Raw genomic sequence first — 56,700 nt, 5'->3', positions numbered from 1 at the left:
GGCCAGTTCGCGCTGGCGCTTGACGCGGTCGGATTCCGACAGGACGGGGGCGTCCTTGTCGAACTTCTCGGCTTGCGAGCGCAGGCTGTTGTTCAGGCGCTGGAGTTCGTCGTCGCGCTTCTTGAATTCGGCTTCGATCTTGCTTTGGGCAGTCTTGGCCGGACCCGATTCGCGCAGGATGCGTTCGGTATTGACGAAACCGATCTTGGTGCCTTGCGCTTGCGCGGGGATCGCGGCAGCCGAACCGAGAATGAGCGCACCCACCAGGGCAATGGAGCCGCCCAGCTTGCCACGGCGCTTGGCGCCCAGCGTCTTCGATGATTTAAGTGCGAAATCAGACATCATGAAAATCTCACCTTCCAGTAAGGCAAAGCCAAAGTGTGTATTGTGCCACTAAACAGCAAGGACGCTGGACCAGGGGGCCGCGCCCTTGTTTTCAAGAGTAACGCCTCGCTTAGAATCCCGTCCCGATCTGGAACTGGAAGCTTTGCTTGTCGTCGCCCGGCTTGGAATTGAGCGGCCGCGCATACGACAGCTGCAGCGGGCCCATCGGCGATTGCCAAGACAGGCCGATACCGGCCGAGAAACGCCAGCCGCACGGATCCTCGACCTCGGTGTTGTCGCGGCCGCGGGTGCAAGACAGGCCGCTGCCCGCCGACACCTGACCGGCGTCGCTGAAGATGAACCAGCGCAGCGTGCGATCCTTCGAGGCGCCCGGGAACGGCAGGTACAGCTGGGCGTTGGCCACGATGCGGCGCGTGCCGCCCAGGTAATCGCCCGTCTTGACGTCGCGCGGACCCAGCGACGAGCCTTCGTAGCCGCGGACGGTGCCGATACCGCCGGCATAAACGTTCTTGATGACCGGGTAATCCTTGCTGCCGTAGCTCTGGCCCCAATCGACCATGCCGTTCAGCGCCAGGGTGTACGAGCCGCCCAGCGGCACGTAATACTGCTGTTGCGCCGTCAGCATCGTGTATTGCAGATCGATGGTCGACACGTCGGCCTTCAAGCGCGTGTACGAACCCTTGGTCGGCGCCAGCGCGCTGTCACGCGTGTCCTTGGACCAGCCGGCGCTCAGGATCACCGAGTTCGTCGCATCGCCATACTGGTCAACGAAACTTTCGTAGGCCGCCGGCGAGTTGTTGTACAGGTCGATCTGGTTGCGTTCGAAGTTGCCGCCCAGGAAGATGCGGTCGTACTCCGAGATCGGGATACCGAAGTTCATGCCCAGGCCCAAGGCCTTGACGCGGTAGTCACCGTCGTTGTTGTTCCAGGGCTCGGTCACGCGGTAGTACGCCGACGTGGTGCGGCTGATGCCGTCCTTGGTCCAGTACGGATCGGTATGCGACAGCACCACGGCGCGGTTCGTCTTGCTGGTGTTCAGTTGCAGCGTCAGGTTGGTGCCGCTGCCGAAGACGTTGTCTTCGCTGATACCGGCCGACAGAATCGCCTTTTCGGATGAGCCGTAGCCCACGCCCAGGTTGATCATGCCGGTGGGCTTTTCCTTCACGTCGACGTTGACGTCGACCTGGTCAGGGGAACCCGGGACCGGCTCGGTCTTGACGTTGACGTCGCTGAAGTAACCCAGACGGTCGACGCGGTCGCGCGAGGTCTTGATGTCGCCGGCGTCGTACCAGGCGGCTTCCTGCTGGCGCATTTCGCGGCGCACGACTTCGTCGCGGGTACGGGTGTTGCCGCCGATCTGGATGCGGCGCACGTAGACGCGGCGGCTCGGATCGACGTAGAACGTCAGGTCGGCTTCGTGCTTGGCGCGGTCCAGCTGCGGGTTCGGGTTGACGTTGGCGAATGCATAGCCCAGCTCACCCAGGTAGTCGGTGATCGCCTTGGCGGAATCGTTGGTCTTGGCGGCCGAGAAGGTCTCGCCTGCCTTGATCTGCACCAGGTCGTTGATTTCCTTGTCCAGGCCCAGCAGGTTGCCGGCCAGCTTGACGCTGCGCACCTTGTAGGGCTCGCCTTCGTGGACGGTGATCGTGATGCGGATGTCCTGGCGATCCGGCGAAATGGTGACCTGCGGCGGCTCGACCGAGAACTCAAGGTAACCCTTGTCCAGGTAGAACGAGCGCAGGCGTTCGAGGTCGCCCTCGAGCTTTTCGCGCGAGTATTTGTCGGTATCGGTGTACCAGGTCAGCCAGCCGGGGGTGGTCAGCTTGAATTCGTCCAGCAGGTCGCTTTCGGAAAAGGCCTTGTTGCCGACGAAACGGATTTCCTGGATGCGGGCAACCGAGCCTTCGAACACGTCGAAGCTCACGCCGACGCGGTTACGCGGCAGCGGCGTGACGGTGGAAGTGACTTCGACGCCGTATTTGCCCTTGGACAGATACTGCTGCTTCAATTCGTATTCGGCGCGCTCGAGCATGGAGCGGTCGAAAATGCGGCCTTCCGCAAAACCCACCTGCGCCAGCGAGGTGGTGATGGCCTTGGAATCGAATTCGCGCATGCCGTTGAAATTAACGGACGCGATGGTGGGACGTTCTTGAACGACCACGACGACGACATTATTGTCCGTCTGGATCTGAACGTCGGTGAAAAAGCCCGTGCCATACAAACGGCGGATGGCTTCGGTGGCTTCTTCTTCGGTGAATTTCTCGCCGACCTTGACAGGCAGATAACCAAAGACGGTGCCGGCGTCGGTTCGTTGAATACCCTCTACGCGGATATCCCGCACGACAAAGGGTTCGAAGGCGTGGGCCAAGGCCGGCAACATCAGCGCGGCTACGAGACCCGGCAGTACACCCTTTTTGTGTTGAAACATCCGGCGAAAAGACATCCTTGAGTATCCTCGGTCGTGCAAATGGCGGGGGATTTTATGCTAAATGGCGTTCAAGTGAACAAACGCGTGAAATCGTTGAACAGCGCAAGCCCCATCAGGCTTGCCAATATGCCTATGCCGGCGCGTTGTCCGATGTCGATCCATCTTGCGGGCGGGGGGCTGCCCCGCACAATTTCGACGAGATAGTACAGCAGATGGCCGCCATCCAGCATAGGAATGGGAAGCAAATTTAAAACGCCCAGGCTGATACTGATCAATGCGATATAGGCGATATACGCAACAATCCCGATCCGGGCGGTCTGGCCGGCGTAGTCCGCAATCGTGACCGGGCCGCTCACATTGCGCCACGACACGTCGCCCGTCACCATGCGGCCCATCATGCGCAGCGAAAACCAGGCGGTGTCCCAGGTGCGGACGGCGCCGCGCCAGAGGCTGTCGAAGACGCCATAGCGCACGGTGACCATCGGCACGTTGCCGCCCAGTTGCACGCCCAATCGGCCGATTTCCTGGCCGTTGACGACTTCAGGGCGGGGCGTGACATTCAGCGTGACGTTGGCGCCATCCCGGACCACTGTCAGGGCGAGCGGCTTGCCCGCGCTTTCCTGGATCTGCTTGACGAGCGCGCCGGTGTCGGGCGCCGGCTGGCCATTGACGGCCACGACCAGATCACCCGCGCGCAGGCCGGCGGCCTGCCCTTCTCCGCCGTCGATCACCGCACGCACGGCGGGCTTGGGCTGGGCCAGACGCACGCCGGCCGCGGCAAGCGGGTCGCCCTCGGCCGGGTCCATCGTATTGGGGGGAAGATCGAGTTCGCGCCGCTGGACGGCGCCGGACGGCGTGCTGACCTCGATGCTGGCTCGCCCGCCGGTGGACATGACGTCCATCAGGCGCCAACGGGCGTCGGACCACGACGCGACTTCCTGGCCATCGATGGCCAGGATGCGGTCGCCGGCCAACAGGCCAGCCCGAGCGGCAGGGGTCTCGGCCACGGGCGGCGCGATGATGGCGACGGGCTCCTCGGTGCCGGCCATGTTCAGGCATGCATACAGGAACACCGCGAGGATCAGGTTGAAGATGGGGCCAGCGGCCACGATGGCGATGCGCTGGCCCACAGGCTTGGTGTTGAAGGCCGAAGCCGCCACGGCCGGCGAGGCCCCAGGCGGCGCATCGTCCAGCATCTTGACGTAGCCGCCCAGCGGCAGCGCGGATACCGCCCATTCGGTGCCGTGCCGGTCGGTGCGGCGCAGGATGACCTTGCCAAAGCCCACCGAGAAACGCAGGACCTTCACACCGCAAAGGCGGGCAACCCAATAGTGCCCAAGCTCATGGAAAATGATCAGTGAGCCGAGCGCTACCGCAAAGGCCAGCAAGGTGAAAAGCATGGGGTCGGAATCTAGGAAATCAGAGGCAAACGCAGAGGCAATCGCGGCCCGCCATCAGGCCAGTCCGAGGTTGCCCGCAAAGGCGCGCGCCTCGGCGTCAAGCGCAAGTACGTCGTCAAGACTGCTGAGCGTAACAGATGCTTGCCGCGCCTGCCACTCGAGCGCAGCCTCGATGACCCGCGGAATCCAGGTGTAGGCCAGCCGCCCGTCCAGAAATGCGTCAACCGCCACCTCGTTGGCCGCATTGAGCACCACGCAGGCGCCCTGCCCCGCCCGCATCGCGGCAAAGGAATGCGCCAGGCACGGAAAGCGGGTCAGATCCGGCTTTTCGAAGTCCAAGCGGCCATGCCGGGTCAAATCCAGCGGGCTTACGCCGCTCTCGATGCGGTCGGGAAAGCCAAGGCCGTACGCGATGGGCGTGCGCATGTCGGGCTGGCCCAACTGCGCGAGCACCGAACCGTCGTCGTACTCGACCATCGAATGCACGACGCTCTGCGGGTGCACGACCACGTCGATCCGATCGGCCGGCATCGCGAACAACCAATGAGCTTCGATGACCTCAAGCCCCTTGTTCAGCATCGTGGCCGAATCGACAGAGATCTTGCGGCCCATGCTCCAGTTGGGGTGGGCGCAGGCCTGTTCGGGGGTGATGTCGTGCAGGTCTTCCAGGTCGCGGCCGCGGAAAGGCCCACCCGAGGCAGTCAGCAGCAAACGGCGCACGCCCTTGGCCGGCTGCTGCGGCGCATCGGCACGGCCTTGGTGCGGCAGACATTGGAAGATGGCGTTGTGTTCGCTGTCGATGGGCAGCAATTCGGCGCCGTTGTCGCGGATGGCCTGCATGAAAAGCGTGCCGGCGGCGACCAGCGCCTCCTTGTTGGCGAGCAGCACGCGCTTGCCGGCGCGCGCGGCGGCAAGCGCCGAAGGCAGGCCTGCGGCGCCCACGATGGCGGCCATCACGGTGTCGCACTGCGAATCCGCGGCGGTGTCGGCCAGCGCCTGTGCACCCACGCGGATTTCGGGCATGGCGTGCCCGCCCGTCCAGGCATCGATGAATTTCTGGCGGGCGGCGGCGTCGGGCACCACGACGACCGCGGCCCGGCTGGCCAGCGCCTGCTCGGCCAGCCGTTGCATCCGGCTGTGGGCCGAAAGCGCGTAAACCGCCATCCGCTGCGGGTGGCGGGCAATCACGTCCAGCGTGCTTTCACCAATCGAACCGGTCGATCCCAGCACGACGACACGTTGAAAAGCCGTCAAAACAAGACTCCAGACAAAAGTAGCGCGAACGGCGCGACGGGAAGAATCGCATCGATCCGGTCATAGACGCCGCCATGGCCAGGCAAGAGTGTGCTGGAATCCTTGCGGCCCGCGCGGCGCTTGAGCAGCGACTCGAACAGGTCTCCCACAATGGACAGCACGCCCAGCACCGCGGCGATCGGCAGGGCGAGCCAGAAAGTCCAGCGTTCCACCAGGGCGTGACCGAAGGTGCCGTCCCACAGGCTGGACAGCCCGATCCACACCACCGCGCCCAGGACGCCGGCAATGGCGCCTTCGATGGTCTTGCCCGGACTCACTCGCGGAGCCAGTTTACGCTTGCCGAAGGCCCGGCCGGCAAAGTAAGCGGCAATATCGGCCACCCAGACGAGGGCCAGCAGCGACACGACGAACACGGCGCCGCGCGCCACGTACATCTGCGCCAGCACCGCCCAGGCCGCAAAGGCGGCCGGGACGGAAAAGACCGACCACGCCAGACTGGCCGGCGGCGCGTCGGCGCGCCCGCGCACCACGGCGGCCACGCCGGCAAACAGCCAGACGGCCGACACGGCCGGCACCAGATAGCGCAGCACCCAGCCGGGATCGCCCGCGCCGGTCCGGTCACCCGCCAGCCAGGCGGACGTCAGCACCAGCATGCCAGCGAACAGCAGGACGGCGACACCGATGGAGATCAGGGGGGAAGGCGGTTGCGGCAGCGTCAGGCGCAGCCACTCCCAGTTGGCGCAAGCGGCCGCAAGGGCCAGCAGCGCGACGAACCACCAGGGATTGGCGCTCGCCATGGCGGCGGCCAGAATGGCCAACAAAACGACGGCGGTAACGATACGCTGGCCCAGCATGTGACGGTCTCCTCTTGTGCAGCCTGGAAAGACGCGCGCGTCGCGTTCAGCTTACTTTGCAGCCGCTTCGCTGACTTGTGCGCTGGTGCGGCCGAAGCGGCGCTCGCGCGTGCGGTACCAATCAAAGGCGGCCATGAGTTCATTGGCGCCGAAATCCGGCCAGTAGCGGTCCGTGAAGTAGAACTCCGCGTACGCCATCTGCCAGATCAGGAAATTGGAAATGCGCTGCTCACCGCCGGTGCGGATGAACAGGTCGGGCTCGGGGGCCCATGCCATGGAAAGGTGCCGGGAAAGACGCTCCTCGTCCACCCGTTCTGGGTGCGCGGCCAGGTCGGGCTCGGCCGCCAGCATGGCGCGGGTGGCTTGCAGGATGTCCCAACGGCCGCCGTAGTTGGCGGCGACGGTCAGGTGCAGCCGGTCGTTATGCGCGGTGCGCTCTTGCGCAGCGGCGATCAGCTCGCGCAGGCGCGGCTCGAAGGCGCTCAGGTCGCCGATGACGTGCAGGCGCACGCCCTGCTCTTGCAGCTTGCCGACCTCGCGCTCGAGCGCCTGCACGAACAGGCGCATCAGGAGCGAGACTTCTTCGGCCGGACGGCGCCAGTTCTCGGAACTGAACGCAAACAGCGTCAGGTAGCGCACACCCGCTCGACCGCACGCCTCGACCACGCGGCGGACGGCCTGCACGCCCTTGGCATGCCCGGCCGTGCGAGGCAGCAGACGCCGCGTCGCCCAGCGGCCGTTGCCATCCATGATGATAGCGACGTGCTCGGGGATGTCGCGGATATCGGGAACCGCCTGAGTCGAACTTGTTGCCATTAGTTTGGGGGCTGCGCGCGGCGGACCGGCGAAAGACACGAATACGGGAAAAAACCTGCGCCGTCGTTTCCATCGCTACGAGGAAGTACCGCGAGGCAATGGACAGGACGGCGCATGTGCGACGAAATCCTGACGCCACGCGGGCCGACAAAGCGGCGCCGCGCGGCGTGTTGGGATTATACGGTCATGATTTCGGCTTCTTTCTGGACGACCATCTTGTCGATGTCGGCGACGGCACGATCCGTCAGCTTCTGGACGTCGTCCTGCGAACGGCGTTCGTCGTCCTCGGAGATTTCCTTGTCCTTGACCAGCTTCTTGAGCGCTTCGTTGGCCTCACGGCGCAGGTTGCGCACCGCGATCTTGGCGTCTTCGCCTTCGCTGCGCACGACCTTGGTCAGGTCGCGGCGGCGTTCTTCGGTCAGCGCGGGCATCGGAACGCGGATCGTGTCACCCATCGAGATGGGGTTCAGGCCCAGGTCCGACTCACGGATGGCCTTTTCGATCGGGCCGGCCATGTGCTTCTCGTAAGGCTGCAGGCTGATGGTGCGGGCATCGACCAGGTTCACGTTGGCGACCTGGCCGACCGGCACGGGCGAGCCGTAGTATTCGACCTGCACGTGGTCCAGGATGCCGGTGTGGGCGCGGCCCGTGCGGATCTTGGCCAGGTTGGTCTTGAGCGTATCAAGCGACTTGGCCATCCTGGCTTCGGCGGATTTGCGGATTTCTGCTGCGCTCATGGAATTTCCTTTTCTTTAAACGTGTACCAACGTGCCTTCGTCCTCGCCGCTCACGACTCGCTTGAGCGCGCCGGACTTATTGATCGAAAACACCTTGATCGGCAATTTCTGGTCGCGGCACAACGCGAAGGCGGTGGCGTCCATGACTTCAAGGCGGCGAACGATCGCCTCGTCGAAGCTGATGCGCGCGTAACGCGTCGCGGTGGGATCCTTGTTGGGATCCGCACTGTAGATGCCGTCCACCTTGGTGGCCTTCAGCACGATCTCCGCGCCGATCTCGGCGCCGCGCAGTGCCGCAGCCGTGTCGGTGGTGAAGAAGGGATTGCCGGTACCCGCGGCGAAGATCACGACCTTGCCCTCTTCGAGGTAACGCAAGGCCTTCGGCCGGATGTAGGGCTCGACGACCTGATCGATATTCAGCGCGGATTGTACCCGGGTGTCGATACCCTTGTGCTTGAGCGCGTCTTGCAGCGCAAGCGCGTTCATGATGGTGGCCATCATGCCCATGTAGTCGGCGGTGGCGCGGTCCATGCCCTGCGCACCCGGGGCGACGCCACGGAAGATGTTGCCTCCGCCGATGACGATGGCCAATTCGACGCCTGCGGCGGCGACTTCAGCGATCTCATCGGTCATACGGACGATGGTGGAGCGATTGATGCCAAATGCATCGTCGCCCATCAGCGCCTCGCCGGAAAGTTTGAGAAGAACCCGTTTGTATGCCCTGCTGCTCATAGGTGATATCCCGAAGAACAATCCGACGAAAGTGTAAGACAAGAATGGGGTTGACCCCCAGCACCGCGCCCGCCTGGCGGGTTGGCTGCCCCATCGGCGTCTGCCTTTGGGGGCCCATGCGGCGAAAAAGGCCGGACTAGAATTTAATCTAGCGCCGGCCTTTAAGCACTACCTAGAGGTCAGGCGGCGCCAGCGGCGGCGGCGGCAACCTCAGCGGCAAAGTCGCTGGTCTTCTTCTCGATACCTTCGCCGACGACGAACAGCACGAACTTGCTGATCGACGCGCCCTTTTCCTTCAGGTGCTGTTCGACCGTGTGCTTGTCGCTCTTGACGAACGGCTGCGACAGCAGCGTCACTTCCTTCAGGAACTTCACGACCGAGCCTTCGACCATCTTGGCGACGATGTCGGCCGGCTTGCCGGATTCGGCGGCCTTCTGCTCGGCAACCGAGCGCTCGGCGGCGATGTCGGCGGGGTTCACGCCGTCGGCGTTCAGGGCCTTGGGCTTGGTGGCGGCGATGTGCATCGCCAGGTCCTTGCCCACTTCCTCGGCGCCGGTGTATTCGACCAGCACGCCGATCTTGCCGCCGTGCACGTAGCTGGCCAGCGAGTTGGCGGTCTCGATGCGTTCGAAGCGACGGATCGAGATGTTTTCGCCGATCTTGCCGATCAGGGCGGTACGGGTGGTTTCGACGGTGCCTTCACCGAAGGGCAGCGCCGACAGCGCGGCCACGTCGGCCGGGTTCTGCGTGGCGACCAGCTCAGCCAGCTTGTTCACGAAGCCGACGAAGTCGTCGTTCTTGGCGACGAAGTCGGTTTCGCAGTTGATTTCGATGACGGCGCCCTTCTTGGCGTCGGCGGAGATGAACAGACCGATCAGGCCTTCGGCGGTGACGCGGGCGGCGGCCTTGCTGGCCTTGTTGCCCAGCTTGACGCGCAGGATTTCCTCGGCGCGGGCCAGGTCGCCTTCGGCTTCCGTCAGGGCCTTCTTGCATTCCATCATGGGCGCGTCAGTCTTTTCGCGCAGTTCCTTGACCAAGGCAGCGGTAATTTCAGCCATGTTTGCTCCAAATTTTGCTAAGACACGCCCCGGCGGGCCGGGGCTGTGATTTGATTCGATGAGACGCCCGCACGTGGCGGGCCTGGAAGATGGGAGCCCAGCTTCGCAGCGCCGGCGGGGCGAAAGCGGACCAGATTCGGCGCCGCTTCCAGACCTTACCCGCCGGACATGACAACAGGCTTAGGCCTGGTTGTCTTGCACTTCGACGAACTCTTCCTGACCTTCGCCCAGCTCTTCGACCAGACCGTTCAGGTTTTGCTCGCGGCCTTCCAGGACGGCGTCGGCGATGCCCTTGGCGTACAGCGCGATGGCCTTGGCCGAGTCGTCGTTGCCGGGGATCACGTAGTCGATGCCTTCGGGCGAGTGGTTGGTGTCAACCACGGCGACCACGGGGATGCCCAGGGTCTTGGCTTCGGCGATGGCAATCTTGTGGTAGCCGACGTCGATCACGAACATGGCATCGGGCAGACCGTTCATGTCCTTGATGCCGCCGATCGACTTGTTCAGCTTGTCCAGTTCGCGTTGGAACAGCAGGCCTTCCTTCTTGATCATGCGCTCGGCGCCGCCTTCGGCGACCACGACTTCCATGTCCTTCAGGCGCTTGACCGAGGTCTTGACCGTCTTGAAGTTGGTCAGCATGCCGCCGAGCCAGCGGGCGTCGACGTAGGGCATGCCGCAACGGGCGGCTTCAGCAGCGACCAGCTCGCGAGCGGCGCGCTTCGTGCCGACGAACAGGATGTTGCCGCCGCGAGCAGCCAGCTGCTTCACGAACTTGGTGGCTTCCTGGTACTTATCAACCGTCTTTTCGAGGTTGATGATGTGAATCTTGTTGCGGTGACCGAAGATGTACTGAGCCATCTTGGGGTTCCAGTAACGGGTCTGGTGACCAAAGTGGACACCCGCTTCCAGCATTTCGCGCATCAAAGACATTTAATTCTCCAAGGGTTGGTTTCTTGCGCCGCACCTGCATCAGCATCTTGCTGACACCCTGGGTGGTGTTGCGCGCGATTTCCCGCAAAACGCGGGATGACAAAGATTTTAACCGGGCCGGCCGATCACTGCCGCAATAACTACGACGCTCCAGGCGCGTTGCCTGTAGCGGCTCGCCTTTAACGACTTCTACTACGCTGCCGCGATAAACCCAGACGGCCGCCACCACAAGATTCTTGCATTGCGTCTTTCCGACACTCCAGGAGACTCCTGGAAGTTTCTTCGAGACGCACCCGGAATTGTTTTGTTGGCGGCGAAATCCAGTTCTTCGCAAACCTGGCCGCTAGGCCAGCCCGCGCATCAGGCCGCTGTGGCAGTTCTTAAGGATCCTTTTCAGGAATGCCCTTTTCAGGGTGCGCTTTTCAGCGCATTTCCAAGAACTTAATCCAGCGCCCATACCGAACCTGCATCGCCGCTCGAAAACACTTCCGGGCTTGCAAGCACACCGCGCCCAGCTGGCGGTAGCATTCATGTCCCGAACGCATCCGGCTGGATCCCGACCGACGCCCGACTGCTTCCCAACACCCTGCGGCTTGCCCGAATTCGCTCCACAACCTTCGCTTGCGGTGAAATTTCAGGGCCTGCCGCGTGATCTTAAGAAGAACTGCGCATGACCGAAAAATCCTGCCGGGTGTGCCCTGGACCCAAAGGCCAGCACCCGCCGGGTTTGGCTGGGGGTCAGACTGCCTGAGCGGTGGCTTTTGCCGAAGCTCTTGCCATGGCGCTGGCGGTGCAGACCCTTCTTGCCGGTAACCCGATTGCTCCCCAAATTTTTAGGGAAGCCTATAATTCTACTATTCTTTCAAGCAGACATTCAAGCGACACATCGCAAGCTTTCCATGGGCACAATCACTGATCCGGCCGACCTGGCCAAGATGCGCGCCGCCTGCCAGGACGCCGCCAAAGTTCTCGATTTCATCACGCCGCACGTCAAACCGGGCGTGACCACAGGCGAACTCGACCGCCTCTGCCTGGAGTACCTGACCGACGAACTGAAGGTAAAGTCCGCCACGGTCGGCTACGCGCCCCCCGGCTACCCGCCCTTCCCCGGCGCCATCTGTACCTCCGTGAATCACCAGGTGTGCCACGGCATCCCGGGCGACAAGGTGCTGAAAAATGGGGACTCATTGAACATCGACGTCACCATCATCAAGGATGGCTGGTTCGGCGACACGAGCCGGATGTACGCGGTGGGCGAACAGTCCATTTTGTCCCGGCGCCTGTCCGACATCACGTTCGAGTGCATGTGGAAGGGCATCCAGCAGGTCAAGAACGGCGCCACCCTGGGCGACATCGGCAATGCGATCCAGAAGCACGCCGAGTCCAACGGATTTTCGGTGGTGCGCGAATTCTGCGGCCACGGCATCGGGCAGCGCTTTCACGAAGATCCCCAAGTCCTGCACTACGGCAAGCCCGGCACGGGCGTGAAGCTGGTGACCGGCATGCTGTTCACGATCGAGCCGATGATCAACGCCGGGCGCCGCGAGATCCGCCAACTGGCCGACGGCTGGACCGTGGTCACGCGCGACCACAGCCTGTCCGCGCAATGGGAACACGCCGTCTGCGTGACGGAGACCGGCTACGAGGTCCTGACCCTGTCGCCCGGCATGCCCCAGCCGCCCGCGTTCATCACCGAACCCATCGTTATTCCCGCCGTCTGAAGCACCGCAGCCACCCATGACCGCCGAAATCCTTACCCAGCTGCGCGAACGCATTCAGGAATCCCGGCGGGCCGCGGTGGCCCAGTTCCGGGAACACGAACGTCCCGACATCCTGCTGACCGAACTGCGGCGCATCGTGGATGCCGCCTTGCGGGATCTGGTCAAGCATTGCCCGCTGCCGGTCGGCGCCACGCTGGCGGCCGTGGGCGGCTATGGCCGCGGCGAGCTCTACCCCCACTCCGACGTCGATCTGCTGATCCTGCTGCCGCATGCGCCGACGCCCGACGAGGAAAGCGCGATCGAAAAGCTGGTGGCGTCGCTATGGGATCTGGGACTGGAGCCGGGCCACAGCGTGCGCACCATCGAGGACTGCGAACGCGAGGCGGACGCCGACATCACCGTGGAAACCGCCCTGCTGGAATCCCGCTGGCTGGCCGGCAGCCGCGTGCTGATGCGCAAGTTCGACGCGGCCACCAAGTCGCGGCTCGATCCGCAAGCTTTCTTTCTGGCCAAGCGCGTCGAAATGCAGCAGCGCCACGGGCGCTACCACGACACTCCCTACGCGCTGGAACCCAATTGCAAGGAATCGCCGGGCGGGCTGCGCGATCTGCAGGTCATCCTGTGGATGGCCCGGGCCGCCGGGTTTGGCAACAACTGGCGCTCGGTGGCGCAGGCGGGTCTGCTGACCTCGTCCGAGGCGCGCGACCTGCGCAAGGCCGAGCAAGCCTTCAAGCGCCTGCGCATCGAACTGCACCTGCTGGCCAACCGGCGCGAAGACCGGGTGCTGTTCGACCTGCAGCCCGCGCTGGCCGAGGTCTACGGCATCCATGCCACCGCCACGCGGCGCGGCAGCGAACTGCTGATGCAGCGCTATTACTGGGCGGCGCGGCTGGTGACACAGCTGAACGGCATCCTGGTGCAGAACATCGAGGAGCGGCTGTTTCCCCGTCCCGACAGCGACGCGCGCGACATCGACGACGATTTCCGCAACCTGCGCGACCGCCTGGACATCATTCGGGACGACGGCTTCGAGCGCAATCCCACCCTGCTCCTGCGCGCCTTTTTGGTGATGCAGCAGCACCCCGAGCTGACGGGCATGTCTGCCCGCACGCTGCGCGCCATCTGGCATTCGCGTCACCGCATCGACGCGCAGTTCCGCCGCAATCCGGTCAACCGCAAGCTGTTCCTGCAGATCCTGCAGCAGCCGCGCGGCATCGTCCACGAATTGCGGCGCATGACCATGCTGAACATCCTGCCGCGCTACCTGCCGGTGTTCCGCCGCATCGTGGGCCAGATGCAGCACGATCTTTTCCACGCCTATACGGTGGACCAGCACACGCTTGCGGTGGTGCGCAACCTGCGCCGTTTCACCATGCCCGAGCACGCGCAGGAATATCCGTTGGCCAGCCAGCTGATCGCGGGCCTGGACCGTCACTGGCTGCTGTACGTGGCCGCGCTGTTTCACGACATCGCCAAGGGCCGCGGCGGCGACCATTCTGAATTGGGCGCGCGCGAGGTGCGCAAGTTTGCCGCCGACCACGGCATGGATCCCGAAGACGCCAAGCTGGTGGAGTTCCTGGTGCGTCAGCATCTGCTGATGTCGGCAGTGGCGCAAAAGCGTGATCTGTCCGACCCAGACGTGGTGAAGGAGTTTGCCGCGACGGTCAAGGACGAACGCCATCTGACCGCGCTGTATCTGTTGACGGTGGCCGACATCCGCGGCACCAGCCCCAAGGTCTGGAACGCCTGGAAGGGCAAGCTGCTGGAAGACCTGTACAAGCTGACGCTGGCCGCACTGGGCGGCGCCCATGCCGACGCCCATACGGTGCTGGCCGAACGCAAGGAAGAAGCGGCGCGGCTGACGCGCCTGGCCGGTCTGCGCGACGACGCGCGCGAAGCCTTCTGGAATCAGCTGGACGTGGCGTACTTCCTGCGGCACGACGCCTCGGACATCGCCTGGCACACGCGCCACCTGTACCACCAGGTCGAGCCCGCGCGCGCGGTGGTCAAGGCGCGCCCTACCGAACAGGGCGAAGGCCTGCAGATCATGGTCTACACGCGCGATGCCCCCGACCTGTTCGTGGCGATCTGCGGGTATTTCGACGCCAAGTCCCTGTCCATTCAGGACGCCCGCATCCACACGACCCGACATGGCTGGGCGCTGGACAGCTTTATCGTGCTGCTGCCGGAAGGCGCCAGCGACCTGCGGGCGCAGGCCACGCTGGTCGAGCACGAACTGGCCGAGCGGCTGAAGGACCCGCAGGCAGCCGCGCAGGCCCAGCCCGGGCGCGGCGGATGGTACGGACGCGGCCGGCAGTCGCGCGTATCGCGCGTCTTTCCGGTCATGCCGCAAGCTGAACTGCAGCCGGACGAGCGCAGCACATCGTGGCGGCTGTCCGTCACGGCGACCGACCGGCCGGGTCTGCTGCATGCCCTGGCGCGCGTCTTTGCCCGCCACGAGGTCAACCTGCTCATGGCCAAGATCATGACGCTGGGCGACCGCGTCGAGGACGTGTTCATCGTGGACGGATCCGCGCTGGCGCGCCCCCGCAGCCAGATGCAGTTCGAACGCGACATCCTGGACGCGCTTTCCGGCGACGAGGCCCAGCAGCGCGCCGCCTGAGCCCGCATCGCCAGACCCCGCCCGGACCGCATACAATCCGGGTTTTCGGCCAGGCGATGCTTGCTCCCATGCAGCTCAATGACTATCTGCGCGTTTTCGGTGGCAGCTTTTTCTTCGCGCTGGCCACCCTGCTGCCGTTTCTGAACCCACCCGCGATCGCCCCCATCTTCCTATCGCTGACCGAGGGCGCTTCGTCCGCCACGCGGGTGGTGCTGGCCAAGCGGGTCGCCACCAACGTGTGCCTGATGCTGATCGTGGCCATGGTGGCGGGCAACGTGCTTCTCAGTTTCTTCGGCATCTCGCTGTCGATCGTGCGCGTGGGCGGGGGCATGCTGGTGATCGCCAGCGCCTGGCGGCTGGTGAACTCGCCAGATGCCGACACCGAACGCGTCGCCCGCATGGCCGAATCGTTCACACCCGAAATGGCTAAGGCCCGCGCGTTCTATCCGCTGACCTTTCCCATCAGCTGCGGTCCCGGCTCCATCGCGGCGGCCATCACGGTCGGGGTCTCGCTGCGAGACCAGAATCACGCATTGAGCCTGGTGCGCCTGGCCGGCTCCATTCCTGGCATCATCGTCGTTTCGCTCACGCTTTATGTCTGCCTGCGCTTTGCGGCCCAGATGCTGCACCGCCTGGGCGACAATGGCACCGCTGTCTTCATGCGGTTGTCGGCCTTCATCATGCTGTGCCTGGGGGTGCAGATCTTCTGGGAGGGCGCCCGGGAACTCCTTTTGGGCGTGCTGACCCAGGTGATGCAACCAATTCCCGTCCCGAAGGCCTAAGCATGGCCGGCCGCCGCGCCGGCCTCGTTTAACCCATTCCAACGCAACAATGACCTCTCGCTCAGAACGCCTGCTCCGCCTGATCGCCCTCTTCTCCTTCGGCGCCGTGGGCATCGCCCTCGTTTCCCAGCACGTCTTCGACATGCCGCCCTGCGCCTGGTGCGTGTTGCAGCGCCTGATCTACCTGGTGATCGGCGTGGTCGCCCTGGTGGGCGGCTTTGGCGGCGGACGCGCCCTGACGCGGATCTGCGGCTTTCTGGCCGCCCTGCTGTCGCTGTCGGGCATCGTGGCCGCCTGGTACCAGTACAGCGTGGCCGCCAACATGCTCTCGTGCGACCAGACCTTTGCCGATCGTTTCATGACCGGCATCGGCCTGGAAAGCGCCATCCCGTCGCTGTTCGGCATCTACGCCACCTGCATGGACGCCAAGGTGCCGGTGCTGGGCATTGAGTACGCCCTGTGGAGCCTGGCGCTCTTTGTCATCCTGTTCTTCATGGCGCTGCCGGTGGCGTTCAGGCGAGGCCGTGCCTGAACCCCGCGTGCACATGCAGACACTGAAATACCTGGCCGGCTATCCGGAACCGCTGCTGGCGCAGGCCCAGAAACTGCTCGACCAGGACAAGCTGGGCGCGGCCCTCCTGGCGCGCTATCCGGAAGGCGCGCACGACGTGCGCACCGACAAGGCGCTGTACCAGTACGTGACCGAGCTGAAGAACGCCCACATGCGCAATGGCGACCAGATCAACAAGGTCGCGTTCGACAGCAAGATCCATGTGATTCAGCACGCCCTGGGCCAGCACACCTACATTTCGCGGGCGCAAGGCGGCAAGCTGAAGGCCAAGCACGAGATCCGCGTGGCAACGTTGTTCAAGAACGTGCCCGCGCCGTTCCTGAAGATGATCACCGTGCACGAGCTGGCGCACTTGAAGGAGAAGGACCATAACAAGGCCTTCTACAACATGTGCCTGCGCATGGAGCCGCACTACCACCAGTACGAATTCGACCTGCGCCTGTACCTGACGCACCTGGAGGCCACGCGCACGCCGCTGTGGGAAGCGAAAGGCTAGATCGCATCTGCAACGGGTAAAAAAATGCCGTCCCGAGGGACGGCATTTTGTTCTGCGCGAAACGCCGGCGGCGATCAGGCGTCGTCGGAGGTGTGCCCCATGTTGAAGCGCAGACCGCCCGCGTCCTCGTCCTTGCCGGGCTCGGAGCGCGATTGCCCCAGGCGGGCCAGATACTCGGGCGTGATGTCGCCGGTGATGTACTGGCCATCGAAGCACGAGGCCTCGAAGCGCGTCAGCTTGGGATTGATGTCGCGCACGGCCTGCTGCATGTCGTGCAGGTCCTGGTAGACCAGGCTGTCGGCGCCGATGGCGCGGGCGATTTCCTCGTCCGTGCGGCCGGTGGCGATGAGCTCGCTCTGCGTGGGCATGTCGATGCCGTACACGTTGGGGAAGCGCACCGGAGGCGCGGCCGAGGCGAAGTACACCTTGTTGGCGCCGGCGGCGCGGGCCATGTCGACGATCTCGCGGCTGGTCGTGCCGCGCACGATGGAGTCGTCGACCAGCAGCACGTTCTTGCCCTTGAATTCCATGCCGATGGCATTGAGCTTCTGGCGCACCGACTTCCGGCGCACGGCCTGGCCCGGCATGATGAACGTACGGCCCACGTAGCGGTTCTTGATGAGGCCTTCGCGATAGTCCAGGTTCAGGCGCGCGGCAAGCTGCATGGCGGCCGGGCGCGAGGAATCGGGAATCGGCATGACGACGTCGATGTCGCCCAGGCGCATGTTGCGCGCGACCTTGTCGGCCAGGTACTCACCCATGCGCAGGCGCGCGTCGTACACCGAGACGCCGTCGATCATCGAATCGGGGCGGGCGAAGTAGACGTATTCGAAAATGCAGGGGACCAGCTGCGGGTTGTCGGCGCACTGGCGGGCCACCATGCGGCCGTCCAGGTCGATGAAGACGGCTTCGCCGGGTTCCACGTCGCCCACGAACGTGAATCCGCTGCCTTCAAGCGCCACGGATTCCGAGGCAACCATCCATTCCACGCCCTCTTCGGTTTCCTGGCGGCCAATACACAGCGGGCGGATGCCGTTGGGATCGCGGAAGGCCAGCAGGCCGTAGCCGGAAATCTGGGCCACGACGGCATAGGCGCCGCGCACGCGCTTGTGCAGGGCGGACACGGCGCGGAACATGGCGTCCTCGTCGAGCGACACGCCGTCGGCGGCCGATTGCAGCTCGTGCGCCAGCACGTTCAAGAGGACTTCGGAATCGGAGTTCGTGTTGATGTGGCGGCGGTCGACGCGATACAGCGACTCGCGCAGCTCACGCCAGTTGGTCAGGTTGCCGTTGTGGGACAACATGATGCCGAACGGGGCATTGACGTAGAACGGCTGGGCCTCTTCCTCGCTGGCGCTGGAGCCGGCGGTGGGATAGCGGACCTGGCCGACGCCCGACGTGCCGGGCAGCGCGCGCATGTTGCGCGTGCGGAAGACGTCGCGCACCAGGCCGTGCGCCTTGTACATATTGAACTGGTTGCCTTGCGACGTCGCAATGCCCGCGGCGTCCTGCCCGCGATGCTGCAACAGCAGCAAGCTGTCATAGAGCAGCTGGTTGACCGGCCCGCGCCCGATGACCCCTACGATTCCACACATGGTGAGATTTCCTGGTTGATTTGAAGCTAATCAGTACGGCAGCCACGTCGCCAGGGTTGGCGGCAGCCACGTCTTGATATGTTTGATGGCCTCGATGGCCGAATGCGAAAACATGGCGTCCTGCCACCACGGCTCTTGCGGCAGCGGCGTATACCCTGCGGCGGCGACCAGCGCCAGCACGATCAATAGACCACGGGCCAGCCCGAACATTCCGCCCAGGCCGTGATCGGCGGGGCTGAGTCCGGTGCTGCGGATCAGGGCGGCAAGCGTCATATTGACCAACCCCACGCCGAGCAACACGATGATGAACACCGCCGCGTAGGAGACTCCCATGCGCAGCAGCGTCGTTTCAATATAGGGCTCCAGCCAGGTGTACACCGTGGGCCCCCACCATATCGCGGCCACGAAGGCCAGCAGATAGGCGACCAGCGACAGCACCTCTTTGAGCAGGCCGCGCACCAGACCCAGCACACCCGATACCACCAGGATGGCCAGCACGACGAAGTCGAAGCCGGTCACTATTGGGCGGCAATGAAACCATTGTCATAGCCCAGCGTGCGCAACCGCGCCTGGGCCGCCTGGGCCGCCTCGCGCGACGGGAACGGCCCCACGCGCAGACGGTACTGCTGCTTGCCATTGATCGTGGCCTGCTCGACAAAGGCGTTGGTGACGCCGGCCTGATGCAATTTGCCGCGGCGCGACTGGGCGTCTTCGGACGTCGTGTAGGCAGCGATCTGCAGCACGAAATTACCCTTCGCGGCGGCGGGTTTGGACGCTTCCGGCTTGGGTGCCGATGCCGGCGCACTGCGGCCCTCGAGCAGCGCCAGGGCGCGCGCGCCATCGTCGGAACGCGTTTCAGGCTTGGCCGGCGTGGTCGGCTTGGCGGGCTCGGGCTTGGGCTTGGTTTCGGGCTTGGGCGGCGTGGCCGGCGGGACGGCAGGCGTCGCGGGCGGGGTGGCCGGCTGCGTGGTGTGGGGCGTGGTGGGCGTGCCGGACGCGGCGGCCACGGGCGGCACGGAATTCACGGCGGGAGGCGTAGGCACCGCGGCCGGGTCGGTGGCCCCGGACGCCGAAGGGTCGGCGGGCGCGGCAACCTGGGGGTCGGAGACCTGAGGCTGGAACGGCGTCGTGCGTTCCGGCACCTTGATGGGGATGTTGTCGTCGACCGGGGCGGGCTGAGAGTCCAGCACCATGGGCAGGATGATGACTGCGGCCAGCACCAGCGCCACTGCGCCCGCAAGCCTGCGCCGCGCGCGGCCGCGCAACTCGGCCGCCTGGACCTCGCTGGGCACGGCAGCCCGTTTGGAGGCCTGCGCCTGCTCGGCAGGATCTTTGCGTTTGAAAAAACCCATGGAAGAGAATTCCTTGCGGCGCCTTGCGGCATTGCGGCGGCACGGCCGCCATGACGCGAATGGCCCGATTTGCCTATGCCTTGCGACCCAGAGCCTGCAAAACGGAGGCTACGGTGAGAAACGATCCAAATACGACGATTCTATCATTCTCCCCTGCCCGTTCGCGCGCTGCCGCAAAGGCCTGGGCAGGATCGGCGTAGGCCTGGATGCCGGGGCTTTCGCTGCCGGCGGGCAGCGGCGGGAGCGCCGCGCCGACCTGGTCCGCGAGCGCCTGGCCCGGGGTGCCGCGCGGTCCGGGCAGGCCCGCGCAATACCAGTAGTCGATGCGCGAACCGAGCTTGGCCACCACGCCGGCGAGGTCCTTGTCGTTCAGCATGCCGAACACCGCGTGGGTGTACGGATGAAAGCCCATGTTGTCCAGGTTTTGCGCCAGCACGGCGGCGGCGTGCGGGTTGTGCGCAACGTCCAGGATAACGGTGGGCTGGCCCGGCAGGATCTGGAAGCGGCCTGGCAGCGAAGCTTGCAGCAGCCCCAGGCGCACGGCCTGCTGCTGCACGGGCAGCCGGTCGCGCACAGATTCCAGCGCGGCCAGCGCCGCCGAGGCGTTGAGCAATTGGTTGGCGCCGCGCAGGGCCGGATACGCCATCGCGCTGCGGCGCTGCTCGCGCCCGCCGTAGGCCCACTGCTGGCGGTCGCCCGAATAGTTGTAGTCGCGTCCGAAAAGCCACAGGTCCGCGCCGATCTCCTGGACGTAATCCAGCAGCGACTGCGGGGGCACCGGGTCGCTGCAGATGGCGGGCCGGCCGCTGCGGTAGATATGGGCTTTTTCGAAACCGATCTTTTCGCGCGTGTCGCCCAGCCAGTCGGTGTGATCGAGGTCGACGCTGGTGACGATGGCGCAGTCTGCGTCGACGATGTTCACGGCATCCAGGCGTCCGCCCAGGCCGACTTCGAGGACGACGGCGTCGAGCCGCGACTGCGAGAACAGGCGCAGAATGGCCAGCGTGGTGAATTCAAAGTAAGTCAGCGACACGTCGCCGCGCGCGGCTTCGACGGCCTGGAACTGGGCGATCAGGTCCTGGTCGGACGCGATCTGCCCGTTGACGCGGGCGCGCTCGTTGAAGTCGATGAGGTGCGGCGAGGTGTACAGGCCCACCTTGTAGCCCGCCGCAAGCAGGATGGCTTCGAGCATGGCACAGGTGGAACCTTTGCCGTTGGTGCCGCCGACGACGAACTTCACGCCGGGCAGCGACAGCGCCATGCGGTCCGCGACCTGGCGCACCCGGTCCAGGCCCATGTCGATCGCCGTGGCGTGGATGGACTCCAGGTACTGCAGCCAATCAGACAGGTTGGCGGCGGCGTCAGGCGTGCGGACAGAAGACATGAGGCGGGTTCGCGAAAGGAAATCAGCCTGCGATTTTAGCAGTCCGCGCCGGGTGTTTTCCCTAATCCCCTAGGGCGCGGCCCGGTATCCCGGATCAAAAAGTGCTTGCCCATGTTTTTCTCATACGTAAAAATAAATTCATGTATGAAAAATATAAGGAAGAGACATGACGCAGCGTGATACCCCGAGCTGGCTGGTGCGTGAAGCCGACGTCCCCGGTTACCACCCGGCCAACCACACCGGCACCCTCAACCGCCGGCTGATCAGCCCGGACACCGTGGGCGCCCGCGGGGTGGAAGTCCTGCTGGGCGTGATCGACAAGGGCAAGGGCGCGCTGCCACACGCGCATCCCGGCATTGAACAGGTCTGCTACCTGATATCGGGCACCGCCCGCGCCCAGGTGCAGGACGAATGGGCCGACATGGGCCCGGGCGACTGCTGTTATTTCCCGCCTGACATCCCCCACGTTTTCACGGTGACGAGCGACGAGCCGGCCCGGCTGCTGGTCATCTACACGCCCCCGTACGAAGAATCCCCCGACCGCGTGATACGCGATTTTCCGGCGTCACCCCCGGCCGCTTGACGCGGCTTGACCCAGGCAGCGGCCGCAGAGCCGCGCCGCATTCCATAAAAACAGGAGACACACCCATGCAATCCCTACGCCTGCTGGGCGCCGCGCTAGTGAGCGGCGCCGCCTTGATGGCCGCTGGCCCCGCGCACGCCGCCGATTACCCCACCAAGCCCATCACCCTGGTGGTGCCCTTCCCCGCCGGATCCGGCACGGACGCCGTGGGGCGCATTTTCGGGGCCGAACTGTCGACCATCCTTGGCCAGCAGGTCGTGGTCGAGAACAAGCCCGGCGCCAACGCGACGATCGCGGCCAACTACGTGGCGCGCGCCAAGCCGGACGGCTACACGCTCTTCGTCACTACCAATACGTCCCATTCGGCCGCGCCGTGGCTGATGAAGAACGTGCCCTACGACCCGGTGAAGGATTTCACCCCCATCGCGCGGGGCGGCAACCTGCCCTTCATCCTGGTCGTGAACCCGAAGCGCCCCTGGAAGACGGTGGCTGACCTGGTGGCCGACGCCAAGAAGAATCCCGGCCGCATCACGTATGCCAGCGGCAACAGCACGGGCATCGTCGCCGGCGCAACACTGGCCAACCGCGCCAAGATCGATATCCTGCACGTGCCCTACAAAGGCACGCCGCAGAGCCTGACGGACGTGGTGGGCGGCCAGGTGGACTTCATGTTCACCGATCTGGCCTCGGGCCTGCCGTTCGTGCAGTCGGGGCAATTGCGCGCCCTGGCCGTGTCCACAGCCGAGCGCAGCGCCATCGTGCCCGACCTGCCATCGATGGCCGAAGCGGGCGTGCCCGACTTCGACCTGAATTCCTGGAATGGCTACTTCGGCCCGGCCGGGATGCCGCCCGAGATCGTGGCCAAGCTGAATGCGGCCATCAACAAGATCGCCGCAAATCCCGACACGAAAAAACGCCTGGCGGGACTGGGATTTGATGCGTTCTCCAGCACCCCCGAGGCCTTCGCCCAGTTCGTCGGTGAACAGCGCGACCTGTGGGGCAAGCTGATCCGCGACGCGGGGATCGAGCAGCAATGATCGACCAGCCCCTGCCCGACACGCCGGCCGCCGGGCCGCTCGCCGGCGTGCGCATTCTGGACCTGAGCTCGGTGGTGATGGGGCCGTATGCGACCCAGGTCCTGGCGGACCTGGGCGCGGACGTCATCAAGGTGGAGTCGCCGGCGGGGGACAACATGCGGGCCGTCGGCCCCATGCGCAACCCGGGCATGGGACATATCTATCTGCACCTGAACCGCAACAAGCGATCGATTGTCCTGGACCTGAAGACGCCCGAAGGCCGGGAGGCCTGCCTGAAACTGGCGGAAAGCTGCGACGCCCTGCTCTACAACATCCGCCCGCAGGCGATGGCGCGGCTGGGGCTGTCGTACGAAGCGGTGGCCGCGCGCAACCCGCGAATTGTCTATGTCGGCGCTTACGGATTCGGCGAAGCCGGCCCCTATGCCGGCCGCCCCGCCTACGACGACCTGATCCAGGGGCAGACCGGCATTGCCGCGCTGTCCGCGCAGCAGAGCGGCGATGTGCCGCGCTATGCGCCGCTGACGCTGGCTGACCGGGCGGTCGGCCTGCACGTCGGCATCGCGCTGGTATCCGCGGTGCTGGGCGCCCGCACGCTCGGCCGCGGCCAGCAGGTGGAGATTCCCATGTTCGAGGGCATGGCCCACCTGGTGCTGGGCGACCACCTGGGCGGCGCGACCTTTGAGCCGCCGATGGGTCCCACGGGCTACGCGCGCCTCTTGGCGCCGCATCGCCGGCCGTACGCCACCGCGGACGGATACATCTGCCTGCTGATCTACAACGACAAGCACTGGCGCAACTTCTTCGCGTTGATCGGGCGTCCCGAGCTGTCGCAGGATCCCCGCTTTTGCACGCACGGCGCCCGCGCGGCGCACATCAGCGAGGTCTACGCCTTCGTGGCCGAGGTGATCGCCACCCGCCCGAGCCAGGACTGGCTGACGGAACTGGCGCGCGCCGACATTCCCGCCTCGCAGCTCTACACCATCGACGGCCTGCTGCAGGACGAGCACCTGACCGCCACCGGCTTCATCCAGGAAATGGACCACCCGTCGGAGGGCCGCATTCGCACCACCGGAACGCTGGGCCGCTACGAAGGCACGCCGACTTCGATACGGCGCCCTGCCCCGCGCCTTGGGCAGCACAGCCGCGAGGTGCTGGCCGAGGCGGGCTACGGCCAGGAACAGATCGACGCCATGCTTGCCCGTGGCATTACCCAGGACGGAAACAACGATGGACTTTGAATTCACTCCCGACCAGCTCGCGCTGCGCGACGCGGTTTCGCGCATCTGCGACCGCTACCCCGACGAATACTGGCTGGAACGAGACCGCGAGGGCGGGTTTCCGGAACCCCTGCACGCGGACCTGGCGCGCGACGGCTGGCTGGGCATCGCGATGCCGCAGGAGTACGGCGGCGCGGGCCTGGGCATGACCGAAGCGGCGCTGATGATGCAGACCATCGCCGCGTCGGGTGCGGGCTTTACCGGCGCCTCGGCCGTCCACATGAACATCTTCGGGCTGAATCCGGTCGTGGTGTTCGGCAGCGATGAACAGCGCGGCCGGTGGCTTGAACCGTTGATCGCCGGCCGGGAAAAGGCATGCTTTGCGGTCACCGAGCCCGACGCAGGGCTGGACACGACCAAACTGAGCACCCGCGCCGTGCGCCAGGGCGACGAATACATCGTCCATGGCCGCAAGATCTGGATTTCGACGGCCCAGGTGGCCTGCAAGATGCTGCTGCTGGCGCGCACCACGCCGCTGTCCGAGGTGGACAAGCCCACGCAGGGCCTGTCGCTCTTCTACACCGACCTGGACCGCGAAAAGATCGAAGTGCGGGAGATCGAGAAAATGGGCCGCAAGGCGGTCGATTCGAACATGCTGTTCATCGACGGCCTGCGGATTCCGGTGGCCGATCGTATCGGCGAGGAAGGCCGCGGCTTTGAATACATCCTGCACGGCTTGAACCCCGAGCGCATCCTGATCGCCGCCGAAGCGGTGGGAATTGGCCGGGCGGCGCTGGACCGGGCGGTCAAGTACGCCGGCGAACGCACCGTGTTCGGCCGCCCCATCGGCAAGAACCAGGGCATCCAGCACCCGCTTGCCCAGGCGTGGATGCAGCTGGAGGCCGCGGACCTGATGGTGTTCAAGGCGGCCAGCCTGTACGACGCGGGCAAGCCCTGCGGCCCGGCCGCCAACTCGGCCAAGTACCTGGCGGCCGAAGCGGGCTACAACGCCTGCCAGACGGCGGTGATGACGCTGGGCGGCATGGGCTACGCCAAGGAGTACCACGTGGAGCGGTTGCTGCGCGAAAGCTTCATCCCCCGCATCGCGCCGGTCAGCCCGCAGCTCATCATGTGTTTCATTGCGGAAAAGGTGCTGGGCCTGCCCAAGTCGTACTAGGCACACCCGCCCGCAGGCGGGCGCGGTTCAGGCCTGCTGCTCCAGCCCCGTGCAGGCCGCCCGCAGGATCCGGGCATACGATTCCTGCTCCGGCTCGATCCGGTAGATCGGGCCGCCCACCGAAATGGCGTAGTGTTCGCCGGACAGCGTGACCGGCCAGGCGATCGCGCCCACGTCGGCGATCGACTCGCCGCTATTCATGAACCATCCCCGCTGCCGCGAGGCGTCCAGATCCGCGAGCAACGCCTCGCGGGTCACCAGGGTGCGCTCGTTGTAGCGCGTCATGGGGATGCCCGCCAGCAGCGCATCGCGCGCCGCGTCATCCAGCAGCGAAAGCAACGCCTTACCCAGCGAATTGGCGTGAACGTCCTTGAACTCGCCGGCAACCGGCGCGTATCGGATCGTATGGGGGGAGTCGAGCACATCCAGGTACACGACACGGCCGTCGGCCGACAGCTTGGCGAAGACCACCGTTTCGCGCGTCGCGTCGCGCAGTTCGACCAGGCTGGGATACACCCGGTCCAGGACGGGATCGGCCCGCGCGATGCGCTGGGCCATGGCGAGCAGCCGGCCAGTGGGGTAATAGCCCTGGCGCCGTCCGGTTTCATACAGGTAACCCAGGCTGGTGAGCGTGCGGATCAGCGCCAGGCAGCTGGAGACCGGCACGTCCAGCAGGCGGGCCAGTTCCGACAGGGGCAGCGCGCGTTTCTCGCGGGCGTAGGTTTCGATGATTTCGATAACTCGCAACGCCGTCTTGACACTCATTGCCCGATCCAGACTCTTAGCACGTGAACCATCCAGTTGCGCGGGGCTAAAGTTCGCCCCGAGGGTGCCGTTATGGTAACTGAGAATTTCCTGAAAACAGCGCGTTCTCCGAGACGCCCCCCTCGCCGTTGGAGTGATCATGGCCGTAACCCCGTTAGCCCCCGCAGCGTTCGCGTCGTTACCGGTTTCGACCGTTATCGCCACGCCCGACCCTTCCGCCACCGCCACGCCCGCACCCGCCAGCAGCAACAGCAGCGGCTCCGGCAACGCCACGTCGGATCAGGCCAATGCGCAGAAGATGCCGCTCGATAAGGCGCTGGACGAGATCAACGAACAGATGAAGGCCTGGTCGACCCAGCTTCAGTTCGAGATCGACCCGAATGTGCACCAGGTGGTTGTGTCCGTGATCGACGCCGAGTCGGGTGACGTCCTGCGCACCATCCCCAGCGAAGCGGTGCTCAAGATCGCCAAAATGATCGTGAACATGCAGGGAAACGGTATCAAGACCTCGGCCTGATCCGGCACTTAAAACGCCGTTCGCCAAAGATTGAAGCGGGGCCCGGCACGAGAACCGTCGAAATAGGCCCGCCTTATGCCTTTACCCGGCCGATAGCCGGGACCACATTTTTGTCAGAATTGCATCGCTAGGAAGGAACTTCACATGGCCACCATCACCAACCTCGGTTCGAATTCAGGCTTGCCCCTGGAGGACATCCTCTCGAAGCTGGAAGCTGCCGAGGAAAAGAAGCTGCAGCAGTACACCGTACGGCAGACCAGCTTCGAAACCCGCGTTACGGCATACGGCCAGCTCAAGAGCGCCGTGGAAGCCGTGCAGAAGGCTGCCGCCGCGCTGGGCAAGCCCGAGACGCTGGGCGCCGTGAAAGGCAGCGTGACCGGCGGCGACGCCCTGACCGCGACCGTGGCCGCCGAAGGCGCCGTGGCCGGCCAGTACACGATCAACGTGAAGAACGTTGCCACCTCCCAGACCCTGCAATCGGGCGCGGTCGCCGACCGCAAGGCGTCCAATGGCGCCACCGGTTCCTTTGAAATCGAACTGGCCGACGGCACCAAGAAGACCGTCGACCTGAAGGACGACACCTCGCTGAACGGCATCGTCAAGGCGGTCAACGCCGACGACTCGCTGGGCGTGCGCGCCACCGTCATCACCGACGGCGACGGCAAGAGCTACCTGATGATGACCGCCAAGAACACGGGCGTGCAGGCGTCGGTCAAGTCCATCACGGTGACGGGCGACCAGTCGCTCAAGGACGTCCTGAACTACAACACCGACGCTGCCGACACCAGCGCGAAGATGACGGCCACCGCCGCTGTCGACGCTGAAATCGACATCAACGGCATCACCGTCAAGAGCGGCACGAACAACATTTCGACCGCCATCGACGGCGTCACGCTCAACCTGTCGTCCAAGACCGAAGCCGGCAAGCCCATCACGCTGAAGCTGGAAAGCGATCCCTCGGTGGCCAGCAAGGCGATCCAGAGCTTCGTGACCGCCTACAACACGCTGCAGACGACGATCAAGAACCTGACGGCTTTCGACGCCGCCGCCGCCACCAACCAGCCGCTGACCGGCGACGGCACGACGCGCGCCATCCAGTCGTCGCTCGCCAGCGCCCTGCAGTTCGTGACGGGCGAAGGCACGCTGCGTTCGCTGGCCGATCTGGGCATCACGACCAACCCGCAGACGCGCCAGCTGACGCTGGACCAGACCAAGCTGGACAAGGCGCTGTCCGCGAACGGCGCGGACGTCTCGCGCATGCTGACGGGCGAAAACGGCCTGGCCGCCAATTTTGCAAAGGCGACCAAGGATATCCTGAGCGACACCGGCTCGATCAAGACCAAGACCGACGGTCTGGCCAAGTCGATCGCCAACGTGAAGGATCAGTACACGCGCGCCAAGGCCGCTGGCGAAGCTTCGCTGGAGCTGATGCGCGCGCAGTTCGTCCAGTTGGACAAATTCGTTGCGCAGCAGTCGGTCACGGCCAACTACCTGACGCAGCAGTTCGCGGCCATGAACAAGTCGACGAAGTGATAACCGAGAAGATGCATTAAATGACGTACGCCGCGCGCCGCCCCACAGGCTCATACTCTGTCCGCTCCTACGCCGATATCGGCCTGGAGACCCAAGTGATGAGCGCCACACCGGAAAGGCTGATCACCCTGCTTTACCAGGGTGCGCGCGCGGCAATCGGACAGGCTCGCCTGCATCTGCAGGAAGGGCGGGTTGCCGAGCGCGGCGCTGCTATCACCAAGGCCATCAAGATCGTCGACGAAGGCCTGAAGATGGGCCTGAACATGGAAGCCGGCGGCGACATCGCCGCCAACCTGAGCCGGCTTTACGACTACATCGTCCGCACCCTGCTCATGGCAAACCTGAAAGCCGACGTCGAGCAGTTGGACATTGCGGACCGCCTGCTGGCGGACCTGGCCGACGCCTGGCAGACTTCCATCGATCGGCCTGCCCCGGGCGCAACGCCTTGATGGCCCCCATAACCGCTATTGCCAGCCATCGTTCGCCCGAGATTTCTATGACGTCGCTCACCCAGTCTTCCACCATCCTGGAACAGTACCAGGAGATCGCGCTCTCAACGAGCGAGATGTTGACGGCCGCCCAGGCCGGCGACTGGGACACCGCACTCCTGCACGGCCAGCTCTATTGCGAGCAGGTCGAGCGCCTGCGCCATGCCGAACCCGTCAATCCGCTGGACGAAGCCGGGCGCAGCATGAAGTACGACTTGCTTGTGCGCATTCTTGAAAACGATGCCATGACGCGCGACCTGGCGCTGCCCCAGTTGGCGCGGCTGGGCGAACTGCTGGGACGCATGAAGCGCCAGCAGACCCTGCTGTCCGCCTACGGCAACCAGGCGCCTGACGAATGAGCATCGGTCCCGCCGCGCTCGGCAACGTCCTGGTGCAGCGGTTGGACGCCGTGCTTGGCACGACGATGTCCGCCGCGAACGCCAACCAGATTTCGGGCGCGCGGCCCGATGCGGTCAGCCAGCCCGGCAGCCCGGAGAAAGCCGGGCCTTCGGACGGCTCGGCGCGCGATACCCGGCAAGGCATACAAACTGGCGGCGCCCGAGGCGACCGCCAGAATACTGTTGTCGACCCCAAAACCGCCGCCGCGCTGGCACTGGCCGCGCGCGGCCTGGTCACCAGCAGCGACACGACCGCGTCAGCCCCGACCACGCTGGGCACGACGGCCCGCACCATCCTGGCCCTGCTTGCCCAATACCCCGAAGCCGCACCGGCCGTGCAAGGCCGAGCGCCCTTGTGGAGCGCCGATGCGCAGGGCGGACAGCAATCCGGCGGCGCCGCCCCGGCCAGCCAGGCCGGCCCGGCCCAACCCGGCCAACCCGCGCAGGCTGGCCAGCCCGGCCAGCCCGCTGCCGCCGCCACATCTGCCGCCACCCCGGGCGCTACCCCCGGCGCTGCCCCTTCTGCGGCCGCAGACGCGGCCAGCGCCAAGCCGGCCACGCATCCGGCTGGACAAACTGGTGGCGCGAAAGGCGCCGACGCCGTCTCGCACGCCTCGCTTGCCGCCGGCGGCCCGTCTGCCCGCGCCCTCGGCCAAGCCTTGCGCAATGCGTTGCAGACCAGCGGCCTGTTCTACGAATCGCATCTGACCGACATGGTCTTTGGCCGCAAGAATCCGTCCACGCTGGAGAACGAGCCGCAAGCCCGGCTGTCTCGCGACACGGCCTCGCACGCCAACGTCCAGGCCCGCGGCCGCACCGAAGCGGCCAGCGCCAGCCGGTCTGCCGGCGGCGCAGAAGCGCCGGCGTCCTCGGGCGGCTCGGCGGCATCGTCCACGCCCGGCGCGCCGATCAGCGGCATCCATCAGGATCTGACGGTGCTGGTGCGCCAGCAGCTGGACGTGCTGGCCAATCAGACGGTGAACTGGCAAGGCGAAGCCTGGCCCGGCACGCAGATGGAATGGGAAGTCGAACGCGACCCCTACGGCGCCGACCGCGAATCGGCGGTTCCCACCTGGGCCACACGCGTCAAGCTGGATCTGCCGCGCCTGGGCCTGGTGGACGCGCGCCTGAACCTTGCGGGCGACCAGATCGTGCTGCAGCTCATTGCGCCGCACAGCGCCTCCGAGATCAATGACTCCTCGGACATGCTACGCTCGCGCCTTCTGGCTGCCGGCCTGACCCTGAGCAATCTGACGGTAAGCGTGGTTGAACCCCGCCCCGTCATCCCGACCGATTTCTGATGAACACCCCCTCCTCCCCCGCGGACGCCGGCCCGAACGCCAACCGCAACGCGGCGGTCGCCATCTCGTACGACGAAAGCGACGGCGCGCCCCGCGTGGTGGCCAAGGGCTATGGCCAGTTGGCGGACACGATTGTCCGCGCGGCCGAGGAAAACGGACTGTACGTGCACGAATCGCGCGAACTGGTGGGCTTGCTCATGCAGGTCGACCTGGACGCGCATATTCCCCCCCAACTCTATGTCGCGGTGGCAGAATTGCTCGCCTGGCTCTACCGCCTGGAATCGCGCGACATACCTCAGGCCGCGCGGCCCGAAATCTCTACCTAAGGACGATCACCGTGTTGGATGCCGCCGATCCGGAATTCCTGCTGACCCGGCCGGAAGACATGCGCTCAGCCCTCTTCGAGCTGACGCACCCCGACAGCCACATCCTGGTGCGCGATGCCGCGGACCGTGAGATTGCCGTGCTGATCCTGGGAGCCGACAAGCAGACGCGCCAGTTCTTCTGGCGCCCGCGCGACTACGATGGCGCGGACTTCGAGCAGTCGGACAGCATGGGCCTCTTGAGCGGCACGAACTTCCACTTCCACGCCACCGCCTATGGCGGCGTGCAGATCCGCTTTCGCGTCCAGCGTCCTGAAGTCATCCACTTCGATGACGGCAGCGCGGCGCTGATGTCGCCCTTCCCCGATCGCCTGGCCCGCATCCAGCGGCGCAAGATGTTTCGCGCCTCGATGATCACCAGCGCCAACCGGTGCCTCGCCACGTGGCAACCGGCGCCGGCGGACAAACCGGTGGGTTTCACCGTGCGCGACATTTCGGTGGACGGCGTGGGCCTGCGCGTGGGACTGGCCGTGGGCGAGCTACCCGAGCGCGGCACGGTGATGCAAGACGTGGAGCTGGATTTCGGCGAACTGGGCAAGCTGAGCGCCGACCTGGAAGTGCGCAACATCTATCCGGTGTCGGGCCAGCCGATGGCCGCCGCCGACGGCAGCGACGGTGAAGCGCCCAAGCACGTCTCGCTGACGGGCGAACCCCCGGTCAGCCATGTGGGCGCCCTCTTCATGAACCTGAACGCCCGCCAGGAAAACTGGCTGCAGCAGGTGGTGTGGCGCCTGGAGAAAGGCGCGCAGCGCAACTGAAGCGGCGTCTTGCGGGCACATGGCGTGCCCCTGATGACGCGCTCCTGTTGGCGCCGCTGCAACGCAAAAGGCCTTCCCGCGGGAAGGCCTTTGAACTGCTTGCCGGCCTTACACGGCCATCGACGAGATTTCCTTGTAGGCCGCAACCAGCTTGTTGCGCACCTGGACCGCCGTCTGAAAGCCCAGGCTGGCCTTCTGCAGGTCGATCATGACGTCGTTGAGCGAGATGTCGGGCGCGCCCAGCTCGAAGGCCTTGGCCTGGTTGCTGGCGGCGTTCTGGGCGGAGGTCACGCGACGGATGGAGCGCTGCAGTTCCGCGGCAAAACCGTCGGGTTGCGCGACGCCCTCGCCGGCGGACAGATTACCCGTCTCCGCCTTGCTCACGACCGCGCGCATCTGCTGGAGCATGCCTTCGATGCCGGACAAGCCTGATACAGCCATTACCTATTCCTTGCTGGTGGGGGATTACGCCAAATTGAAGACGCAGCGTAACGCCGATCCGGGCGGTCCATAGCCGACAAGAACCGCCAAAAAACCCGACATTTCAACGAATGCGAACGTCCCCCGCGGGGGATGCGGCCCCGCTTTGCGCCTCGTCATCGACATAGGGCTTAAGTAACGCCAAAAAACGGCTGTTTTCATCGATTGGGATTGGTGTCTCAGGGGCAATAATCCACGCTCTCCCCAGACCAGAAGCACGTTGCATGTGTAATCGGCCCTACCCAGACATGAAGTCATTTTCCCTGCTCCGCGAAGCCAGCGGGAGCCGTCAATGAATCAGCAGGCTACCCTGAGCTCGTCGCTTCTGGCCAAGTTCCCGGTGCTGGAACGGGTCCGCGCGCTTCCCAAGCCCGTCCTGCTCGGCGCCGCCGCGGCCCTTGTCGCGGTGATCGTCGCCGTGGTCATGTGGAGCAGCGAACCGAAGTACAAGGTCCTGTTCTCGAACCTGGACGACCGTGACGGCGGCGCCATCGTGACGGCCCTGGGCACGATGAACGTGCCCTACCGCTACAACGAAAACGGCACCGCGCTGCTGGTGCCCGCCGACCGCGTCTATGACGCCCGGCTGCAGTTGGCCTCGCAAGGCCTGCCGCGCGGCGGCTCCGTCGGCTTCGAGCTGATGGACAACGCCCGCTTCGGCGCCAGCCAGTTTGCGGAACAGATCAACTACCAGCGCGGTCTGGAGGGCGAGCTGGCCCGTTCGATCGAAGCCATGAACACCGTGCAGCACGCCCGCGTCCACCTGGCCATGCCGCGCCAGTCGCTGTTCGTGCGCGAGCGCCAGGCGCCCACCGCCTCCGTGCTGCTGAACCTGTACCCGGGCCGCAGCCTGAGCGATGCGCAGGTGTCCGCGATCTCCTGGCTGGTGGCTTCCAGCGTGCCGGAACTGACCGCCGAAAGCGTGTCCATCGTCGACCAGAACGGCCGCCTGCTGTCCGCCCCGCTGGGCGAAGGCCGCGGCATGGACGCCGACCAGCTTCGCTTCGTGCGCGAGATCGAGCAGCGCACCGTCGAGCGCATCCTCACCATCCTGAATCCCCTGGTCGGCCCCGGCAACGTGCACGCCCAGGCCACCGCCGACGTCGACTTCTCGCGCCGCGAGGAAACGTCCGAGGTCTACCGTCCGAACCAGGAACCTGGCCAGGCCGCCGTGCGCAGCCAGCAGACCAGCGATTCCACCCAGCGTGGCGTCGGCCCCGCCCAAGGCGTGCCCGGCGCGCTGTCGAACCAGGCGCCCGCCAACGCGCAGGCGCCCGTCACCAATCCCCCGCAGCAACAGCCGCCCCGCCCCGGCCAGCCCCCGCAGGCGGCCAACGCGCAGCAGCAACAACAACAACAACAGCAGCAGACCGGCACGCAGGCCCCCGCCGGCAACCTGAACGAACGCCGCGACGCGACGACGAACTACGAAGTCGACCGCACCATCAGCCACATCAAGCAGCCCGTGGGCAACCTCAAGCGCATGTCGGTGGCCGTGGTCGTGAACTACGTGCGCGACAAGGACGGCGAACTTCAGGCCTTGCCGCCCGAGGAACTGAACAAGCTCACCAACCTGGTGCGCGAGGCAATGGGCTATTCCGAAGGCCGTGGCGACTCGCTGAACCTGGTCAACAGCCAGTTCAACGACGGCCCGCCGCCGCTGCCGATGTGGCGCGATCCGGAAATGATCTCGCTGTTCAAGACGATCCTGCTCTGGCTGGTCGGTGGCGCCCTGGCCCTGTGGCTGTACCGCAAGATTCGCCGCTCGGTCACCGAGTACCTGTACCCGCCGGTGGATCCGGAACAGGCCGAAGCCGAGCGTGCTGAGGCCGCCCGCGAGGCGCAGGACCTGGCCCGCGCCAAGGAAACCGATCGCTATCAGGACAACCTTGAACGCGCTCGCACCATGGCCAACAAGGATCCGCGCGCCGTCGCGATGGTCCTGCGCACCTGGATGACCAAAGATGAAAAATGATTCCCTGCCAATGGACGGCATGACGCGCAGCGCCGTCCTGATGATGTCGCTGGGCGAAGACGCCGCGGCCGAAGTGTTCAAGTACCTGAGCGCCCGTGAAGTGCAGCAGGTCGGCGCCGCGATGGCGAGCCTGAAGCAGGTCACGCGCAACGACGTCGCCGTCGTGCTGGAAGAGTTCCGCCAGGAAGCCGACCAGTTCATGGCCGTGACGCTGGGCTCGGACGACTACATCCGCAGCGTCCTGACCAAGGCGCTGGGCAGCGACCGCGCAGCCGGCCTGATCGAGGACATCCTGGAAGCCGGCGACGGCGGCAGCGGCATCGACGCGCTGAACTGGCTGGATCCGAACACCGTGGCCGAGCTGATCGGCGACGAGCACCCGCAGATCATCGCGACCATCCTGGTGCACCTGGAGCGCGACCGCGCCGCGGGCGTGCTGGCGCTGTTGACCGACCGCTTGCGCAACGACGTCATGCTGCGCATCGCCACCTTCGGCGGCGTGCAGCCGGCCGCGCTGTCCGAGCTGACCGAAGTGCTGAACTCCGTGCTGGCCGGCCAGGGTGCCAAGCGCAGCAAGATGGGCGGCGTGCGCACCGCGGCCGAGATCCTGAACATGATGAACTCGACGCAGGAAGAGACCGTGGTCGCCAGCCTGCGCGAACGCGACAACGACCTGGCGCAGAAGATCATCGACGAGATGTTCGTCTTCGACAACCTGCTCGACGTCGAGGACCGCGCGATCCAGCTCATCCTCAAGGAAATCGACAACGACACGCTCATGGTCGCGCTCAAGGGCGCCCAGGAAGAGCTGCGCGCCAAGTTCCTGCGCAACATGTCCAGCCGTGCGGCCGAAATGCTGCGCGAGGACCTGGAAGCCCAGGGCCCGATCCGCATGTCGAAGGTCGAGACCGAACAGAAGAAGATCCTGCAGATCGCCCGCCGCCTGGCGGAAAGCGGCCAGATCGTGTTGGGCAACTCCGGAGACGACGCGTATGTCTGAAGCGGACAACGGCGCGGCGACGCTCATCTCGCGCAGCGCCGCCTGGCGGCGCTGGCAGATGCTGTCGTTCGACGAGCCGGCGCCCGTCGAAGTCGAACCCGAGCCGGAACCCGACCCGGGCCCCGATCCCGCCGTGGTGATGGCGCAGTTGCGCGCCCAGGCGATTGCGGAAGGCCACGAGGAAGGCGTCACGCGCGGTCATGCCGCCGGGTTCGAAGCTGGCCAGCAGGCGGGCTATGAGGCCGGTCTTGCCGCCGGCCGCGAAGCCGGCCACGCCGAAGGCCTGGCCCAGGGCCGCGAACAGGGCGCCGCCGAAGCGCAGCGCCTGCATGCGCTGGTGGAAGCCTGCGCCGTCTCGATCGGCGCGCTGGAAGAAAAGATGGGCCAGAGCTTGTTGACGCTGGCCCTGGACATTGCCCAGCAAGTCGTGCGCACCACCCTCGCCGAACAGCCCGAAACGGTGGTGAACGCCGTGCGCGACGTGCTGCACATCAATCCGACGGCCGGCGGCCAGATGCGCCTGTGGGCCAATCCGGACGATATCGAACTGATCCGCCTGCACCTGGCCGACGAATTGAAGGAAGGCCACTGGCGCGTGCTGGCCGATGAATCCATTCTGCGTGGCGGCTGCCGCGCCGAGACGCCTTTCGGCGACATCGACGCCACCTTGCAGACCCGCTGGCGCCGCGTGGCCGCCTCGCTCGGCCGCAACGCCTCCTGGGAGGAGCCGGTGTGAACGGCAATCCGGCCTCCGAGCAACCCGGCCAGGCTGGCGCGCCCCTCGCGGGCGCCCCGGCCGTTTCCGCGTCGGCCAAGCCGACCGCGCCCGTGCTCGACCGCTGGCAGACGCAGCTTGAGATCGGCTCGATCCGCGCGGCGTCCACCGACCCCTGGCTGGTCAGCGGCAAGATCACGCGCGCGACCGGCCTCGTGCTGCACGCCACCGGCCTGCGCCTGCCCGTCGGCGCCGCCGCCCGCATCGAGATCGCGCGCGGCCACGACCATTGGGCCGACGCCGAAGTCGTGGGCTTTGACGGTCACACGCTGTACCTGATGCCGCAAGCCGACATTTCCGGCCTGCCGCCCGGCGCTCGCGTCGTGCCCGGCGAACCGCCCGTGCAGCGCCAGATTCCGCTGCCGCGCAAGGCCGAACTGAACGGCAACGCCAAGCCCCAGCTTGGCCGCCACCTGCCGGTCGGCAACGCCCTGCTCGGCCGCGTGCTGGACGGCGCGGGCCGTCCGCTCGATGGCCTGGGTCCGCTGACCGGCGCCGAACTGGCGCCCCTGTCTGCCCAACCGATCAACCCGCTGTCGCGCGCGCCCATCGATACGGTGCTGGATACCGGCGTGCGCGCCATCAATGGCCTGCTCACGGTCGGCCGCGGCCAGCGCATGGGCCTGTTCGCCGGTTCCGGCGTCGGTAAATCCGTGCTGCTGGGCATGATGGCCCGCTATACCAAGGCCGACGTGATCGTGGTCGGCCTGATCGGCGAACGGGGCCGTGAAGTCAAGGAATTCATCGAGCACAACCTGGGCCCGGAAGGCCTGGCGCGCTCGGTCGTGGTGGCCGCGCCGGCCGACGTGTCGGCGCTGCTGCGACTGCAAGGCGCCGCGTACGCCACGCGCCTGGCCGAGCATTTCCGCGACCAGGGCCTGGACGTGCTGCTGATCATGGACTCGCTGACCCGCTACGCGATGGCGCAACGGGAAATCGCGCTGGCCATCGGCGAACCGCCCGCCACCAAGGGCTATCCGCCGTCGGTGTTTGCCAAGCTGCCCACGCTGGTGGAACGCGCGGGCATGGGCGCGCCCGGCCCGTCCGGCAAGGCCGGCTCCATCACGGCGTTCTACACCGTGCTGGCCGAGGGCGACGATCAACAGGATCCGATCGCCGACTCGGCGCGCGCGATCCTGGACGGCCACGTCGTGCTGTCGCGCCACCTGGCCGAATCGGGCCACTACCCCGCCATCGACATCGAAGCGTCGATCTCGCGCGCGATGACCTCGCTCATCACGCCGCAGCAGTTCTCCATCGTGCGCCGCTTCAAGCAAAGCCTGTCGCGTTACCAGCGCAACCGCGACCTCATCGCCGTGGGCGCGTACGCCGCCGGCAACGACCCGCAGCTGGACGACGCCATCGCGCGCTACCCGCGCCTGGAAGCCTTCCTGCAGCAGGACATCGGCGAGAACGTCGGGTACGAAGACGCCGTCAATCAATTGCGAGCCAGTTTCGAATCACGGGACACTTATGCCTAGCCAACTGCCTCTGGACATGCTGATCAACCTGGCCAAGGAAAGCACGGACGAAGCCGCGCGACTGCTCGGCCGGCTGACCGCCGAACGCAGCAATGCGCAACGCCAGCTTTCCATGCTGCACGACTACCGCCAGGACTACCTCGAGCGCCTTCAGACGGCGATGACGACGGGCATGGCCGCCAGCGACTGCCACAACTATCAGCGCTTCATCGGCACGCTGGACGACGCGATCGGCCAGCAGCAGGGCGTGCTGCGCCAAGCCGAGGAAAACCTGTCCAAGGGACAGCTCTATTGGCAGCAGGAAAAACGCAAGCTCAACTCCTACGATGCCCTGGCGCAGCGCGAACAGCGCGCCCAGGCGCTGGTGGAGTCGCGCCGTGAACAGCGCGCCAACGACGAATACTCCGCCCGCCTGGTCCAGCGCCAGGCCAGCGGCATGCAGCATTAAGCAATACCTCACAGGAAGCTTTAGATGACCGCTCCCCTGCCCTTGCCTTCGATCGCGCCGGCCTCTCCGGCGCCGGTCAACGACGCGCTCGGCGCCAAACCGGCTGCCGGGAACAAGAAAGATAAAGGCCCCGCCTTCTCCGACGTCCTGGCGCAACAGCGTCCGGCGCAGCAGCGGCCCAACCAGGCCGCCGACGCCCGCCCCGCGACCGGCAACAGCAAGACGCCGTCCAAGGACGGCAAGCCCGGCGATCCGGCCGCCACGGCCGAAGGCGCCGCCGCCGGCGCCATCAATGACGCGGTGCAGACCGCCGCCCAGGCCGAAGCCGGCGCGCTGGCCGTCGCGGCGCAGCTGCCCGTGGCCCCGTCCGACCTGCCGCAACAGGCCCTGGAGATCGCGGCCCAGGCCGCCGAACAGGTGCAGCTTGCCCGCGGCAATGCCGCTGCGGCCGTCACCGCCATGAACCAGGGCGCCGCCGTGCTGACGGCCGCGCTCAATGCCGCCGACACGTTGGCGCCGCAGGCCGCGCAGCAGACGCCGGTGGCCGCGACCGCCGGCCAGGCGCAAGACGCCGCCGCCCAGATCGCCCGCGACGCCGAGGCCGCGCTGCCGGTCCTCACCGCCGCGGTCAAGCCGGGTTCCGCGCCCGTTGCCCAGGCGCCTGCCGATCCCAAGGCGACGGTCAAGGCCGAAGCGCCCAAGGCGGCTGCCGACCTGCCGCTGCCGCGCGTCGCGCGCGAGACGCCCGCGGACCCCGCCGCGCCCGCGCCGCAGCCCCACGTCGCCGACGAAGATCAGCCCGATCTGCTGGCCGGCACAACCCCGCAATTCCAGGCGCCGCAGCATGGCGCCACGGCGCACGAGGCGCTTGGCGCCGCCCTTGCCGCCGCCACCCAGCGGCAGGCCCTGCCGGTCGTCAACCAGGCCGCTCTCGCGCAGCCGGTCGTACCCGTCGTGCTGCAAGTGGCCACGCCCGTCGGCGCCACCCACTGGGGCACCGAGCTGGGCCAGCAGATGGTCATGATGAGCAACAACGTGCGCCAGGGCATGCAGACGGCGGAACTGCGCCTGGATCCCCCGGACCTGGGCCCGCTGCGCGTCAGCCTGAACCTGGCCGATGGCGTGGCCAGCGCCTCGTTCGTGTCGGCGCACGCCTCCGTGCGCCAGGCGATCGAAGTGGCGATTCCGCAGTTGCAGCAGGCGCTCGCCCAGGCCGGCATCTCGCTGGGCCAGACCAGCGTCGGCGAACAGGCCGCGCAACAGGAATTCGCGCAGCAGAACGGCAGCGGCTCGCAGCGTCAGCAAGGCGGCAATGCCGTCGTCGCGGACGGCGTGGCAGAGTCCGCGCAGCCCGCGGTGACGGTGTCGCGCAACGCCAACGCATTGGTCGACACGTTCGCGTAATGATCCGGCAGCCCGCGCCCGGCAACGGATGCGGGCGGTGCAGCAATAGCTTGAGATACGCGGCTTTCGCCCTGTTTTTCGCCTCCAAGCGGCGGCGTGAATTCGGGCAGAATGCTTTCATCCACTAAGAATCCGTTTTCACCAGCGGCATACACGCATCGAACTCCAGATGGCGACTATCAAACCCATTCCCGCGCCGGCGCGCGACGCGAAGTCCTCCGGCGGCATTGGCCGCATCCTTCGGCCGCTGCTGGCGATCCTGGTGCTGCTGCTGGTTGCCGCGGCCAGCGCCGGCGCGACCTGGTTCATCACGCAGCGCCTGCAGCAGCCGCAAGGCGGCGCCCCGGTGCAGCTTGGCGTGGGCCAGGTGCCTGGCGGCCAACCCGGCCAGCCGGGTCAGCCCGGTCAGGCCGGCGGCGTGCAAGGCCAGCCCGGCCAAGGCCCGCAGGCCACGCCGACGACCTTCGTCGCGCCGTCCGCCACCCCGATCGCCGTGCCCGCGCCCATCTTCGTGCCGATCGAAGCCTTCACGGTCACGCTGCAGAACGCGGACACGGAACGCATCATGCACGTCGGCCTGACCCTGCGCGTGAGCGACGAACAGACCCGCACGCGCCTGGAAAAGTACATGCCCGAAGTGCGCAGCCGCATCCTGATGGTGCTGTCGTCGCAGTCGCCCACCGCCGTGCAGACGCAGCAAGGCAAGAACGACATGGTCGCGGCCATCAAGCAGGCAGTGAACCGTCCCTTCTCGCCCCTGCCTGACGGCCAGTACGTGACCGACGTGCTGTTCACGGCGTTCGTGGTGCAATAAGCATGGCCTACGAGGCGTTTCTTTCGCAGGACGAAGTCGATGCGCTGCTGGCCGGCGTCACCGGCGAGAGCGATAGTAAAAAGGAATCCGACGGCCAGAACGCCGGCGCGCGCGCCTACGACTTGAGCTCGCCCGAGCGCGTCGTACGCCGCCGCATGCAGACGCTGGAGCTCATCAACGAACGCTTTGCGCGCAACATGCGCAACGTTCTGCTGAACTTCATGCGCCGCAGCGCCGACATCACCGTCGGCTCGATCAAGATCCAGAAGTACGCGGACTTCGAGCGCAACCTGCCGGTTCCCAGCAATCTGAACATGATTCAGATGAAGCCGCTGCGCGGCACGGCGCTCTTCACCTACGACCCGAATCTGGTGTTCCTGGTCATCGACAGCCTGTTCGGCGGCGATGGCCGCTATCACACGCGGGTCGAAGGCCGGGACTTCACCACCACCGAACAGCGCATCATCCGGCGCCTGCTCAACCTGACCCTGGAAAGCTACGGCAAGTCCTGGGATCCGGTCTATCCGATCGAGTTCGAGTACGTCCGTTCGGAGATGCACACCAAGTTCGCCAGCATCACCGGCAACAACGAAGTGGTGGTCGTCTCCTCGTTCCACATTGAATTCGGCGCGACCGGCGGCGACCTGAACATCTGCCTGCCCTACTCGATGATCGAGCCGGTGCGCGATCTGCTGACACGCCCGTTGCAGGAAACGACGCTCGAGGAAGTGGATCAGCGCTGGTCGCAGCAGCTGTCGCGCCAGGTGCGCAGCGCCGACATCGACGTGGTCGCGGAATTTGCCCGCATCCCGTCGTCGATCCGCGAACTGATGAGCCTGAAGGTCGGCGACATCCTTCCGGTGGACGTGCCCGAAACCGTCATCGCCCACGTCGACGGCGTGCCGCTGATGGAATGCGGATACGGCGTCTTCAACGGCCAATACGCCCTGCGCGTACAAAACCTGTTTACCCACGATACAGAACCCAACGAGGCCTCTGACCATGACTGACAAGAACGAGCCCGGCACTGGCTCGTCCCCGGCCGACGACTGGGCCGACGCGCTCGCCGAACAATCCCGCGCCAACCCGCCCACGCAAGCCGACGGTCTGAAGCCGCAGGACGACTGGGCCGCCGCGATGGCGGAACAGGCCGCCACGCCGGCGGCGGCTGCCCCCGCGCCCGCCGCCCCGGCCCCGGCCGCCGCACCCGCTGCGCCCGCGCAATCCGCGGCGCAATCGGTGTTCAAGCCGCTGGCCGGCGCCACGTCCGGCCAAGGCACCGACATCGACCTCATCATGGACGTTCCCGTCCAGTTGACGGTCGAGCTGGGCCGCACCCGCCTGACCATCAAGAACCTGCTCCAGCTGGGCCAGGGCTCCGTGGTCGAACTCGACGGCCTGGCCGGCGAGCCGATGGACATCTTCGTCAACGGCTACCTGATCGCCCAGGGCGAAGTCGTGGTCGTCGAAGAAAAGTACGGCATCCGCCTGACCGACATCATCACCCCGTCCGAGCGGATCAACCGCTTGAACAACCGTCGTTGAACCCTGGCGCCATGACCGAACCTGCTCTGCTGCGCGTCATCGTCGGCCTCGTGCTGGTGGTGGCCGCCATCCTGGTCTCGGCGTGGCTTGCCAAGCGCGCCGGACTGGTGCAACGCGGCGGCGGCAATCTGCTGCGCCAGGTTGCCAGCCTGCCGGTCGGTCCGCGCCAAAGCGTCGTAGTCGTCGAGATCGAAGACACCTGGCTGGTGGTGGGCGTTGGCCCGAACCAGCTCACCACCCTGCATACCCTGCCCGCCGGCCAGTTGCCGGAGGGTTCGCCTTTGCCCACGGCCGCCTTTGCGGCCAAGCTGGGCCAGGCACTCAAGCGCCGCTAAGGCACAACGCCCCGGCGCGATTCAAGCGATACCCATGAGTTTGCCTACCCGCACGACATTCGCACGCGCCGGCCAGCGCGCGCTGCCCATGCTGGCCGCCGCCGCGGTGCTGGGCCTGGCCTTCTTCCCGGCCGGCGTCGTGGCCCAGGCCACGCTGCCCGCGCTGACGGCCACGCCGGGCGCGGATGGCTCGCAGACGTACTCGCTCAGCATGCAGACCATGCTGCTGATGACGTCGCTGTCCTTCCTGCCGGCGGCGCTGCTGATGATGACGGGCTTCACGCGCATCATCATCGTGCTGGGCCTGCTGCGAAGCGCGATGGGCACCGCGATGTCGCCGCCCAACCACGTGCTGATCGGCCTGGCGCTGTTCCTGACCTTCTATACGATGTCGCCGGTGTTCGACAAGATCTACACCGACGCCTACAAGCCCTTGTCCGAAGGGACGATCCAGTTCGAGGCCGCGGTCGAACGCGCCGCCGGTCCCCTGCGCACGTTCATGCTGCACCAGACGCGCGAGAACGACCTGTCGCTGTTCGCCAACCTGGCCAAACAGCCGGCGCTGGAAGACCCCTCGCAGGTGCCGATGCGCATCCTGGTCCCGGCCTTCATCACCAGCGAACTGAAAACCGCCTTCCAGATCGGGTTCACGATCTTCATTCCCTTCCTCATCATCGACCTGGTGGTTGCCAGCGTCCTGATGGCGCTGGGCATGATGATGGTGCCCCCCGTCACCGTGGCGCTGCCGTTCAAGCTGATGCTGTTCGTGCTGGCCGACGGCTGGAACCTGCTCATGGGCTCGCTTGCCCAGAGCTTCTACCAGTAACGCCGCAAGGAGATCGCCATGACTGCCGAAACCGTCATGACCATGACCTACCAGGCGATGAAGGTCGTCCTGGCGATGGCCGGTCCCCTGCTCCTGGTCACGCTGGTGGTGGGTCTGGTCATCAGCATTTTCCAGGCCGCCACGCAGATCAACGAAATGACGCTGTCGTTCATTCCGAAGCTGCTGGCCATGTGCGGCGTGCTGGTGCTGCTGGGCCCGTGGCTGATCGGCGTCATGGTCGACTACATCCGGCAGCTCATCGGCCAGATCCCCATGCTGGTGTCCTGAGCGGCGTCCGCCGCCGGACACGGGTTGCCACGCCATGTTCTCTTTCACGCTCGAGCAGCTCAACGGCTGGGTCGGCCAGTTTCTCTGGCCGTTCGTGCGTATCCTGGCGCTCGTGGCCACCGCGCCCCTGTTCTCCGAATCGCTCATTCCCGTCAAGGTCAAGATTGGCCTGGCTTTCGTGCTGGCCGTGGCGATCGGGCCCGCGCTCGATGCCATGCCGCCGGTGGCGCCCGGATCGTACGCGGGCCTGTGGATGGTGATGCAGCAGGTGCTGATCGGCATCGCCATGGGCTTTACGATGCGCATCGTGTTCGCGGCGGTGCAGACCGCGGGGGAATTCGTGGGACTGCAGATGGGTCTGTCGTTCGCGTCGTTCTTCGATCCCAGCTCGGGCGCCAACACCGCCGTGCTGTCGCGTCTGTTCAACATCGTCGCGATGCTGACCTTCCTGGCGCTGGACGGCCACCTTCTCGTCCTGGCGGCCCTGGTGCGGTCCTTCGATACCTTGCCGATTGCCACGATCCAGCTGCACCAGAATGGCTGGGGCACGGTCGTCGAATGGGGCAAGACGGTGTTCGTGTCGGGCCTGCTGCTGGCGCTGCCGCTGATCTGCGCGCTGCTCACCATCAACCTGGCGATGGGCATCCTGAACCGCGCCGCCCAACAGCTTTCCGTGTTCTCGGTGGGCTTTCCCGTCACGCTCATCATCGGCGTGACGGTGTTGACCATCGTGCTGCCTCACGCCGGCCCGTTCCTGGAATCGCTCTTCGAATCGGGCCTGACCGCGACGAGCCGCGTCGTGGACGCTCTGGCGGGACGATAGCGGGGCCGGCGAGCGGCCCTGCCGCCAGCCGCTCAGTGCTGGCCCACCACGCGGAAGACGCGGATGGTCTCGCGCAGCGCGCCCGACTGATTGCCCAACTGCGTCACCGCGCCGCCCAACTCCTGCACGAGCGCCGTGTTCTGCTCGGTCATCACGTCCATCTGCGAGACCGCGGTGTCCACCTGCTCGATGCCGGTCGACTGTTCCTGCGAGGCGCGCGAAATCTCGCTGATGATGGCCGTGACGCGGTGCACGGCGTCCACGATCTCCTGCATCGTCGCGCCAGCCTGTTCGGCCTGTGCCGAGCCTTCCGTCACGCGATCGACCGAGTCTTCGATCAGCGACTTCACTTCCTTGGCCGCCTGCGCGCTCTTTTGCGCCAGGCTGCGCACCTCGCCCGCCACCACCGCAAAGCCCTTGCCGGATTCGCCAGCCCGGGCCGCTTCCACCGCCGCATTCAGCGCCAGGATGTTGGTCTGGAAGGCGATGCCTTCGATGATGCTGACGATGTCGGCGATCTTGCGCGAGCTGTCTGAAATGCCGTGCATGGTGTTGACCACCTGCCCCACGGCCACGCCGCCGCGCCGCGCGACGTCCATGCTGCTGGCGGCCAGGTCGTTCGCCTGCCGCGCGTTGTCGGCGTTCTGACGCACGGTCGAGGTCAGCTGCTGCATGCTGGCGGCCGTCTGCTGCAACGACGCCGCCTGCCCCTGAGTGCGGCCGGCCAGCTCCTGGTTGCCGCGGGCAATGTGCACGGCGGCGTGCGTCGTGCCTTCGATGCCGCGGTACACATCGTGCGCGATGCCGATCAGGCTCTTGCGCATCACTTCCAGCGAAAACTTCAGGCTGCCTACCTCGTCATCCGACTCGGGCACGATCTGCGTGGTGAGATTGCCGGCCGCTACCTGGCGCGCCATGTTGGCCGCGTCCAGCATCGGATCCAGGAGCGAACGCGCCAGGCTCCAGCCCATGCCGTAGATGGCGGCAACGGCCAGCGCTATCGCGCCGCAACCCAGCCCCGCGCCCCACGGCGACAGGCTGTCCCAATTGGCGTGCAACCCATACGCGCCGGCCACGGCGACGAAGCCGGCCGACAGCGTGGCGTGGCGCAGCATGCGGTTGCGCACGCCGGACCGGAACGGAAAGGCCAGCACGTCCAGCCCGCGGCGCCAGCCGGCCCGCACAGCGCGGCCGCGCAGGATGCGCACGCCCCTGGCCGTACCCTCGCGCATGCGCGCATAAAGTTCCTCGGCCATCTCGACCTGCTCTTCCGACGGGCGCACGCGCACCGACGAATAAGCCACGACCTCGCCGTTCTCGACAATGGGCGTGGCGTTGGCCAGCACCCAGTAAAAGCCGCCATCCTTGCGACGGTTCTTGACGACCCCCAGCCAGGATTCGCCAGCCTCCAGGGTCTCCCAAAGATCCGCGTAGGCCTCCGGGGGCATGTCGGGATGGCGCACGATGTTGTGCGGCTTGCCGATGAGTTCGTCGCGCGTGAAGCCGCTGACATCGACGAACGCAGGGTTGGCATAGACGATGCGGCCCTTGGTATCCGTGCGCGAGATCAGGTATTGATCCTCGCGCAGCTTGGTTTCCACATTGGTGACGGGTAAGTTGACGCGCACGGCTTGTCTCCGGGTTTACAACATATACGACAGCAGATTGAGCGGCATGCAACGGACGCGATGCGAGGCAACGGTGCACTCCCGCCGGCTTCGTCTGGCGCCCGATCCCCCGGTCACCATCGATCACTGTGTTTTCGGCCTGACGCATCAGGCGTTGCCAATGTTTACGGTCATAAAGCAGAAAACTTAACGTGCTTATGACCCCGAGCAACATCCTTATAACCGCTGGAAATAAGACAAACGATTCCTGCCGGATCCGGGCATTGCGGACGTAAAAAAAGCCGCGCCCGATCCCGCGTGTGCAGGATCGGGCGCGGCCCGGAACAACAACGATCAGTTCAGCGACGGCGCGGCATAACCGCCGAGCTGATGCGCAGGCACTTCAATGACTTCGCCCGCGTTGATCTTGAACACGGCCACCGCTTCGGCCAGGCGCTGGGCCTGCTCCTGCAGTGAGCCGGCGGCGGCCGCGGCCTCTTCCACCAGCGCCGCGTTCTGCTGCGTCACTTCGTCCATCTGCGAAACCGCACGGTTCACCTGGTCGATGCCGCTGGACTGTTCCTCGGACGCCGCCGAGATCTCGCCCATGATGTCCGTCACGCGCTTCACCGACGCCACGATTTCCTGCATGGTCGCGCCGGCGCGTTGCACCTGCTGCGAACCGGCGCCCACCTTGGAGACCGAGTCCTCGATCAGACCCTTGATTTCCTTGGCGGCCTGGGCGCTGCGCTGCGCCAGCGAGCGCACTTCGCCCGCCACCACCGCGAAGCCCTTGCCCTGTTCACCGGCACGCGCAGCTTCCACCGCGGCGTTCAGCGCCAGGATGTTGGTCTGGAACGCGATGCCGTCGATGACCGACACAATCTCGGAAATCTTGCGCGAGCTGGCCGAAATGCCTTCCATGGTGTTGACCACTTCAGACACGGCGGAACCGCCGCGTTCGGCCACGTCCGACGCGCTGGCCGCCAGCTGGTTGGCTTGGCGCGCGTTGTCGGCGTTCTGCTTCACGGTCGAGGCCAGCTCTTCCATCGAGGCAGCGGTCTCTTCCAGCGAAGCGGCCTGCTCTTCCGTGCGGCTGGACAGATCCGTGTTGCCCGCGGAAATCTCGCGCGAGCCCACCGTGATCTCGTCCACGCCGCGGCGCACCGTCGACACCGTGCGCGTCAGGCTTTCCTGCATGCGCTTGAGGGCGGCGAACAGCTGGCCGATTTCGTTGTGCGAACGCACTTCCACGCGGCCCGTCAGGTCGCCGGCGGCGATCTTGTCGAAGTGCTGGCCGGCCTCGACCAAGGGGCGCACGACCAGGCGGCCGAACAGGATGCGGGCAAGCACCATCAACAAGAGGGCCAGCGCCACGGCAATGCCCACGGCGATCATGGCCAGCTTGAAGTTCGCTTCGGCCTGATCGATCGTCTCGCGCTGCTGATCGGCGATGTACTTGTCGAACTGGGCGATCGCCTCGATGAAGGCGGCGCTGCGCGGCGTGCCGTATTCGTTGTTCACCATGTAGAACGTCGAATAGTCTTCGCTGCGCAGGGCTTCGACCATCGTGTCCACGCCGTCGTCGATGTACGAGCGATAGCGGCGCACCAGGTTCATCGACAGCTGGCGGCCGGTGTCGTCCTCGAGCATGTTCTTCTGGAAATCGGCGAAGCGGCTGCGCACGCCAGTCAGGAGGTCGGTGGAACCCTTGAGAGCGGCGGCCGCGTCACGCGCCGAATTCTCGCCGCTGCCCCAGCCGGACTCCTGCAGGTGACGGGCGGCCACCATCAGGCCAACGCGTGCACGCAGCATGTCGCTGTTGATGATCTCGACCTGCTTGGCGCGCTCGGTCAGCGCATTGACCTCTCGGATCGATTCATAGTTGCTTTGCAGGAAGTAGGCGGCCAAGCCCCCCACTGCTGCGATCAGCAGCGCGAAAAACGCCATCACCCACAGCAGCATCGTGCCGACGCGCGCATCGCGCAGCCTCAGTTTGCGCTTGACCTTGGGTGCGCGCGCGGCTTTTTTCTTGCCCGCCTTGCCGGCCTTTGCGCCGGATTCGAGACTCGCTTCCATTTATTTCCCCATCCCTCAGGAACTGCTCTGACCAAATGAAAAACCACCCGTGGGACACGCCCTGTTACACAGGGCTTGCACTCAGGGCGACGAACATCGGGCTTGGGGCCCGATGTCTTCTGCTGGACTGCGGGGCTACTTGCCCTGCGGCGCCAGACCGGCCGGTTCTCCCGGACCCGGAATGTAGATGGTTTGCACCTCGGGGGCCACGGCCGGTTGGGCCCAGTCCTGAGTGATCTCAGGCGCAGGGGCCGGTCCCAACAATTTCTGGCGTTCCCAGGGTTCCAGCAGAATATTGGTGCTGTCGACGAGCCGCATCAGCCGGCCATCGGGGCCGAACTGCAGCAGCGCTTCCTTGCGGCTGTACAGGCCGTCGGCGACAAAGGTGATTTTGTGGGACCAGAGCATCAGCACCGTGCCGTCGCTCTGTTTGAACTGTTGGGCAGGCGGAGCGGTCAGCGCGCGCGCGGCCTCTTCCACCGTCGTCTGACCGGGCGTCAGGGTCGACAGCTTGCTCGGATCGAAGTTATGACCCGTTGCCGCGCAACCCGCGACAAAGGCCGCAATCGCGGCCGCTGCCAGAAGATGTAGATAACCTCGCATACCCTGCCTATTTGCCGGTCTACCCGGCGTCAGAAAGATTCCCAATCGTCGTCCGAAGGCGCCTGCCGCCGGCTTGCGGCCGGTGCGGATGCGGGCTTCGGGTCGGTCTTCGCGGCGGGCGCGGAGCGCGTCGCCGCCGGTCTGCGCGGCGGCCGCGCCGCCGAGGCGCCTGCGGCCGGCTCGGACTTGGTGGCCGTGCTGTGCGCCAGCCGCACCGCGGCGGGCCTGGCTGCCGGCGCGGCGGGCGCCGACGCAGGCTCGGGCGCCCGCGCGGGTGTCCCGGCAGCCTCCGGCGCCGCCACGCGGGCGGCCGGCCGATGCTGTTGGGCCAACTGGCGCGCCGGCACTTCGATGACTTCGCCCGCATTGATCTTGAACACGGCCACCGCTTCGGCCAGGCGCTGGGCCTGATCCTGCAGCGAACCCGCGGCGGCAGCGGCCTCTTCCACCAGCGCCGCGTTCTGCTGCGTCACTTCGTCCATCTGCGAAACCGCGCGGTTGACCTGGTCGATGCCGCTGGACTGCTCTTCGGACGCCGCCGAGATCTCGCCCATGATGTCCGTCACGCGCTTCACCGAGGCCACGATCTCCTGCATCGTGGCGCCGGCGCGTTCGACCTGCTGCGACCCGGCCCCGACCTTGGAGACCGAGTCCTCGATCAGGCCCTTGATTTCCTTGGCCGCCTGCGCGCTGCGCTGCGCGAGCGAACGCACTTCGCCCGCCACCACCGCGAAACCCTTGCCCTGCTCGCCCGCGCGGGCCGCTTCCACCGCGGCGTTCAGCGCCAGGATGTTGGTCTGGAACGCGATGCCGTCGATGACCGACACGATTTCCGAGATCTTGCGCGAACTGGCCGAAATGCCTTCCATCGTGCTGACCACTTCCGCCACCGCCGAACCGCCGCGCTCGGCCACGTCCGATGCGCTGGCTGCCAACTGGTTCGCCTGGCGGGCGTTGTCGGCATTCTGCTTGACGGTCGAAGCCAGCTGCTCCATCGATGCGGCGGTCTCTTCCAGGGAGGCCGCCTGCTCTTCCGTGCGGCTGGACAGATCCGTGTTGCCCGCCGAGATCTCGCGCGAACCGACGTTGATCTCGTCCACGCCACGGCGCACCGCGGAAACGGTCCGCGCCAGGCTTTCCTGCATGCGCTTGACTGCCGCCATCAGCGCGCCGACCTCGTTAGTGGAATTGACATCCACCCGCACGGTCAGGTCGCCGGCGGCGATCTTGTCGAAGCTCTCGCCCACGGCGCGCAGCGGACGCAGCACGACGCGGTTCATGAAGAGGAACGCGCCCAGCGACACGGCCAGGATCAGTAGTGCCAGGCCGATATACACGTAGGTCATCGTCGACGCATGCGCGCGCGACGTCTGCAACATCTCTTGGCTGTACTTGTTGATATTGGCGGAGAAGTCGGTGAGCTGCTTGAAGAACGCGCCGCTGGCGGCGCCCGCCTTGGTGTTCTTGAGCGACAGGTAGGTCGCGGCATCGCCCTTGTCCAGGGCGGCCATCATGCTTTCCAGCGACTCGGCAAAGCCGTTGAACGCGGAAACCAGCTGGCCTTCCGACGCGCGGCCGATGTCGGTGGCCTTCGGAATCGCCTTGAAGGTCTCCATCTTCTTCTTGGAGTCCGCGATCAACTGCTGGACGATGCGCGAGTTCTCGGCGGCGCCGCTCGTGTCGCCCGCGGCGCGTTGCGCAGCGGCAATGTCGGCGCGCACGGTCGCGCGCAGCATCTGGGTGTACGAATCCTTGATCAGATTGCTCTGCTGCACGCTCAGAGAATCCAAGGCGTCGATCGCCCGGGTATTGGACTGCATGCTGTTCCAACCCAGGACAATGGCAACGAGCGCGGCCAGGGCAACTGCCAACTGGGCCAGCATCAATCCGGTGCGCACCTTCAGATTGCTAAACATTTCCGTAGTTCCGGTAGCCGTCCCGGCGGCGCTTTCGTGGCCGCCGGGCCGTAAAAGGGGTTTTCCTCTACTGCCTGTTCAATGCACTGACGCCCACTACAACCGTCAGAAAGATTCCCAATCGTCGTCCGAGGGCGGCGGACGGCGCGTGGCGGGCTTGGGCGCGGCTGCAGGAGCGTCCGCGGCGTCCGCGGCGCGCGCTGCCGGCCGGCGCATCGGGCGCGCGGCGGTCGCGCCCGCGGGCTTGGGCCGGGCCACTTGCGTCAAACGCGGTGCGGGCGCGGCCTTAGGCGCGGGCGCTGGCTCGGCCTGCGCGGCCGGCTTGGCGGGTTCTTCCTGTGCGGGTTTGGGCGCGGCCATCAGCGGCGCGCTGCGCTGCTGCGCCAACTGGCGCGCGGGCACTTCGATCACTTCGCCGGCGTTGATCTTGAACACGGACACGGCTTCGGCCAGGCGCTGGGCCTGCTCCTGCAGCGAGCCGGCGGCGGCCGCGGCCTCTTCCACCAGCGCCGCGTTCTGCTGCGTCACTTCATCCATCTGCGAAACCGCGCGGTTGACCTGGTCGATGCCGCTGGACTGTTCTTCGGACGCCGCCGAGATCTCGCCCATGATGTCCGTCACGCGCTTCACCGACGCCACGATTTCCTGCATCGTGGAACCGGCGCGTTCGACCTGCTGAGAACCGGCGCCCACCTTGGTCACGGAGTCTTCGATCAGGCCCTTGATTTCCTTGGCGGCCTGCGCGCTGCGCTGCGCCAGCGAGCGCACTTCGCCCGCCACCACCGCAAAGCCCTTGCCCTGCTCACCCGCGCGGGCCGCTTCCACCGCCGCGTTCAGCGCCAGGATGTTGGTCTGGAACGCAATGCCGTCGATGACCGACACGATCTCCGAGATCTTGCGCGAGCTGGCAGAGATCTCCTGCATTGTGTTGACCACTTCCGACACCGCCGAACCACCGCGCTCGGCCACGTCCGACGCGCTGGCGGCCAGCTGGTTGGCCTGGCGGGCATTGTCCGCGTTCTGCTTGACGGTCGAGGCCAGCTCTTCCATCGAGGCGGCGGTCTCTTCCAGCGAAGCGGCCTGCTGCTCCGTGCGGCTGGACAGGTCGGTGTTGCCCGCGGAGATTTCCCGCGCACCCAGGTTGATCTCTTCGACACCGCGGCGCACCGAGGCCACGGTGCGCGTCAGGCTTTCCTGCATGCGCTTGATGGCGCCGAACAGGTGACCGATTTCGTTGGTGCTGCGCACTTCGATGCGGCCCGTGAAATCGCCGGCCGAAATCTTCTCGAAGTGGTCGCCGGCTTCATGCAGCGGACGCAGGACGGTGCGGTTGATGAAAATCCAGCAGCCCAGCGCCAGAACCAGGGCGATGGCCAGCATCACGATGGTCACGGTGCGGGAAATGTTGTGATCCGTTTCCGCCTGCGCGATGAGCTCGTCGGTGCGCGTGTCGGTGAACTGCAGCACGTTGTTCACGGCCTCGCGGAACGCGGTGTTGGCAGCCCCGCCTGCGTCGTTCAGGTCCAGGTAGTCTTGAATGGCCAGATTCTTCAGCGCGGCGGCCTGGCGGCGGTAGACGTCATCGAACTGCTTGTAGGCGGCGTCCAGCTTGGCCACGATCTCTTCGGAACCCGCCATGCGCGGCGCCTTGCGGAAGGCGTCGAACAACTTCAGGCCATCGGCCATGAGCGCGTCGGCGCGCTGGGCCTGCGAGGTCGACTGTTCGGTCTTGCCCTGCTGCATGTCCATCAGCGAATTGGCAAGCAGCAGGCGTCCGCGCAGGAACGTGCTGTAGGCGCGCTGCAGTTGCGTCGCCTGGTTGGCATAGGCTTCGTTGACCTGTGCCAGCTTGTCGCTGCCGGAGTTCAACCCCATCCACGCCACCCCGTTCGAAATGAACATGGCGCCCGTGAAGAGCAACAGCACCAGAATGATACAAGTGCGAACTTTCAAATTTCCAAGCATGAAATATCCGAGCGTTAAGCAACGAAGAACGACACAACCCACCCTATACGCACTACGGACGCCCCGGCCCTTGGCCGGCAGCGTCCGAAAAGTGCGCCTGTCGCGGTGCGGACACGCCGCGCCGCGCTGAAACCTACCGCATCACTTGCGGCTGAACAGGCTGGAACCCTGAATGGTCATGAAAGCGGCCGAAGCCGCCTGCAAGGCCACCTGCCGCAGCGCGAGCTGGCTGGCGCCCGCGTAGTAATCCAGGTCTTCCAGATCCGACAGCGACTTCGAGTACGACAGGCCCTTCTGCGTGCCAGTGGCGTCCAGCGCCTCCAGCTCGTTCAGGCGGGCGCCCACCGACGCGCCCACGGTCAGGACGTTGTCGTAGTTGGTCGCGAGTTTCTTGTTCGCCGTCGCCAATTCGTTGTTCAGACGCGCCAGCGCCTTTTCATCGCCCGCGATGGGCGAATCCAGGACCTTGATGAGGTTGTCCAGGGTGTTGAACAGATCCACATCGGCCGATTGGATGCTCTCGACATCGATCACGTCGCCATTTTGCGGCGTGCCTTTGACCACCACTGCGACGCCGCCGAAGTCGATGCTGGCGCCTTCCTTGTATTCCGTGGGACCGGCCGGCGGCGCGGGCGTGATCACTGGCGGCACAGGCGGGGTGGCGGACGGGTCGGTCGTGATGACGCGATAGCCCATGTTGCCCGTGGCGGGGTCCGATTCGAACTGCAGGCTGAAATTCTTGCCGATGTTGGGGTTGCCCGGCGTGACCGAGACCGTGCTGAACTGCGCGGTGCCGCCGTTGGCCGCAGACGCCGTGCTCACGTACGCCGTCGAACCCGGATTGGCGCGATTGAAGATGTCGCTGCCCAGGTCGCTGGTGGACAACTGGCGCGACTGGTCGACCTGCACGGTGCGCTCGCCGGTGGCGCCGCTGTAGACGATCTTGCCCGTCGCGTCCTGGGCGTAAGGCACCACGCTGCCTTCATAACCCGAGAACATATATTGGCCATTGCCGTCGGTGCTGTTTGCAAGGCCCAGCAGCGCGTCGCGCGCGCTCTTGAGCGCCGTGGACAGCGCCTGGCGGTCGCTGTCGGCAAACGTGCCGTTACCGGCCTGCACGACGCGCGTGCGCACGTCCTGCAGGGCGGTGGTGATCGAGTCCAGGACGTTGGCTTCCTGGCCAAGATTGGTCTTGGCCGTGTTGCGGTTCAGGCCGTACGTCGTGTTCATGCTCTGCGTCTGCGCGACGCCGATCGACAGGGAAGCCGCCAGCGGATCGTCCGCGGGGGTGAGGAACTTGCGGCCGCTGCCAACCTGTTCCACCAGGCGATTCATGTCGGATTCCTGGGCGAGAACGCCGCTCAGGCCGTTCGTGTACATCATCGTGGTGCTCAGACGCATGGTGCAGCTCCGAAATGCTTTCTAGTATTCACAGTCAACGTTCTGATCAGCCGCGCAGGCCCAACAGCGTGTCAAAAATGGTGCTCGCCACATCGATGATGCGGGCGCTGGCCTGGTATTGCTCCTGGTACAGCGACAGGCTTACGTATTCTTCGTTCAGGTTCACGCCCGACACCGCCTGCTGCGCGGCCGTCGTCTGCTTGATCAGGTTGACCTGCGCCGTGGCGGCCGTCTTGATCTGCTGCGTCTGCACGCCGACCGTGTTCACGACCTGCGCAAACATGTCGTTGATGCTCATCGTGCCGTGGCTCAGCACCTTGCTGGTCTGCAGCTGCGCCAGCTTCAAGGCGTTCTTGCCGTTGGCGTCGCCGCCATCCAGGTCCGCCGCGGCAACCTTGTCGGGATCGGTGATCAGCACGTTGATGTCGCGGGCCGCGTTACGCGTGGGCGACAGCGACCACTTGTCGCCGGCCTGGGGCGGCGCATTGATGGTCAGCGTCACGCCCATCTCGCTTTCGAGATTCAGCGTGGCGGTGGGCGGCGTGCCGGTGGCCGGGCCGTTGTAGACCTGCGAGCCTTCCGGCATGCGCACGACCTGGTAATTGGTGCCGTCGAACGAGATCTCGTAGTCCTTGGCATTGACGTTTGCCAGGTCGGTGAATTCGCCCGAGATCTGCGCGTTGCTCTTGTTCGCCGTATTGGGCACGCTCTGCGGCGAACCGATACTGAAGAAGTCCGTGCCCGGATTGCCGCCCTGGTCCAGACCCTGCTTGTGCTGCTCGTTGAACGACAGCGCCAGGCCGACGGCCATTTGGCCAAGCTGGTTCTGCATGACGTCCAGCGACGAGGCGCGGAACTGCAACAGGCCGCCCAGCTTGCCGCCGGAGATTTCCGTGTCGTTCATCTCGACCGCGATGGTCTTGCCGGTGCCCGCGGGCAGCGTGTAGGCGATGACCGTGCGGCCCGCGTCCGACGCGGACGGCACGGCCTGCAGCGGGTAGAGGGTGTTGCCCGACAGCAGCGACTGCCCGCCCTTCGTGAGCGAGATGCTGATCTTGTCGCCCTGCTCGTAGGTCGTGATGCCGATGAGCTGGTTCAGTTCCATGACGGCCTGGTCGCGCTGGTCGAGCAGGTCGTTGGGGGGGCTGCCGCCGGCCTTGCCGGCCGCCAGCGAGATCTGCTGGTTCAGGTCGTCGATGCGGGTCAGGTAGCTGTTGACCTGGTCGACCGTGGTGCTGATCTGCGAGTTCAGGCCTTCACGCTGCTTCTGCATTTCCGAGTAGGCCGAGCGGATCTGCGTCGTCAGGCTGTTGGCCTGGCCGAGCAGGTCGGCGCGCGCGGCGGGATCCGCCGGCTTGCTGGCCACCGTGTTCATGCTGGTGAAGAAATTGGTCAGACCCGGGGCGATGCCCACGGTGCGGTCGGAGAACAGGTTGTTGATCTGCGAGACCTGGTCGAGCTGCGCCTGGAGCTGGGCGCCGCTGCCGTTCGCGCCGACGAGCTGCTTGTACAGGAAGCTGTCGTAGCTGCGAACGACGGTGTCGACCTGGACGCCGCGGCCGATGTAGCCGTTGGCGGTCGCCTGGGCGCCCGCGGTCGAGGTCATGACGCGCTGGCGGTTGTAGCCGACCGTGGTGGCATTGTTGATGTTGTGGCCGGTGGTCGCCAAGCCCGCTTGCGCCGCGTTCAACCCGCCCAGTGCCGTTTTGTACAAATTCATGCTGACAATGCCCCGTATGTAACCGCAGCTGTTATCTCTGGATACCCCGTTTACGGCAGGAGCTCACCCAAATTTAGAGTCCTTCCAGCATCCGGCGCGAATTTTCCACGTTGGATGCCGCGCCACGCAGCTGGCCCATGATGCCGATGAGCTTCTGGGCGTAACGCGGGTCCGTCGCGTAACCGGCGTCCTGGATCCGGCGCGCCGCCTCGATCTCGTTGCGGGCCGTCGTCACGCTTTCGTAGCGCGGGCTGTTGCCGATCAGGCGGGCGTAGTCGGCGAAGGATTCCTCGTACGACGCGTAGGCCCGGAACGGCTGCGTCACCTTGCGGGCGACGCCGTCTTCGTATTCGGTGGTCAGCACATTGACGACCTTGCCCTTCCAGCTTGGACCGGCCTTGATGCCGAACAGGTTGAAGCTGGTGCTGCCGTCGGCGTGCTTGATCTCGCGCTTGCCCCAGCCGGATTCCAGGGCCGCCTGACCCATGATGAGGCGGGCCGGCACGCCGCTTTGCTGCGACGCCAGGTTGGCCGCGCGCGACATCTTGGACACAAAATCGACCACATGCCCGGGCGCGCCTTCCGCCGCGGCCAGCGCGCGGTCGACGGGCCGGTTGTTGCGCATCACGTTCAGCAAGGCGGAGACTTCACGCGATCCGCCCGTCTGGAAGTCCAGGTCACCGCCCTGCCCGATGCGCTTGATCGCTTCGTCGGACATCTCGCCGGGCGTGCCCTGCTGCATCTGCGCCAGGATGGCCTGCGACAGGCCGATGCCGGGCGAGGCCAGGTGCAGCGCCAGCTGCTCATCCGCCATGGATTGCAGCATCTGCGTCTGCTGGGAGTCGAACAGCCCCTCTTTCGGCGTGGCCTCGCGCATGCGCTTGACCATCATCTGCAGGAACAGCGCCTCGAACTGCTTGGCGACCTGTTTTTGCTGCTCGGTGCCGGCGGGGTCTTTCTTGACGTCGCGCTTCAGGTCCGACAGGCGGCCCATGTCGAAGACCGAGTCCTGCCGGGTGCTGGCGCCTGCCGCGTCGTTGGTGTAAGCCATGTCCGTCAGATGATTTCAAGTTCGGCGCGCAGCGCGCCCGCGCTCTTCATCGCCTGCAGGATGGCCAGCAGGTCCTGCGGCGTGGCGCCCAGGGCGTTCAGGCCCTTGACCACGTCGGCCAGGTTGGCGCTGGTGCTGACGCGCTGCAGCGAACCGTTGTCCTGGCGCACTTCGATCTGGGTATTGGGCACCACCACCGTCTGGCCTTGCGTGAACGGCGTGTCCGGCTGGACCACTTCGTTCTGGCGGTTGATGATGACCGACAGGTTGCCGTGCGCGACGGCGGCCTCTTCGATCATGACCGTGCGGTTCATGACGACCGATCCCGTGCGGGCGTTGATGATGACTTTGGCGACCGTGGGCGCGCGGGTGACCTGCAGGTCTTCCATCTGCGACAGGAAGCGGGCTTGCGAGCCCTGCTCCATGGGCGTGCGCACCTGGATCACGCGGCCGTCCAGCGCGGTGGCCGTGCCCTGCCCGAACCTGCGGTTCAGGGCGGTGGCCACGTTCTGCGCCGTGCCGAAGTCGGTGTTGTTCAGTTCGACATGCACGTAGCCGTCGCGCGTGAACGTGGTGGGCACGCCGCGCTCGACGATGGCGCCCGCGCTGATGCGGCCGCCGTTCAGCTGGTTGATCTGCACGCTGGAGCCGCCCGCGGAGGCGCCCGCGCCGCCGACCAGGATGTTGCCCTGAGCAATGGCGTAGACCTGGCTGTCCGCGCCCTTGAGCGGCGTCATCAGCAGCGTGCCGCCGCGCAGGCTCTTGGCGTTGCCCATCGAGGACACCACCACGTCCAGCGTCTGGCCGGGCCGCGCAAACGCTGGCAAGGTGGTCGTGACCATGACGGCCGCCACGTTCTTCAACTGCATGTTGCTGCCGGCGGGCACCGTGATGCCCAGCTGCGACAGCATGTTCGTCAGGCTCTGCTG

At 65.9% G+C, this 56,700-nt stretch carries 54 protein-coding genes (2 of these 54 only partly in view); 29 read left to right on the top strand and 25 right to left on the bottom strand.

Features of this window, described 5'->3' with window-relative positions:
• The 10 genes from ASD87_RS02645 to rpsB all read right to left on the bottom strand — a co-directional run.
• On the bottom strand, positions 1-345 hold the 5' portion of the coding sequence (locus ASD87_RS02645) for an OmpH family outer membrane protein (RefSeq protein ID WP_056316777.1). The gene continues 216 nt to the left of window position 1, outside the view; the window shows 345 of its 561 coding nt (coding positions 1-345); its start codon is at positions 343-345; its stop codon lies off the left edge, out of view.
• 109 nt (positions 346-454) lie between these two features.
• The gene (gene bamA / locus ASD87_RS02640; protein WP_056316774.1) at positions 455-2,788 is read right to left on the bottom strand and encodes an outer membrane protein assembly factor BamA; all 2,334 of its coding nucleotides are present in this window, start codon (positions 2,786-2,788) and stop codon (positions 455-457) included.
• A 53-nt stretch (positions 2,789-2,841) separates the two neighbouring features.
• Entirely contained in the window at positions 2,842-4,173 is a 1,332-nt protein-coding gene (rseP, locus tag ASD87_RS02635) for an RIP metalloprotease RseP (protein WP_056316771.1), read from the bottom strand.
• A gap of 54 nt (positions 4,174-4,227) precedes the next feature.
• Positions 4,228-5,427, bottom strand: coding sequence for a 1-deoxy-D-xylulose-5-phosphate reductoisomerase (locus ASD87_RS02630; RefSeq protein WP_056316767.1), 1,200 nt, complete (start codon positions 5,425-5,427; stop codon positions 4,228-4,230).
• Positions 5,424-6,281, bottom strand: coding sequence for a phosphatidate cytidylyltransferase (locus tag ASD87_RS02625; protein WP_056316764.1), 858 nt, complete (start codon positions 6,279-6,281; stop codon positions 5,424-5,426). Before ASD87_RS02625 ends, ASD87_RS02630 begins: the two co-directional genes overlap by 4 nt.
• Before the next feature lie 51 nt (positions 6,282-6,332).
• Entirely contained in the window at positions 6,333-7,097 is a 765-nt protein-coding gene (gene uppS / locus ASD87_RS02620; protein ID WP_056316763.1) for a polyprenyl diphosphate synthase, read from the bottom strand.
• 176 nt (positions 7,098-7,273) lie between these two features.
• On the bottom strand, positions 7,274-7,834 hold the full coding sequence (gene frr, locus ASD87_RS02615) for a ribosome recycling factor (protein ID WP_056316760.1): 561 nt from the start codon (positions 7,832-7,834) through the stop codon (positions 7,274-7,276).
• Between the two features lie 15 nt (positions 7,835-7,849).
• The gene (gene pyrH / locus ASD87_RS02610; RefSeq protein WP_056316757.1) at positions 7,850-8,566 is read right to left on the bottom strand and encodes a UMP kinase; all 717 of its coding nucleotides are present in this window, start codon (positions 8,564-8,566) and stop codon (positions 7,850-7,852) included.
• 179 nt (positions 8,567-8,745) lie between these two features.
• Complete coding sequence (gene tsf / locus ASD87_RS02605) at positions 8,746-9,624, bottom strand: translation elongation factor Ts (RefSeq protein WP_056316754.1); 879 nt, start codon at positions 9,622-9,624, stop codon at positions 8,746-8,748.
• A gap of 180 nt (positions 9,625-9,804) precedes the next feature.
• Positions 9,805-10,554, bottom strand: coding sequence for a 30S ribosomal protein S2 (gene rpsB / locus ASD87_RS02600; protein WP_056316750.1), 750 nt, complete (start codon positions 10,552-10,554; stop codon positions 9,805-9,807).
• 899 nt (positions 10,555-11,453) lie between these two features.
• Between rpsB and map the strand changes: the two genes are divergently transcribed.
• The 5 genes from map (at position 11,454) to ASD87_RS02575 (ending at position 16,747) form a co-directional block, all read left to right on the top strand.
• Positions 11,454-12,275: a type I methionyl aminopeptidase gene (map, locus tag ASD87_RS02595; RefSeq protein ID WP_056316747.1), complete on the top strand. Its 822-nt coding sequence runs from the start codon at positions 11,454-11,456 to the stop codon at positions 12,273-12,275.
• Between the two features lie 16 nt (positions 12,276-12,291).
• Positions 12,292-14,898, top strand: a complete 2,607-nt coding sequence (locus tag ASD87_RS02590; protein WP_056316745.1) for a [protein-PII] uridylyltransferase — start codon at positions 12,292-12,294, stop codon at positions 14,896-14,898.
• A 68-nt stretch (positions 14,899-14,966) separates the two neighbouring features.
• The gene (locus ASD87_RS02585) at positions 14,967-15,680 is read left to right on the top strand and encodes a MarC family protein (protein ID WP_056316742.1); all 714 of its coding nucleotides are present in this window, start codon (positions 14,967-14,969) and stop codon (positions 15,678-15,680) included.
• 49 nt (positions 15,681-15,729) lie between these two features.
• Complete coding sequence (locus tag ASD87_RS02580) at positions 15,730-16,212, top strand: disulfide bond formation protein B (protein WP_056316739.1); 483 nt, start codon at positions 15,730-15,732, stop codon at positions 16,210-16,212.
• Between the two features lie 13 nt (positions 16,213-16,225).
• Positions 16,226-16,747 (top strand): YgjP-like metallopeptidase domain-containing protein, encoded by a 522-nt coding sequence (locus tag ASD87_RS02575; RefSeq protein WP_056316736.1) that lies wholly within the window; start codon positions 16,226-16,228, stop codon positions 16,745-16,747.
• Between the two features lie 74 nt (positions 16,748-16,821).
• Here the strand turns inward: ASD87_RS02575 and purF are convergent, their stop codons facing one another.
• The 4 genes from purF to folC form a co-directional block, all read right to left on the bottom strand.
• Entirely contained in the window at positions 16,822-18,342 is a 1,521-nt protein-coding gene (gene purF, locus ASD87_RS02570) for an amidophosphoribosyltransferase (protein ID WP_056316733.1), read from the bottom strand.
• Between the two features lie 30 nt (positions 18,343-18,372).
• Positions 18,373-18,861, bottom strand: a complete 489-nt coding sequence (locus ASD87_RS02565; protein ID WP_056316730.1) for a CvpA family protein — start codon at positions 18,859-18,861, stop codon at positions 18,373-18,375.
• The gene (locus tag ASD87_RS02560) at positions 18,861-19,694 is read right to left on the bottom strand and encodes an SPOR domain-containing protein (protein ID WP_056316727.1); all 834 of its coding nucleotides are present in this window, start codon (positions 19,692-19,694) and stop codon (positions 18,861-18,863) included. The genes ASD87_RS02565 and ASD87_RS02560 overlap by 1 nt, the downstream gene beginning before the upstream one ends.
• Before the next feature lie 73 nt (positions 19,695-19,767).
• The gene (folC, locus tag ASD87_RS02555) at positions 19,768-21,078 is read right to left on the bottom strand and encodes a bifunctional tetrahydrofolate synthase/dihydrofolate synthase (RefSeq protein ID WP_056316725.1); all 1,311 of its coding nucleotides are present in this window, start codon (positions 21,076-21,078) and stop codon (positions 19,768-19,770) included.
• A 166-nt stretch (positions 21,079-21,244) separates the two neighbouring features.
• On the opposite strand from folC, the gene ASD87_RS02550 reads away from it, so the two are divergent.
• The 4 genes from ASD87_RS02550 to ASD87_RS02535 all read left to right on the top strand — a co-directional run bounded on the left by ASD87_RS02550 (position 21,245) and on the right by ASD87_RS02535 (position 25,092).
• Entirely contained in the window at positions 21,245-21,661 is a 417-nt protein-coding gene (locus ASD87_RS02550; RefSeq protein ID WP_056316723.1) for a cupin domain-containing protein, read from the top strand.
• A gap of 65 nt (positions 21,662-21,726) precedes the next feature.
• Positions 21,727-22,698: a tripartite tricarboxylate transporter substrate binding protein gene (locus ASD87_RS02545; RefSeq protein WP_056316720.1), complete on the top strand. Its 972-nt coding sequence runs from the start codon at positions 21,727-21,729 to the stop codon at positions 22,696-22,698.
• A complete protein-coding gene (locus ASD87_RS02540; protein WP_056316717.1) occupies positions 22,695-23,936 on the top strand; it encodes a CaiB/BaiF CoA-transferase family protein in 1,242 nt (413 codons plus the stop codon). Before ASD87_RS02545 ends, ASD87_RS02540 begins: the two co-directional genes overlap by 4 nt.
• Positions 23,926-25,092: an acyl-CoA dehydrogenase family protein gene (locus ASD87_RS02535; RefSeq protein WP_056316714.1), complete on the top strand. Its 1,167-nt coding sequence runs from the start codon at positions 23,926-23,928 to the stop codon at positions 25,090-25,092. The genes ASD87_RS02540 and ASD87_RS02535 overlap by 11 nt, the downstream gene beginning before the upstream one ends.
• Positions 25,093-25,119: 27 nt before the next feature.
• On the opposite strand, the gene ASD87_RS02530 is transcribed toward ASD87_RS02535, so the two are convergent.
• Entirely contained in the window at positions 25,120-25,857 is a 738-nt protein-coding gene (locus ASD87_RS02530; RefSeq protein ID WP_056316712.1) for an IclR family transcriptional regulator, read from the bottom strand.
• 139 nt (positions 25,858-25,996) lie between these two features.
• Between ASD87_RS02530 and ASD87_RS02525 the strand changes: the two genes are divergently transcribed.
• From ASD87_RS02525 to ASD87_RS02495, 7 genes are all read left to right on the top strand, one after another.
• On the top strand, positions 25,997-26,374 hold the full coding sequence (locus ASD87_RS02525) for a flagellar protein FlaG (protein WP_056316709.1): 378 nt from the start codon (positions 25,997-25,999) through the stop codon (positions 26,372-26,374).
• 144 nt (positions 26,375-26,518) lie between these two features.
• Positions 26,519-27,907: a flagellar filament capping protein FliD gene (fliD, locus tag ASD87_RS02520; RefSeq protein ID WP_056316706.1), complete on the top strand. Its 1,389-nt coding sequence runs from the start codon at positions 26,519-26,521 to the stop codon at positions 27,905-27,907.
• A gap of 20 nt (positions 27,908-27,927) precedes the next feature.
• Positions 27,928-28,356 carry a flagellar export chaperone FliS gene (gene fliS, locus ASD87_RS02515; RefSeq protein WP_056316703.1) on the top strand — a complete coding sequence of 143 codons (429 nt, stop codon included), beginning with the start codon at positions 27,928-27,930 and terminating at the stop codon, positions 28,354-28,356.
• Between the two features lie 47 nt (positions 28,357-28,403).
• Positions 28,404-28,754: a flagellar protein FliT gene (locus ASD87_RS02510; RefSeq protein WP_056316700.1), complete on the top strand. Its 351-nt coding sequence runs from the start codon at positions 28,404-28,406 to the stop codon at positions 28,752-28,754.
• Positions 28,751-30,094 carry a flagellar hook-length control protein FliK gene (locus tag ASD87_RS02505; RefSeq protein WP_056316697.1) on the top strand — a complete coding sequence of 448 codons (1,344 nt, stop codon included), beginning with the start codon at positions 28,751-28,753 and terminating at the stop codon, positions 30,092-30,094. The genes ASD87_RS02510 and ASD87_RS02505 overlap by 4 nt, the downstream gene beginning before the upstream one ends.
• Positions 30,094-30,420, top strand: a complete 327-nt coding sequence (locus tag ASD87_RS02500; RefSeq protein WP_056316694.1) for an EscU/YscU/HrcU family type III secretion system export apparatus switch protein — start codon at positions 30,094-30,096, stop codon at positions 30,418-30,420. Before ASD87_RS02505 ends, ASD87_RS02500 begins: the two co-directional genes overlap by 1 nt.
• Before the next feature lie 11 nt (positions 30,421-30,431).
• On the top strand, positions 30,432-31,235 hold the full coding sequence (locus ASD87_RS02495; RefSeq protein ID WP_369818492.1) for a flagellar brake protein: 804 nt from the start codon (positions 30,432-30,434) through the stop codon (positions 31,233-31,235).
• 108 nt (positions 31,236-31,343) lie between these two features.
• On the opposite strand, the gene fliE is transcribed toward ASD87_RS02495, so the two are convergent.
• Entirely contained in the window at positions 31,344-31,676 is a 333-nt protein-coding gene (gene fliE / locus ASD87_RS02490; protein WP_056316686.1) for a flagellar hook-basal body complex protein FliE, read from the bottom strand.
• 331 nt (positions 31,677-32,007) lie between these two features.
• Here fliE and fliF point away from each other — a divergent pair, with 331 nt between their 5' ends.
• The 13 genes from fliF (at position 32,008) to fliR (ending at position 43,429) form a co-directional block, all read left to right on the top strand.
• Entirely contained in the window at positions 32,008-33,690 is a 1,683-nt protein-coding gene (gene fliF, locus ASD87_RS02485) for a flagellar basal-body MS-ring/collar protein FliF (RefSeq protein WP_056316683.1), read from the top strand.
• On the top strand, positions 33,680-34,690 hold the full coding sequence (fliG, locus tag ASD87_RS02480) for a flagellar motor switch protein FliG (RefSeq protein ID WP_056316680.1): 1,011 nt from the start codon (positions 33,680-33,682) through the stop codon (positions 34,688-34,690). The genes fliF and fliG overlap by 11 nt, the downstream gene beginning before the upstream one ends.
• Positions 34,683-35,426 (top strand): flagellar assembly protein FliH, encoded by a 744-nt coding sequence (gene fliH, locus ASD87_RS02475; RefSeq protein ID WP_056316677.1) that lies wholly within the window; start codon positions 34,683-34,685, stop codon positions 35,424-35,426. Before fliG ends, fliH begins: the two co-directional genes overlap by 8 nt.
• A gap of 92 nt (positions 35,427-35,518) precedes the next feature.
• On the top strand, positions 35,519-36,946 hold the full coding sequence (gene fliI / locus ASD87_RS02470; RefSeq protein ID WP_056318674.1) for a flagellar protein export ATPase FliI: 1,428 nt from the start codon (positions 35,519-35,521) through the stop codon (positions 36,944-36,946).
• The gene (fliJ, locus tag ASD87_RS02465) at positions 36,939-37,394 is read left to right on the top strand and encodes a flagellar export protein FliJ (protein ID WP_056316675.1); all 456 of its coding nucleotides are present in this window, start codon (positions 36,939-36,941) and stop codon (positions 37,392-37,394) included. Before fliI ends, fliJ begins: the two co-directional genes overlap by 8 nt.
• A gap of 24 nt (positions 37,395-37,418) precedes the next feature.
• On the top strand, positions 37,419-38,798 hold the full coding sequence (locus tag ASD87_RS02460) for a flagellar hook-length control protein FliK (protein ID WP_056316673.1): 1,380 nt from the start codon (positions 37,419-37,421) through the stop codon (positions 38,796-38,798).
• Between the two features lie 169 nt (positions 38,799-38,967).
• Positions 38,968-39,612: a flagellar basal body-associated protein FliL gene (gene fliL, locus ASD87_RS02455; protein WP_056316670.1), complete on the top strand. Its 645-nt coding sequence runs from the start codon at positions 38,968-38,970 to the stop codon at positions 39,610-39,612.
• Positions 39,613-39,614: 2 nt separating this feature from the next.
• The gene (fliM, locus tag ASD87_RS02450; RefSeq protein WP_056316666.1) at positions 39,615-40,622 is read left to right on the top strand and encodes a flagellar motor switch protein FliM; all 1,008 of its coding nucleotides are present in this window, start codon (positions 39,615-39,617) and stop codon (positions 40,620-40,622) included.
• Positions 40,615-41,157 (top strand): flagellar motor switch protein FliN, encoded by a 543-nt coding sequence (gene fliN, locus ASD87_RS02445; RefSeq protein WP_056316662.1) that lies wholly within the window; start codon positions 40,615-40,617, stop codon positions 41,155-41,157. Before fliM ends, fliN begins: the two co-directional genes overlap by 8 nt.
• An 11-nt stretch (positions 41,158-41,168) precedes the next feature.
• The gene (gene fliO, locus ASD87_RS02440; RefSeq protein ID WP_056316659.1) at positions 41,169-41,492 is read left to right on the top strand and encodes a flagellar biosynthetic protein FliO; all 324 of its coding nucleotides are present in this window, start codon (positions 41,169-41,171) and stop codon (positions 41,490-41,492) included.
• A 34-nt stretch (positions 41,493-41,526) separates the two neighbouring features.
• On the top strand, positions 41,527-42,318 hold the full coding sequence (gene fliP, locus ASD87_RS02435) for a flagellar type III secretion system pore protein FliP (RefSeq protein WP_369818491.1): 792 nt from the start codon (positions 41,527-41,529) through the stop codon (positions 42,316-42,318).
• 18 nt (positions 42,319-42,336) lie between these two features.
• Positions 42,337-42,606 (top strand): flagellar biosynthesis protein FliQ, encoded by a 270-nt coding sequence (fliQ, locus tag ASD87_RS02430; protein ID WP_056316656.1) that lies wholly within the window; start codon positions 42,337-42,339, stop codon positions 42,604-42,606.
• A 34-nt stretch (positions 42,607-42,640) separates the two neighbouring features.
• Entirely contained in the window at positions 42,641-43,429 is a 789-nt protein-coding gene (fliR, locus tag ASD87_RS02425; protein ID WP_056316653.1) for a flagellar biosynthetic protein FliR, read from the top strand.
• A gap of 32 nt (positions 43,430-43,461) precedes the next feature.
• On the opposite strand, the gene ASD87_RS02420 is transcribed toward fliR, so the two are convergent.
• The 9 genes from ASD87_RS02420 to ASD87_RS02380 all read right to left on the bottom strand — a co-directional run.
• Positions 43,462-45,057: a PAS domain-containing methyl-accepting chemotaxis protein gene (locus tag ASD87_RS02420; RefSeq protein ID WP_056316650.1), complete on the bottom strand. Its 1,596-nt coding sequence runs from the start codon at positions 45,055-45,057 to the stop codon at positions 43,462-43,464.
• A 333-nt stretch (positions 45,058-45,390) separates the two neighbouring features.
• Positions 45,391-47,115: a methyl-accepting chemotaxis protein gene (locus ASD87_RS02415; RefSeq protein ID WP_056316647.1), complete on the bottom strand. Its 1,725-nt coding sequence runs from the start codon at positions 47,113-47,115 to the stop codon at positions 45,391-45,393.
• Between the two features lie 135 nt (positions 47,116-47,250).
• The gene (locus ASD87_RS02410; RefSeq protein WP_056316644.1) at positions 47,251-47,718 is read right to left on the bottom strand and encodes a hypothetical protein; all 468 of its coding nucleotides are present in this window, start codon (positions 47,716-47,718) and stop codon (positions 47,251-47,253) included.
• A 29-nt stretch (positions 47,719-47,747) separates the two neighbouring features.
• On the bottom strand, positions 47,748-49,634 hold the full coding sequence (locus ASD87_RS02405; RefSeq protein ID WP_056316641.1) for a methyl-accepting chemotaxis protein: 1,887 nt from the start codon (positions 49,632-49,634) through the stop codon (positions 47,748-47,750).
• 105 nt (positions 49,635-49,739) lie between these two features.
• A complete protein-coding gene (locus ASD87_RS02400) occupies positions 49,740-51,599 on the bottom strand; it encodes a methyl-accepting chemotaxis protein (protein ID WP_056316638.1) in 1,860 nt (619 codons plus the stop codon).
• A gap of 141 nt (positions 51,600-51,740) precedes the next feature.
• Complete coding sequence (gene flgL / locus ASD87_RS02395; protein ID WP_056316635.1) at positions 51,741-53,000, bottom strand: flagellar hook-associated protein FlgL; 1,260 nt, start codon at positions 52,998-53,000, stop codon at positions 51,741-51,743.
• 46 nt (positions 53,001-53,046) lie between these two features.
• On the bottom strand, positions 53,047-54,720 hold the full coding sequence (gene flgK / locus ASD87_RS02390; protein ID WP_056316633.1) for a flagellar hook-associated protein FlgK: 1,674 nt from the start codon (positions 54,718-54,720) through the stop codon (positions 53,047-53,049).
• Between the two features lie 73 nt (positions 54,721-54,793).
• Positions 54,794-55,771: a flagellar assembly peptidoglycan hydrolase FlgJ gene (flgJ, locus tag ASD87_RS02385; protein WP_056316629.1), complete on the bottom strand. Its 978-nt coding sequence runs from the start codon at positions 55,769-55,771 to the stop codon at positions 54,794-54,796.
• 5 nt (positions 55,772-55,776) lie between these two features.
• A protein-coding gene (locus ASD87_RS02380) for a flagellar basal body P-ring protein FlgI (RefSeq protein WP_056316626.1) crosses the window boundary here: on the bottom strand, positions 55,777-56,700 show its 3' portion. Its footprint extends 213 nt past the window's final position; only the last 924 of its 1,137 coding nucleotides appear in the window; its start codon lies beyond the right edge, outside the window; the stop codon is at positions 55,777-55,779.

This window comes from Achromobacter sp. Root170 (genome assembly GCF_001428165.1).
Lineage (GTDB): Bacteria > Pseudomonadota > Gammaproteobacteria > Burkholderiales > Burkholderiaceae_B > Achromobacter > Achromobacter mucicolens.
The sequence above is the reverse complement of the archived record's forward strand: the minus strand, read 5'-3'. Positions and strand labels throughout refer to the sequence as shown.

Bases quoted from the DNA above. Each gene is read 5' to 3' on its own strand.
- bamA (WP_056316774.1), bottom strand. From the start codon at position 2,788: ATGTCTTTTCGCCGGATGTTTCAACACAAAAAGGGTGTACTGCCGGGT.
- rseP (WP_056316771.1), bottom strand. From the start codon at position 4,173: ATGCTTTTCACCTTGCTGGCCTTTGCGGTAGCGCTCGGCTCACTGATC.
- ASD87_RS02625 (WP_056316764.1), bottom strand. From the start codon at position 6,281: ATGCTGGGCCAGCGTATCGTTACCGCCGTCGTTTTGTTGGCCATTCTG.
- uppS (WP_056316763.1), bottom strand. From the start codon at position 7,097: ATGGCAACAAGTTCGACTCAGGCGGTTCCCGATATCCGCGACATCCCC.
- frr (WP_056316760.1), bottom strand. From the start codon at position 7,834: ATGAGCGCAGCAGAAATCCGCAAATCCGCCGAAGCCAGGATGGCCAAG.
- pyrH (WP_056316757.1), bottom strand. From the start codon at position 8,566: ATGAGCAGCAGGGCATACAAACGGGTTCTTCTCAAACTTTCCGGCGAG.
- tsf (WP_056316754.1), bottom strand. From the start codon at position 9,624: ATGGCTGAAATTACCGCTGCCTTGGTCAAGGAACTGCGCGAAAAGACT.
- rpsB (WP_056316750.1), bottom strand. From the start codon at position 10,554: ATGTCTTTGATGCGCGAAATGCTGGAAGCGGGTGTCCACTTTGGTCAC.
- map (WP_056316747.1), top strand. From the start codon at position 11,454: ATGGGCACAATCACTGATCCGGCCGACCTGGCCAAGATGCGCGCCGCC.
- ASD87_RS02590 (WP_056316745.1), top strand. From the start codon at position 12,292: ATGACCGCCGAAATCCTTACCCAGCTGCGCGAACGCATTCAGGAATCC.
- ASD87_RS02585 (WP_056316742.1), top strand. From the start codon at position 14,967: ATGCAGCTCAATGACTATCTGCGCGTTTTCGGTGGCAGCTTTTTCTTC.
- ASD87_RS02580 (WP_056316739.1), top strand. From the start codon at position 15,730: ATGACCTCTCGCTCAGAACGCCTGCTCCGCCTGATCGCCCTCTTCTCC.
- ASD87_RS02575 (WP_056316736.1), top strand. From the start codon at position 16,226: ATGCAGACACTGAAATACCTGGCCGGCTATCCGGAACCGCTGCTGGCG.
- purF (WP_056316733.1), bottom strand. From the start codon at position 18,342: ATGTGTGGAATCGTAGGGGTCATCGGGCGCGGGCCGGTCAACCAGCTG.
- ASD87_RS02560 (WP_056316727.1), bottom strand. From the start codon at position 19,694: ATGGGTTTTTTCAAACGCAAAGATCCTGCCGAGCAGGCGCAGGCCTCC.
- folC (WP_056316725.1), bottom strand. From the start codon at position 21,078: ATGTCTTCTGTCCGCACGCCTGACGCCGCCGCCAACCTGTCTGATTGG.
- ASD87_RS02550 (WP_056316723.1), top strand. From the start codon at position 21,245: ATGACGCAGCGTGATACCCCGAGCTGGCTGGTGCGTGAAGCCGACGTC.
- ASD87_RS02545 (WP_056316720.1), top strand. From the start codon at position 21,727: ATGCAATCCCTACGCCTGCTGGGCGCCGCGCTAGTGAGCGGCGCCGCC.
- ASD87_RS02540 (WP_056316717.1), top strand. From the start codon at position 22,695: ATGATCGACCAGCCCCTGCCCGACACGCCGGCCGCCGGGCCGCTCGCC.
- ASD87_RS02535 (WP_056316714.1), top strand. From the start codon at position 23,926: ATGGACTTTGAATTCACTCCCGACCAGCTCGCGCTGCGCGACGCGGTT.
- ASD87_RS02530 (WP_056316712.1), bottom strand. From the start codon at position 25,857: ATGAGTGTCAAGACGGCGTTGCGAGTTATCGAAATCATCGAAACCTAC.
- ASD87_RS02525 (WP_056316709.1), top strand. From the start codon at position 25,997: ATGGCCGTAACCCCGTTAGCCCCCGCAGCGTTCGCGTCGTTACCGGTT.
- fliD (WP_056316706.1), top strand. From the start codon at position 26,519: ATGGCCACCATCACCAACCTCGGTTCGAATTCAGGCTTGCCCCTGGAG.
- fliS (WP_056316703.1), top strand. From the start codon at position 27,928: ATGACGTACGCCGCGCGCCGCCCCACAGGCTCATACTCTGTCCGCTCC.
- ASD87_RS02510 (WP_056316700.1), top strand. From the start codon at position 28,404: ATGACGTCGCTCACCCAGTCTTCCACCATCCTGGAACAGTACCAGGAG.
- ASD87_RS02505 (WP_056316697.1), top strand. From the start codon at position 28,751: ATGAGCATCGGTCCCGCCGCGCTCGGCAACGTCCTGGTGCAGCGGTTG.
- ASD87_RS02500 (WP_056316694.1), top strand. From the start codon at position 30,094: ATGAACACCCCCTCCTCCCCCGCGGACGCCGGCCCGAACGCCAACCGC.
- fliE (WP_056316686.1), bottom strand. From the start codon at position 31,676: ATGGCTGTATCAGGCTTGTCCGGCATCGAAGGCATGCTCCAGCAGATG.
- fliF (WP_056316683.1), top strand. From the start codon at position 32,008: ATGAATCAGCAGGCTACCCTGAGCTCGTCGCTTCTGGCCAAGTTCCCG.
- fliG (WP_056316680.1), top strand. From the start codon at position 33,680: ATGAAAAATGATTCCCTGCCAATGGACGGCATGACGCGCAGCGCCGTC.
- fliH (WP_056316677.1), top strand. From the start codon at position 34,683: ATGTCTGAAGCGGACAACGGCGCGGCGACGCTCATCTCGCGCAGCGCC.
- fliJ (WP_056316675.1), top strand. From the start codon at position 36,939: ATGCCTAGCCAACTGCCTCTGGACATGCTGATCAACCTGGCCAAGGAA.
- ASD87_RS02460 (WP_056316673.1), top strand. From the start codon at position 37,419: ATGACCGCTCCCCTGCCCTTGCCTTCGATCGCGCCGGCCTCTCCGGCG.
- fliL (WP_056316670.1), top strand. From the start codon at position 38,968: ATGGCGACTATCAAACCCATTCCCGCGCCGGCGCGCGACGCGAAGTCC.
- fliM (WP_056316666.1), top strand. From the start codon at position 39,615: ATGGCCTACGAGGCGTTTCTTTCGCAGGACGAAGTCGATGCGCTGCTG.
- fliN (WP_056316662.1), top strand. From the start codon at position 40,615: ATGACTGACAAGAACGAGCCCGGCACTGGCTCGTCCCCGGCCGACGAC.
- fliO (WP_056316659.1), top strand. From the start codon at position 41,169: ATGACCGAACCTGCTCTGCTGCGCGTCATCGTCGGCCTCGTGCTGGTG.
- fliP (WP_369818491.1), top strand. From the start codon at position 41,527: ATGAGTTTGCCTACCCGCACGACATTCGCACGCGCCGGCCAGCGCGCG.
- fliQ (WP_056316656.1), top strand. From the start codon at position 42,337: ATGACTGCCGAAACCGTCATGACCATGACCTACCAGGCGATGAAGGTC.
- fliR (WP_056316653.1), top strand. From the start codon at position 42,641: ATGTTCTCTTTCACGCTCGAGCAGCTCAACGGCTGGGTCGGCCAGTTT.
- ASD87_RS02415 (WP_056316647.1), bottom strand. From the start codon at position 47,115: ATGGAAGCGAGTCTCGAATCCGGCGCAAAGGCCGGCAAGGCGGGCAAG.
- ASD87_RS02410 (WP_056316644.1), bottom strand. From the start codon at position 47,718: ATGCGAGGTTATCTACATCTTCTGGCAGCGGCCGCGATTGCGGCCTTT.
- ASD87_RS02405 (WP_056316641.1), bottom strand. From the start codon at position 49,634: ATGTTTAGCAATCTGAAGGTGCGCACCGGATTGATGCTGGCCCAGTTG.
- ASD87_RS02400 (WP_056316638.1), bottom strand. From the start codon at position 51,599: ATGCTTGGAAATTTGAAAGTTCGCACTTGTATCATTCTGGTGCTGTTG.
- flgL (WP_056316635.1), bottom strand. From the start codon at position 53,000: ATGCGTCTGAGCACCACGATGATGTACACGAACGGCCTGAGCGGCGTT.
- flgK (WP_056316633.1), bottom strand. From the start codon at position 54,720: ATGAATTTGTACAAAACGGCACTGGGCGGGTTGAACGCGGCGCAAGCG.
- flgJ (WP_056316629.1), bottom strand. From the start codon at position 55,771: ATGGCTTACACCAACGACGCGGCAGGCGCCAGCACCCGGCAGGACTCG.